Genomic DNA, 56655 nt, shown 5'->3' with positions numbered 1-56655 from the left:
GATCCGGAACGGCAACCTGAACGCACCCATCATCTCCACCGGCGGCATCCTCAACGGCGTCGGCGGCACTGCGAGCCTGACGACGACGGCCGGCCTCACCATGCTGCTCGGCACCAACGGTTATAGTGGTGCGACCACCGTGAACGGCGGCGTACTCGACGTCGAGGGAACGATCACCGGCACCTCGGCGGTGACGGTGAATTCCGGCGGCGTGCTGATGGGGGCTGGCACCATTGATCCGCTGACGGTGACGATTGCTGGCGGCGGCACATTCGCGCCGGGCAACGGCGCGCCGGGCAGTTCCACCGGCATTGTCGGCAACCTCGCCCTGCAATCGGGCGCGCTCTATCAGGTCCATGTCAATCCGTCGACGGCGTCTTATGCGACGGTCACGGGGAGCGCGACGCTCGGCGGTGCCACCGTGAACGCGGTGTTCGCGGCCGGCAGCTACATCGAGAAGAGGTACACCATCCTCAGCGCGAGCGGCGGCATTTCCGGCACCTTCGCTTCGACGGTTGCCAATGGCAATCTGCCGGCGAACTTCAGGACCGATCTCGGCTATGACGCAAACAACGTCTATCTCAATCTGTCGCTTGCCTTCGTCCCGCCGCCGAACTCCGGCCTGAACGGCAACCAGCAGGCGGTGGCGAACGCGCTGGTCAATTCCTTCAACGTCAACGGCGGCATCCCGCTAGTCTATGGCGGTATGACGGCGACGGGCCTGACGCTAGCTTCCGGCGAGTCGGGAACGTCCTCGCAGCAGACCACGTTCAGCGCCATGGGCCAGTTCGTGGGCCTGCTCACCGATCCCCTCGCGCAGCGAGGTGGCGAGCCGAGTTCGGCGAATGGCGCGGCCGGCTTTGCCGAGGAGGATCAGGTGAGCGCCTACGCCGCACGCAGGCGCACCGATGCATTTGCGATGGTCACCAAGGATCCGCAGACGTTTGCGCCGCGCTGGAGCGTGTGGGCCGCGGGCTTCGGCGGTTCGCAATCGACCGACGGCAACGCCGTGACCGGCTCGAACGATATGACGAGCCGTATCGCCGGAACTGCGGTCGGTGCCGACTACCGGCTTTCGCCGAGCACGCTGCTCGGCTTCGCGCTCGCCGGCGGTGGCACCAGCTTCGGCGTGAACGGTCTCGGCTCCGGCCGCTCCGACCTGTTCCAGGCCGGCGCATATCTGCGCCATGCGAACGGCCCGGTCTACCTCTCCGCCGCGCTGGCCTATGGCTGGCAGGACATCACCACCGATCGTACGGTGACGATCTCCGGAGCCGATCGTTTGCGCGCCGAGTTCAATGCCAATGCCTGGTCCGGCCGTGTCGAAGGTGGCTATCGCTACGTCGCGCCGTGGATTGGCGGCATCGGTATCACACCCTATGGTGCGGCGCAGTTCACGACGTTCGATCTGCCGGCCTATGCCGAGCAGGTCGTCTCCGGCTCGTCGGCGTTCGCACTGGGTTACGCTGCGAAGAGCGTCACCGACACCCGCAGTGAGTTCGGTTTCCGTACCGACAAATCTCTCGCCGTGCAGGGCGGCGTGCTGAGCCTCCGTGGCCGGCTTGCGTGGGCACACGATTTCAATCCGGATCGCGCGGTCGCCGCAACGTTCCAGGCGCTGCCGGGCGCAAGCTTCGTCGTCAACGGTGCGGCGCAAGCGCGAGAGTCCGCGCTCACCACCGCTTCCATGGAGATGAACTGGCTGAGCGGCTGGTCGGCGGCGGCGAGTTTCGAGGGCGAGTTCTCGAACGTCACGCGCAGCTATGCGGGCAAGGGCAGCGTCCGCTACGCCTGGTGAGCGGTCGATCCCGTCACGCGCTCTTCGCGGGCCAGGGCACGACCTTGCCCGTCATCACCAGCCGGTCACGGCCATTGTCCTTGGCGGCGTAGAGCGCGCGGTCGGCGGCCGCGACCAGCGCGCTACAGTCCATCGCGGTCTGGGCGGGCAAGCTCGTCGCGGCGCCGATGCTCGCGGTCACCAGCCGCGACGGCGGATTCTGCGCATGCAGAATGGCGAGATCGTGCAGCGCCTGGCGAATCCCCTCACCGACCTCGGCGCAGCCGTCCGGGCCGGTGTTCGGCAACAGCAGGGCGAATTCCTCGCCGCCGTAGCGCGCCGCGAGGTCGGCCGGGCGCCTCGCGTAGGCCGACAGAATCCGGCTCAGCGACCGCAGGCATCCGTCGCCCGCCAGATGTCCGTAATGGTCGTTGAACTTCTTGAAATGGTCGACATCGATCAGCAGGAGCGACAGCTGCGCGCCGTCGCGCCGGGCGCGCGCCCAATCCTCGGCGAGGCGTTCGTCGAACGCGCGCCGGTTGGCGAGGCCGGTGAGGCCGTCGGTTGTTGCCAGCGAGGCGAGCTTGTCCTGAAGATCCTTCTGCTCGGTGATGTCGCGCACCACCGCGACGACGCCGTCGATCTCTCCGCTATCCGACGCCAGGGTGACGTGCAGCGCCGCCTCGGCCCAGATCTCGCCGTTGTCGCGATGACGCTGGCGGTAGACGAACCGGGCCTCCTCGGCCTCGCCGCTCTTCAGTGCGGCGATGGCCTGCTCGACCCGTTCCATGTCGTCTGCGTGAATGCCGGCGAGCGATGAGGTGTCCAGCAGCTCCTCGGCGGACCAGCCGGTGATGCGCACGCACGCCGGCGAGACATAGAGCAGCCGGTTGTCCAGGCCGATCCGGGTCACCATGTCGCTCGATTGCTCGGCCAACAGTCGGAAATTCGCCTCCTTGGCGATCAGGGCCTGGGCCATGCGCTGCCGCTGCAGGAGCTGACGCACCAGGTAGACGCCGATCACCGCGATCAGCAGGACGAGGCCGAGGACGAAGGTCATGCGCGTGGCGGCCGCGCGCCACCAGGGCGCCAGCACGTCGTCCTGCGACTTGCTCGCCAGCACCATCAGGGGATAGCGGCTGCTGCGCTGGTAGTAGCTCAGCCGCTGCACGCCATCGAGCGGTGACTTGAAATAGTAGACGGCCGCCGCGGGACGGTTTTCCCAATCCCTGAACAAGAGAGCATTGGACAGGTCGCGTCCGACGTAGGCGCCGCTCTCGTCGCGGCTGCGCGCCAGCATGATGCCGCTATTGTTCAGCAGCGACGCCGAGCCGTTCGGCCCGAAGTCGAACCGCTCGTAGAACTTCATGAAATAGGCGACGTCGATCGTGAGCAGGGCGACGCCGGCGAAGCTGCCGTCGGGATGGTCGATCCGCCGCGAGGCCGTGATAATCCACTGGCCGCCGGCGCGGCTCTTGATCGGCCGCCCGATCAGCGTGCCCTTGGCCGGGGAGTCGCGGTGCTGCCGGAAGTAGTCGCGGTCACTGTTGTTGAACCTGGAGAGATCGACATGCTCGGTCGTGGCGAGCCAGCGGCCGGTCTCGTCATAGACGAAGATGCCGCGAATGCGGTCCGATGATTTGCGGGTCGGCAGGTAGGTCTGGAGCTTGGTGATCGTGTCCGGGCCGGTCCCGTCGAGCTCGAGCCGGTGCACCAGCCCGACCAGGATCGTATCGGCGAGCTCGAAGGTATCGTCGGCATGCTGGATCAGCGAGTGCGCCAGATTGGCAACATCGATCTCGGCGTTCCTGAGCTCGGCATCGCGCGCCTCCCATTCGCGCCAGGCGCTCAAGCCGAGGATCGCCGCGCAGATCAGCACGACGAAGCCCGCCGCCCAGAGCGGAAGGCGCGTCTTGCCGAGTTCGCGGCTGGTGACCATCAGGTTTGCTCCAAATCGGCGCAAACCTCTCACCTTGGCCTTAACGGCCTGTTGCAACATCCATGATGATTGTGCGGAGCCGTATTCGACCGGAGACAATCTCCGACATTGCGACAAGTTGTGGTCGAAGGATGTTAACCAAGCCGCCGCCGCGCAATGGCTCCGCCTCCTATCCGCTGCCTCATCCCTCCAGCGTGAAGCCGACGCGCAGCGTCACCTGATAATGACGCACGGTGCCGTTCTCGATGTGGCCGCGCGTCTGCACCACCTCGAACCATTTCATCTCGCGAACGGTCTTGGCGGCGCGGCTCACCGCGTTCTTGATCGCATCCTCGATCGAGGTCTCGGACGATCCGACCAGTTCCAGGATCTTGTAGACGTGATCCGTCTCGGCTGTGGGCATGGCGGTCTCCCCTTGTGTGGCGGATGGGCCGGTCCTCGCGGACAGTCGGGCTGTCGCGAGGCGTATGGCCTCTACCTGAACGGACACCGGCGCTTGCGGTTCCTTGCTCCGTGATGGCCCGCATGCGCCAGCGGCATTGGAGTGCCGGCGATCGCCTGCTAAGCGCTGTCCATGGATTCGACGCGGCGTGACAGGACAATCGGCTCTCTCTGCCTCTGCGTGACGGCGTTCGGCTGGGCGCTGAACTGGCCGCTGATGAAACTGCTGCTCCAGCAATGGCCACCGCTGTTCGCGCGCGGGCTTGCCGGTGTCTGCGCCTCGCTCATTCTCGGTACCCTGGTGCTGAGCCGGAAGGAATCCTTCGCGGTGCCGCGTGAGGCGATTCCGCGGCTGCTGTTTGCGACCCTCACCAATGTGTTTGCCTGGATGGGGCTCGGCACGGTCGCGATGAAATACGTGACCGTGAGCGAGGGTGCGCTGCTCGCCTACACCATGCCGATCTGGGCGATGCTGTTCGCCTGGCCGGTGCTGCACACCCGGCCGACCCTGCGGGACGTTTTCGGGCTGGTCCTCGGTGTCGCCGGTGTCGCGTTGCTCTTGAGCGGCAACGGCTTTGCGTTCGGCGCCAACAAGCTGCTCGGCATTGCGCTCGCGCTGCTCTGCGCCATCCTGTTCGCGCTCGGCAACGTGCTCAACCGCAAGCCGTTGCCGATGCCGCCGCTGGTCGTCGTCGCCTGGCAGGTCGGGCTCGGCTGCGCCACGATGCTGATCCTTGGCATCCTGTTCGAGCATCCCAACGTCACCGCGATCACGCCGCGGGGCCTCGGCTGCTTCATCTACATGACGCTGGTGCCGATGGGCGTCTGCTACGTCACCTGGTTCGAGACGCTGCGCCGCCTGCCGCCGACCTCCGCCTCGACCGGGATGCTGATTGTTCCCGTCATCGGGGTGGTCTCCGCGGCGATCATTCTTGGCGAGCCGCTGGGCCTGCGCGAATGGATGGCGATGGCGCTGACGCTTGGCGGCGTGACGCTCGCGTTGCAGCGCGCGTAGCGGCGTCATTCGCGGCCGGTAGGTCGAAACCGTCGCGAAGCCAGCAGTCGGGCCGCGACCTCGACATTCCTTTCAAAAACGCCCGTCGGTGCAGGATCGCCAGCTTGCCCGTTTCAATGCGGGCGGGTTAATTTCTGCGCCTTTCCTGGCATGTTCGATGTGCGGTGATGATCGACCGTTGGACGAGGGGCGCTCTGATTGCGATCGGTCTCTGTGCCATGCCTGCGCCAGGCATCGCGCAAGACGATCTCGATGTCGCGCCAGACAGCCTGTCGCTGCAAGTGACGACCGATCCTTCCATGATCGAATGCCGCCGGCTGGAGGCGGTCAATCCGGCCTCGCTCGCGTTCCTGCCGCTGCGCCGCACCTTCAACGACGATTTCGATCAGCATCCGCTCGCGAGCGGGCGCTGGGTACCGCATTACGCCGGCGGCGCGGCATGGCCTGAGGCACGCTATTGGGGCGGCGACGGCTCCGACTTCAAGCGCAAGACCAGCGCCAATGGCGAGCAGCAGATCTATGTCGATCCGCGCTACGCGGGGCGCGCCGCAACGCCGCTCGGGCTTGACCCGTTCAAGGTCAAGGACGGCGTGCTGTCGATCGTCGCCAGCCGCACGCCGCCGGAATTGAAGCCGGTGCTGTTCAACAACGAGTACATCTCGGGGATACTCACCACGCAGGGCAAGTTCGCGCAGAAGCACGGCTATTTCGAGATCCGCGCCAAGCTGCCGGTCGGCCATGCGGTGTGGCCGGCGTTCTGGATGCTGGCGGACGACGGCGGCTGGCCGCCGGAGGTCGACGTGCTGGAAGGCCGCGGCGAGCGCCCTGGCGATCTCGTCATGACCACGCATTGGCGGATCCCCTCGACCCAGAAGATCCAGTCCTGCGGCTTCGACTTCGCGGTTGGCGATGCCTCCAGCGCGTTTCATAATTACGGTGTGCTGTGGGAGGAGGACCGGCTGATCTATTTCATCGACCGGAGGCCGGTCTCCGACATCAAGGTGCCGATCGGCTTCGACGATCCCATGTACATGATCGTCAATCTCGCGATCGGATCGAAATTCTTTCTCGGCGTCGGTCCCGTCGACGCGGAATCGCCCCCGAGCGTGGCCTTCGAGATCGACCGGATCTCGGTCTATCAGATCGACATGGCGCAGGCGCGGAGATAGGGATGCTCGCAAAATTCTCGCGGCGCGGTTTTGCAAAGCTCGCCGGCCTCGCCGCGCTCGGCGCTGCGGCGGGGGCCAGCGGCGCGGAGAGCGACGCGCCGGCGCTGGACCGTCACGCGCCGGCACCGTTCCCGAAGGAGTTTCTGTGGGGCACGGCGACCTCGTCCTACCAGATCGAGGGCGCGGTCAACGAGGACGGCCGCGGCAAGTCGATCTGGGACGTCTTCAGCCACACGCCCGGCAAGATCGAGGACGGTTCGACCGGCGACCGCGCCAACGAGCATTATCATCGCTACAAGGAGGACGTCGCGCTGATCAAGGCGCTCGGCGTCAAGGCCTACCGTTTCTCGATCGCCTGGCCGCGCGTGTTTCCCGAAGGCTCAGGGCAGCCCAATCCGAAGGGGCTCGACTTCTACAACCGTCTCGTCGACGAGCTGCTCGCGAACGGCATCACACCCTATGCCACGCTCTATCACTGGGACCTGCCGCAGGCGCTGCAGGACCGCGTCGGCGGCTGGCAGTCGAGCGACACCTCGAAGGCGTTTTCCGACTACGCCGCCTATGTTGCGGCGCGCCTGACCGATCGCGTGAAAACGGTCTTCACCGTGAACGAGGCCGGGCGTTTCGTGAACTTCGGCTATGGCTGGGGCATCGACGCGCCCGGCCTCAAGCTGCCGACGGCGCAGCTCAACCAGGCGCGCCATCACGTCGCGCTGGGGCACGGGCTCGCGGTGCAGGCGATCCGCGCTTCCGGGTGTGCCGGCACCCGCGTCGGCGCGGCCGAGAACATCGCCGCCTGCGTGCCGGCGATCGCGACGCCGGACAACATCCGCGCCGCCGAGATCGCGACGCGCGAGCTCAATGCCGGCTTCCTCGGCGTGGTGCTGGAGGGCAAGTACACCGACGGCTTTCTCGCCTATGCCGGCGCGGATGCGCCAAAGTTCACGCCTGACGAATTGAAGATCATCGGCACGCCGAACGATTTCGTCGGCCTCAACATCTACGCGCCGCAGTTCTACGTCACCGCGTCCGAGCGCGCGTCGGGCTTCCACGTGCTGCCGTTCCCGACCTCGTTCCCGCACATGAACTCGGAATGGCTGCGCATCGGCCCCGAGGTGATCTATTGGGCGCCGCGCCTCGCCGCAAAGGTCTGGAACATCGAGAACATCTACATCAGCGAGAACGGCACCTCGTCGGAGGACAAGATCGCCGCCGACGGCCAGGTCTACGACCTCGACCGCATCATGTTCCTGCGCAACTACCTGACCCAGATGCAGCGCGCCATCAGCGAGGGCGTGCCGATCCGCGGCTATTTCCTGTGGAGCCTGATGGACAATTTCGAGTGGATCTTCGGCTACGGCAAGCGCTTCGGCGTCTATCGCGTCGACTTCGAGACGCAGGCGAGGGTGCCGAAGCTGAGCGCGGCGTTCTATCGGGATGTCGTGGCGCGGAATGCGATCGGGGTGTGAGACGACGAGCGCTGCACTCTGGGATTGGTATCGAGCGCGACGCCGTCACCGAACGAACGGGGACTGCGGGGTCATCCAGATATCCCTGGGATCCGCAGGTTTGCTCAATCCTTGCGGAGGCAATGCCACCGACGAGGGCCAGAAATCGCCGGTCGGGCCGGCCGGCGCCTGCTTCTGTTGGGCCAGGGTGCAGGTCTTGATCTGGGTGGCCGCGGTCTTGCTATGGTTGCTCAGCAATTGTTCGGTGTAACGCGCCAAAGCCCGGCATTCCGCTGCGTGTGTCTCCAGATATTTGATCAGTTTGACTTCAGCCCGGCTGAAGTCGCCGATCAACTTGCAGGCCTCATTCGGCTGCGCGTGCCGGACGGCGGCGGCCTTGAGGAGCTGAGCCCTTTGCCCAACTTCTTCTTTCAGCGCGGAGAATTCGCCGGTGCAATCAGGGGCCATCGGCGCCGCGATGATCTCGGGAGGAAAGGCAGATCGAGGCTGTGCTTTGGCCAATGCGGCGACAGCGATGGTTGCGACCATGACCGGCGCAAACAGGCTGCGCATCATCACAGCTGTGTCTCCGCCCTACGGATCCAGCTCCGTATCCCAGTAGAGATAGTCCAGCCAGCTGTCGTGCAGATAGTTCGGCGGAAACAGGCGGCCGTTGCGGTGGAGCTGGTGCACGGTCGGCGCGAACGCGCTTTGGCGCGGAAACATCTTGGCCTGCGCCGGCGTGAGATTGCCCTTGCGCAGGTTACAGGGCGAGCACGCCGCGACCACGTTCTCCCAGGTGGTCTGGCCGCCTTTGCTGCGCGGGATGATGTGATCGAAAGTGAGGTCTTCGGGCGAACCGCAATATTGGCAGGCGAAACGATCGCGCAGGAAGACGTTGAAACGGGTGAAGGCGGGATGGGTGGTCGGCTTGACGAAGGACTTGAGCGAGACGACGCTGGGCAGCTGCATTTCCAGCGTGGGACTTCGAACCGCCTGATCGTAATGCGCGACGATGTTGACGCGGTCGAGGAACACCGCCTTGATCGCGTCCTGCCACGACCACAGAGACAGTGGGTAGTAACTCAGCGGCCGGAAGTCCGCGTTCAGGACCAGCACCGGCCAACTGCCTTGCGAGACATGTGCGTTCAAGTAACGCTCCCGGCCTCCAATGTACGCTGCGAAGCAGCATGTACTGACATACTACATGCAGCGTGACGGGATTGTGAAGCCCGTTGAGCGACTTATTCAGGCGCAAGCAATGCGGCGGCGGGGTGGCGAAGCGCTCAAAAACGCCGTGATTCGGGGAGCGATCATGCGGGGCGGCCCGGAACCGCCGCTGCGGGTCGCCGATGCCTCATTCCCGCACCCGCTCCAGCTTCTGCAGGCAGCGCGTGGCGCGCACCGCGGCCGGCATCTCCTCGTCGGGAAAGCTGGTTTTCCAGTTGGTGACGCCGACTTCGCCGACATAGATGTCGCCCCTCGAATCCAGCGCGATGCCGTGCGGGGCCAGGAATTTTCCGCTGGCAACGCCCGGGCCTTGCTCGCCGCCGAGGCGCGCGATGCGCTTGCCCTGCGCGTCGACGATCGACAGCCGCGGGCCGAGATTGGGCACATTGCGGTTGATGTCGAGGCCGGGGCCGAGCTCGCCGATGACGAAGGTCGGGCTCTTGGCCCCGCCGCAGCAGCACAGCGCGCAGGGCCGGTGCAAATTGTTCCACTGCGTCTCGTACTTGCCCTCGCCGTTGAACACCTGCACGCGGTGGTTCTCGCGGTCGGCGACATAGACCCAGCCGTCGGCATCGGTCGCGATGTTGTGCACGATGTTGAACTGGCCGGGATCGGTGCCCGGCCCGCCCCAGCTCTTGATCAGCTTGCCGTCAGGGGTGAATTTGTGCACGCGCGCATTGCCATAGCCGTCGGAGACGTAGATCTCGCCTTTCGGTGACAGCGCAGTGTGGGTGCAGCGGTGGAACGGCTCGCCGCTCATGAACGGCGCCGGCTTTGCGGGAATGCCGATCGTCAGCAGCACCTTGCCCTCGGTGGTGCATTTGCGCACGGTGTGGTCGCCATCGTCGGTGCAGTAGAGATTGTCGTCGGCGTCGATGTGCAGGCCGTGCGCGCGCGAGAACAGGCCTTCGCCAAAACTTCGGAGGAAATTGCCTTCGCGGTCGAGCACCACCATCGGATGGACGCCGCGGTTGAAGACGTAGACGCGGTCCTTGCTGTCGACCGCGACCGAAGCGACGTCGGTGAGCTGCCAGCCGTCCGGCAGCTTTGCGAAATTGTCGACGACGCGGTAGCGGTGCTCGCCGGTGCCGAGAATGGCTGGCATTGATCTCTCCTCTTTTCATTCCGGGGCACGCGAAGTGTGAACCCGGAATCCATCGGGCTGCGCGTCCCGGAGTTTCCATGGATGCCGGGCTCGCGCTGCACGCGCCCGGGAATGACGAGTGTGGTTACGTCGGCCCCAAAATCCCTTCCTCGATCGCCTTGATCTGGAGCGCGAGATATTTCGAGTTGATGCGGCACTGCGCGAGGCTGCCGGCGATGAACCACAGGCCGGGCTGCTTGGTGCGCGCATACATGTTGCGCAATTCGAAGCCGTCGCCAAAGCCCCAGACCGGGCCGACGCGGTCGGCGATGGCATCGCCGAACAGTTTCCGCACGAGGTACTCCTGCGGCCTGTAGCCGGTCGAGAGCACGATGAGATCGGCCGCAACAGTCGTGCCGTCCTTCATCTGTGCACCCGTGGCCGTAAAGCCTTCGATGTCGGAGAACTGCTTCAGCTTGATCGCGCCCTCGACGATCAGGTTGGAGCAGCCGACGTTGAAATAATAGCCGCCGCCGCGGGTGAGGTATTTGAACTGCCAGCCGGTGCCGGCCTCGCCGAAGTCGAGCTTGAAGCCGACGCGGGCAAGGCCGTCGAGCAGCTCCTTGTCGAGCTGCTTCGATTGCTCGGTCAGCATCACATGGGTCTTCTTCGCGAGCGGCGTCGGCATCGAGGCCGCAATGAGGTCGTTGTCCTCGAGCGTGCCTTCATTGTAGGTCGCGTAGGCGAGCTGCGCCGAGGGCTCGATATTGGTGACGAGTGTGGGCGAGCGCTGCACCAGCGTCACCTCGGCGCCGCTGGAATGAAGATCCTGCGCGATGTCGTGGCCGCTGTTGCCGGTGCCGACGACGATGGCGCGCTTGCCGGTCCAGTTCTCGCCATCCTCGTAGCGGCTGGAATGCAGCAGCGCGCCCTTGAAATTATCGAGGGTCGGAATGTCAGGAATGTTGGCGATGCCGCTGACGCCGGTCGCCATGATCACATGGCGCGGATGCATGGTGTGCTGGCTGCCGTCGGCGCGGCGCAGCGTCACCGTCCAGTGTCCCTCCGCCTCGTCGTAGTCACCGCCCTCGAATTCGGTGCCGGTCCAGAAATTCAGCTCCATCGCATCGACATAGGCTTCGAACCAGTTGGCGAGCTTGTCCTTGGGGATATAGACCGGCCAGTTCGGCGGGAACGGCATGTAGGGGAGGTGATTGACCTGCACCTGATTGTGCAGTGTGAGCGCGTGATACCGCTTGCGCCAATTGTCGCCGATCCGCGACCCGCGATCGACGATCAGCGTGTCGATGTTGAGCTGCTTCAGCCGCGCCGCGGCCGCAAGCCCGGCCTGGCCGCCGCCGACCACCAGCACGGTCGGATCGCGATCGGCATAGTCGCGCGAGGCGTTGCGCTGGTCGAGCCAGTTCGGTCCGCGAAAATCGCGCGAATAGGCCTGCCCCCGTGGCCGCGAGGTGCCGAGCTGCTCCTCAAATCCCCTGAGCTCGTCGAGCGCGGTGAGCAGCGTCCACGCCTTCAGCCGGTCGCTGTCGCTGGCATCAGGCACGAGCCGCACGATGCCGCTGCCGCGGCCGAGCGTGGTCTCGAAATTGAAGATGGCTTCGATGTTGTTGGTGCCGGCGCGCATCACCCAGCGCGGAGGTGCGCGGTTCATCGCGATTTTGAAGCTGGTGGGGGCCGCCTTGGGCGCGAGCACGGTCAGAGATTGCGCAACTGCATCGCGGCCGGCGATCGTCTGCAGGTTCCAGCTCAGTGCCAACACGTCGCGCCAGAAACACTCGGCAACGAACAGGCGGTCGAGCGCTTCGCGGTCAGGCTTTCCCAGCGTACGCTCGAATTCATCGAGCCAGGCCTGCGCGGCGACGGAAATATCCTGCGTCCTGTCCAGCATGCGCGACCTCATGGCCGTCTTCGCGGCGTTTCCTCGGAGATCGAACGCTATACTGGATCAGCCCATGCCAAAAGCGATTTACCCGAGCAGCGAGAGCATGTGGCCCTGCTCAGGCGGAATGCGCCCTTTCAGCGTGTTGAGATAGACCTGCCGCACGGCGTCCGGGCCGCGGCTCTCGATCACGGTCAGGCGCTGGTCGAGCGTCGGTGCGAAGCCCGACCAGGCCCGGCCAAAACGCTGCTCGATGCCGCCCGGGCCCCAGTCCTTGGCGCGTTTGCGGATCGTCTCGGGCGCGGAGAACCAGCGCGGCTTGGCGCCGGGCAGGGCGGCTTCCTCGGCATCGGTGGCGCGATGCGTCAAGCCGACGCGCATCGAGCATTTCATCTGGTCCCCAAAATGCCGGTGCAGTTCGGCGCGCAGCGCGCTGTTGCCGGCCATGTCGGTGAAGGCGACCGGCGTGTCCGATGGCAGCGACGTCACGCGATCATAGGTGACGACCTCGTCGTAGCAGCCGAGCGAGGTGACGAAAGCGGTGTTGCCTGACGAGGTCAGCCCGATCACCTTGCGGCCTCGCGCATGCAGGAGATGGCCGAGCCCGAACGCGGTCTTGCTCGATGCGCTCGAAAGCAGCACGGTGCACGCGCCGAAATCGTCGTTCTCGGCGAGAAAATCGTCGACCAGGAACGACAGCATGAACAGCGGCCGCAGCAGCGCCTGGTAGTCGCCCTGCCGTCCGGCATAGGCGGGATCGCCGCTGACGCGCGCATAGGCGTTGTAGACGGGCGCCACGTTCTGCCGGTGCGCGGCACCGTCGCGCAGGCCCCGCTTGCTGACGTCGGCAGCTTCGATGACGAGATGCGTCGCCATCGGGAAATAGCCGAACAGGCGCTCGCCGACCGGCACGTTCGGATGCCTCGAGGCGATCACATCGCCAAAGCCCCACACCGGAATATTGCCAAAACCCTTTGGCGCGGGAAACAGCTCCCAGTATTTCACGGTGTCGCCGAGCACGGCATAGGTGATGTTGTTGGCGGTGAAGGCGAAGCGGTCGACCCTCACCAGCAGCGCATCCTCCGGCAGCGCGTCGGCTGCGGGAAGCGTCGTTGAGATCGTCTTGCAGGTTTCGAAATCGTCACGCGCGACGATGAAGTCGGTGGCTGTCATGATGTCGATCCCGGCTTGTCCGTGCCGGCATCTCAATCGGTCACGCGCGCGAGCTTTGCAACAGCAATATAGTTTTAAACGCTGTTCGGCTGCTCATGCCGACAGCACACCTTCGCGCTTCTTCACCGCGCGGTAATAGCTCCACCACAGATGCGCCGCCGCGCCGCGTAGGGGACGCCAGGGTTCGGCGAGGGGCGCCATCTGCTTTTCGGTTGGCCGCGCCTTCAGGCCGAGGCCAATCTTGATGCCTTCCTGCACGGCGAGATCGCCGGCCGGCCAGGCATCGCCATGGCCGAGGCAAAACAGGAGATAGACGTCGGCGGTCCACGGCCCGATGCCGGGCAGCGAGATCAGCGTGTGATGCGCGGCGTCCGCGTCTTCCTCCGCGAGCACGTCGAGGTTCAGCCGCTGCGCATTGATCTCGCGCGCCAGGTGCTTCAGCGTCTTGATCTTGGCTGCGGAGAGGCCGAGCCGCCCGAGCCGGTCGGTGCGGGCGCGGCGCACGGCGTCATGGTCGAACGGATCGAACGCGGCCGACAGCCGTCCCCAGATCGCCGCGGCGCTCGCGGTCGAAAGCTGCTGCCCGCAGACGATGTGGGCCAGCCCCGTAAAGCCCGGCTCGCGCCGCCGTAGCGCCGGCATGCCCGCGATCTCGAACACGGGCTTGAGGCGCGAATCGCGCTTGACCAGCGCGTGGACGGCCTCTTCGAGATCGGACTGGCTTTCGAGGTGGATGGTCATCGCAGTTCGGCAAGCTCTTTCCGGCGTCATGGCCGGGCTTGACCCGGCCATCCATCTCCTATCGTAACAGAGTCATGGAGGATGGATTGCCAGGTCAAGCCCGGCAATGACGAATAGCTGAGAACTCATGCCACCCGTTTTCCGATTTGCCCCCAGCCCCAACGGCCTGCTGCATCTCGGCCACGCCTATTCGGCGCTGCTGAACTTTGACCGCGCGCGCGAGGCCGGCGGGCGGTTGCTGCTGCGGATCGAGGACATCGATGCGACGCGCTGCCGGCCGGAGTTCGAGGCGGCGATCTACGAGGACATCGCCTGGCTCGGGATAGCCTGGGAGACGCCGGTCCGCCGGCAGTCCGAGCATCTCGCGGAGTATCGCACCGCGCTGGAAAAGCTCTCCGCGCTCGGGCTGGTCTATCCCGCCTTCGAAAGCCGCGCCGAGATCGCCAGGCTCGTCACCGCGCGCGAGGCCGACGGGCCGTGGCCGCGCGATCCCGATGGTGCGCCGCTTTATCCCGGTCACGCCAAATCGCTGACTGACGACGAGCGGGCGCGGCTGATTGCGTCAGGTGCGCCCTATGCGCTGCGGCTGGACATGGCGGCCGCCTGCGGCGTTGCCGGCCTGAGCTGGAACGAGCTCGGCGAGGGACCCGGCGGCGAGCGCGGCACCGTCCCGGCGCGGCCGGAGACCTGGGGCGACGTCATCCTGGCCCGCAAGGAGACCCCGACCAGCTACCACCTGTCCGTGGTCGTCGACGACGCCCTCCAGGGCGTCAGCGAGGTGGTGCGTGGCCAGGACCTGTTTCATGCCACCTCGGTGCACCGCCTGCTCCAGGCCCTGCTCGGTCTGCCGCAACCGGCCTATCGCCACCACGGCCTGATTCGCGATGGCGAGGGGCGGAAGCTGTCGAAGTCAGACCGCTCGACCGGCCTGCGCGAGTTGCGCGCAGCCGGCATGACACCCGCCGGTATCCGCCAGCTGGTGGGATTAGGTTAAGTTTCTCTGGGGTTTAGCCAAACGCCGCCGTGACTCCAGGTGTTCCGCCGTGCCATTCTTGCCGCGAGCCCGGGGTTCGAAGGATGTTCTTCGAAGGGGAGTTATGGCGGCGAAAACGCGCCCAGCGCGCACCACGCGGACGTCCAGGCGACCGCCTCGGAAGCAGTCCGGGACGGCCGGCCGGTTGCGTCAGCGCAGCACCAAGGCGGACGCGCCGGACGTGGTCCAGGCCGCGCTCGCTGCCTTTGCTCATGAGGTCCGCACCCCCCTGACCGGCATTCTCGCGATCAGCGACCTGCTCGCGACCTCCGATCTCGGCGAGCGGGAGCGGCGCTGGGCCGACACCATCAAGGCCGGCGCCGAGCATCTGGCGAGCCTCGCCACGCTGTTCGTGGACGCTGCCAGAACAGGGACGGGCGGCAACACGCTGCGCCAGGACCTGTTCGACCTCAGGACGCTCGCCCGCAGCGCCGGCGATTCGCTGGCTGGCCGTGCCGCGGCCAAGGGCCTCCAGGCTGAGGTCGAGATCTCCGGAAAGCTGCCGGGCCTCGTGGTCGGCGACTCGGTCCGGCTGCGCGCCGCGCTGGAGAACCTGATCGACAATGCCGTCAAATTCACCGAGCATGGCGGTGTGGCGCTCGCGGTGGCGCCCTGGCGCCCCGCCAAGGGCAGGAAGAGCGACAAGGCGAAGGGGAGGGTCGGGGTCGCCTTCTCGGTCTCCGACAGCGGCATCGGCCTCACCATGGCCGAGATCAAGCGGCTGTTCCGCCCGTTCACCCAGGCGAACGTCACCATCGCCTCGCGCTTCGGCGGCGCCGGGCTCGGCCTGTCCTCGGTGAAGCAACTGGCGCGCGCGATGGGCGGCGACATCACCGTCGCGCCGCGCCGCGGCGGCGGCGCCACCTTCACGTTGACCGTGTCGCTGGAGGCGGCGGGGCCGGCAAGGTCCCGCAGATCGAAGAACGGCAGTGAAGCGGATGCAATGGCTGCGCTGCGCGTGCTCAGCGTCGAGGACAATCCGTTCGGCCGCGTCGTGCTCAACACCATCCTGACCGAGCTCGGCCATCATGCCGAGTTCGTCGGGCGCGGCGAGGACGCGGTCGACCGGCTGGCGCAGGGCGCGTTTGATGCGGTGCTGATGGACATGGTGCTGCCGGGCATTGACGGCATCGAGGCCATCAGGCGGATCCGCACCATGCCGGCGCCGCTGGCCCAGATCCCCATCATCGGCGTGTCCGGCCGCGGCGAGGACGAGGTGGCCTCGCGCGAGGCCGGCGCCGACGCCTTCCTGGTCAAGCCCGTGTCGCCTAGGGCTTTAGCGACTGCGCTGCTTGAAGCGAGACGCCGTGAGGAAGCCGCGACTTGATGATCGCGGCGTTGAGCTCGCCTCCGTAAACGAAGATCGCGGCGATGAAATACAAGAACACCAGGGCGATGATCACCGAGGCGAGCCCCGCATACATCGTTACGTAGTTGTTGGCGAAGCGCGCCAGGTACTGGCCGAACACGACGCCCGAGATCAGCGACGCCACCATCGTGAACACGATGCCGGGCAGGATCTGGAAGAAGCTGCGCCGTCCCGCCGGCAGCCAGGCGTGCAGGATGAACAGTGCTACCACCAGCGCGGCGATGGTGATGCCGTAGCGCAGCCAGGTGAGGATGCTTTCGTTGGATTCGACGAACAGCGGAATGTGGCGCCGCGCCGCCTCGATGAGCAGCGGGCCGAGCACGATCAGGAACGCCATGGCGAGCGCGGTGAAGGCGGCAACCAGCGTGTAGCCGATCGATTCCAGACGCAGCCAGTACCAGCGCCGCATCTCCACGACGGCATAGGCGCGATTGAGCGCGACCCGCAACGCCTCGACGCCATTGGAGGCGAAGTAGACCGACAGCGCCGCGCCGATGGTCAGCACGCCGGAGCGGGTCGTGGTCAGCACGTCGTGCACCTCGCCCGAGATCGAATCGGAGACCTGCTTGGGCCAGACCTGCAGCATCAGGCTGGCGGCCTGGTCGGCAAGTTCCTTGGAGCCGAAGAACCCGGCGAGCGATGTCAGCACGATCAGGAACGGGAACAGCGCCATCAGCGTCGACAGCGCGATGTGGCTCGCGATCGCCCAGCCATCGTCGGCCAGGAACGTGTAGAAGGCGTCCTCCACGACGTTGTAGATGGTACGGATTGCCTTCACTGTGTGCCCTGTACTGCTCCCTCGTCCCGCTCTCGGGGGGAGGCGAAGACGGCCGACGACGGACGCAAATCGGAAATCATGCCGTTAGCTTCTGACATTCTCGGCCTGAAAGCCAGATCGCCAACGCCATGGCGGACCGCCGCACACGGTGTTATCACCCCCTAATGGCATCTATCCTGAGTACTTTCATCCTGCCGATCGCGGTCGGCGCCGTGGCGCTGGTACTGCTGCTCGGCCTCGTCAACATGATGCGCGGCGGCTCGCCCAACACCTCGCAGAAGCTGATGCGCTGGCGCGTGCTGCTTCAGTTCGTGGCGATCGTCATCGCGATGGCCGCGGTCTGGGCGATGGGGCGATAGGACATGATCCGGACCCGAAGGGCCGCGTTAGCGCAAAGTGTGAAGCGGTTTTTCGACAAGATCATGCCCTAAAACAAGAGGTCCATATGGTCGTATTGAACCGCATCTATACGAAGACCGGTGACGACGGCACGACAGCGCTCGGCTCGGGCGAGCGCCGTCCGAAATATGATCTGCGTATCGCGGCCTATGGCACGGTCGACGAGACCAATGCCGCAATCGGCGTGGTGCGGTTGCACACCCGTGACATGCCCGAGTTCGACGCGATGCTCGGCCGCATCCAGAACGATCTGTTCGATCTCGGCGCCGATCTCGCAGTGCCCGAGCGGGAAGGCAAAGCGGAGCGGCTGCGGGTTGTCGCGAGCCAGGTCGAGCGGCTCGAGCGCGACATCGACGCACTCAACGACAAGCTCGCGCCGCTGACGTCCTTTGTGCTGCCGGGCGGCACGCCGGCCGCGGCCTACCTCCACGTCGCCCGCACGATATGCCGCAGGGCGGAACGCGTAATCGTGGAACTGGCGGCGCAGCCCGGCGAGCCCGTTGGTAGCGCTGGCATCCAGTATATGAACCGCCTGTCGGACTTCCTGTTCGTGGCCAGCCGCGCCGCTAACCATAACGGCTCCGGCGATGTGCTCTGGGTTCCTGGCCAGAACCGCTGACCCATTGAGATCAGCATTTCTAAGGTCTAAAATTTGGCTCTGTCGCGCGTTGACCGGGCTGGATCAGGCCTTTAGGTTCCGCGCCAGTTGAATAACCCCCCTCCTAAATTGAGTGAAAGAGGATCGATGAAGGTCTTAGTGCCGGTAAAGCGGGTGGTCGATTACAACGTCAAGGTCCGCGTCAAGGGCGATGGATCGGGCGTTGAACTCGCCAACGTCAAAATGTCCATGAACCCGTTCGACGAGATCGCGGTCGAGGAAGCGCTGCGCCTGAAGGAAGGCGGCAAGGCGACCGAGGTCGTGGTGGTCTCCATCGGACCGGCGCAGGCGTCGGAGACGATCCGTACCGGTCTTGCCATGGGCGCCGATCGCGGCATCCTGGTGAAGGCTGAGGGCAACGTCGAGCCGCTCGCCGTCGCCAAGATCCTGAAGAAGGTTGCTGAAGAAGAGCAGCCGGGCCTGATCATCCTCGGCAAGCAGGCGATCGACGACGACAGCAACCAGACCGGCCAGATGCTGGCCGCGCTGCTCGGCTGGTCGCAAGCGACCTTCGCTTCGAAGCTCGAGGTCGAAGGTTCGGACTTCAAGGTCACGCGCGAAGTCGACGGCGGCCTGCAGACCGTGAAGCTGAAGGGACCGGCGATCGTCACCACAGACCTTCGCCTCAACGAGCCGCGCTATGCCTCGCTGCCCAACATCATGAAGGCGAAGAAGAAGCCGATCGCGGAGAAGGCCGTCGCCGATTACGGCGTCGACGTCACCGCGCGTCTCGAGGTCCTCAAGACGACTGAACCGGCAGGCCGCAAGGCGGGCGTCAAGGTGAAGGACGTCGCCGAGCTGGTGTCGAAACTCAAGAACGAAGCCGGGGTGCTCTGATGACGACGCTTCTGATTGCCGAACACGACAATGCGTCGTTGAAGGATGCGACCAACAAGGCCCTGACCGCGGCTGCCGCGCTCGGCGCGGACGTCGAGGTGCTGGTGGCCGGCCAGAACGCCAAGGCCGCGGCGGACGCCGCTGCCAAGCTCGCCGGCGTCAAGAAGGTGCTGCTCGCCGACGGCGAGACCTATGCGCACGATCTCGCCGAGCCGCTGGCCGCGCTGATCGTCTCGCTGGCGCCGTCCTATGATGCGATCGTCGCGCCAGCGACCTCGCGCTTCAAGAACGTGATGCCGCGTGTCGCAGCCCTGCTCGACGTCATGCAGGTCTCGGAGATCATCAAGGTGGTCGCGCCCGATACCTATGAGCGTCCGATCTATGCCGGCAACGCCATCCAGACGGTGAAGTCGAAGGACGCCAAGAAGGTCATCACGGTCCGCACCTCCACCTTCGCCGCTGCCGGTGAAGGCGGCAGTGCGCCGGTCGAGAGCGTTGCTGCGGCGGCCGATCCGGGCCTGTCGACCTTCGTCGGCGAGGAAGTCGCCAAGAGCGACCGTCCGGAGCTGACCTCGGCCAAGATCATCGTCTCCGGTGGCCGTGCCATGCAGAGCCGCGAGAACTTCGCCAAGTACATCGAGCCGCTGGCCGACAAGCTCGGCGCCGGCGTCGGTGCCTCGCGCGCAGCGGTGGACGCCGGCTATGCCCCGAACGACTGGCAGGTCGGCCAGACCGGCAAGGTGGTGGCCCCCGAGCTCTATGTCGCGGTGGGCATTTCCGGCGCGATCCAGCATCTGGCCGGAATGAAGGACTCCAAGGTGATCGTCGCGATCAACAAGGACGAGGACGCGCCGATCTTCCAGGTCGCCGACTACGGCCTGGTCGCCGACCTCTACCAGGCGGTTCCGGAGCTGACGGCCGAACTCGGTAAGCTCGGCAAGTAAAACGCGTTAAAAACACCGGCCGGAGGCATAAACTCCGGCCGGTTTTTCTTTTTCGAGGCGTTTTCTTTGGCGTGGGGCACGCCTTCGAAGCGATCCAATCTAGGTTTCGAGCCCGGGTTCTGATTAAATCGGCTTCTGGTCAAATCAGACCTCCCGGCTCAGGGGATAGGCAGGGCGCGATCTGCGCGCCGTTCCGGTGGATGACATTATGGCGGCAGTGATCAAGAAGGTCGGCGTGATCGGCGCGGGTCAGATGGGCAATGGCATCGCGCATGTCGCGGCGCTGGCCGGCTTCGACGTGGTGCTCAACGACGTTTCGGCCGACCGCCTCAAGTCGGGCATGGCCACCATCAACGGCAATCTGGCACGCCAGGTCTCCAAGAAGGCCGTGACCGAGGACGACAAGGCCAAGGCGGTCGCGCGCATCAAGCTCGCCGAGAAGCTGGACGACCTCGCCGACTGCGACCTCGTGATCGAGACCGCGGTCGAGAAGGAAGAGGTCAAGCGCAAGATCTTCCATGAGCTCTGCGCGATCTTGAAGCCGGAGGCGATCGTCGCCTCCGACACCTCGTCGATCTCGATCACCCGGCTCGCCGCCGCAACCGACCGGCCCGAGCGCTTCATCGGCATTCACTTCATGAATCCGGTGCCGCTGATGGAGCTGGTCGAGCTGATCCGCGGCATCGCCACTGACGATGCGACCTTCGATGCGTCCAAGGAATTCGTCGCCAAGCTCGGCAAGCAGGTCGCCGTCTCCGAGGACTTCCCGGCCTTCATCGTCAACCGCATCCTGCTGCCGATGATCAACGAGGCGATCTACACGCTGTATGAAGGCGTCGGCAATGTCGAGGCGATCGACGCGGCGATGAAGCTCGGCGCCCATCATCCGATGGGTCCGCTGGAGCTTGCCGATTTCATCGGTCTCGATACCTGCCTGTCGATCATGCAGGTGCTGCACGAGGGCCTCGCCGACTCCAAGTACCGCCCGTGCCCGCTGCTGGTGAAATACGTCGAGGCCGGCTGGCTCGGCCGCAAGACGCAGCGCGGCTTCTACGACTATCGCGGCGCCAAGCCGGTTCCGACGCGCTGAGCCAATTCTCCAGTGCTGTAGGGTGGGCAAAGGCGCGCAGCGCCGTGCCTACCGTCCCCCTTTTGATCACACGATGGAATTGGTGGGCACGCTTCGCTTTGCCCACCCTACGGCACTATCGCCCTGCGGACGTGCGTTCGCCCTGTGACAATTCATGTCCCGTTAACCGCTCGCCTCTAGGCTGCGCCCGGTACGAGGGTTCGCGTAATGGACATGATGGCAATGGTCAGCACCATGCTGGCCGCACAGCAAGGCGCGCTGCAATCGAATATCGCGGCGACGCTGACCAAGTAGAACATGGATATGGAGAAATCCACGGTCCTGACGCTGCTCGGCGCCGGTCAGCCCTCGCTCGCAAATGTCGGCCCCGGCGTCGGCGGCAATCTCAACGTTACGGCCTGAGCTTCTTAAAGCGACGCGGCGGCCTTGCCGGTCGCGGCCCGGAGCAGCTTGAGCGCATCCTCGCTCGCCCATTCCGCCGGCCCGGCGATCGTCGCGATTTCGCAGCCCTGCGGGTCGACCAGCACCGAGGTCGGCATGCCCAGCGCCCGGCCTATGGCCTTAAGATCCTGGAAAACCTTGGCTTTCTGGTCGTTGAAGTAGCCGAGCCGGGTCAGATTGGCCTCTTTCAGGAAGGTTTTCGGCTTCTCCGGGTCGCGGGTGTCGATATTGATCGCCACCACCTCGAAATTCGGGCCCGACAGCTTGCCCTGGAGCTCGTCCAGCGCCGGCATCTCCTTCCGGCACGGCACGCACCAGGTGGCCCAGAGGTTCACCAGCAGCGTCTTGCCGCGGAAATCCGAGAGCTTCTTCGGCTTGCCGTCGGCATCCTCGAAGGTGAGGTCGGGCAGCTTCAGGGGCGCGCTGGCCATGGTCAGGGCGGCCAGCTCGCCATGGGCGAGCGGGGCGATCTTCTGGGCCGTGGCCACCGCCGGCTTGCAGGTCGGATCGCCTGAAGGCGCCCGGCTCAGGCCCAGCCCGTACAGCGCGGCGAAGCCGGCGAGGCCGCCGACCACCACGGTGGCGATGACGATGGGGATCCGGCGCGTGGCGGAGGGCTTCTTGTCGAGCATATCGTTTGTCATCCGGTCGCAGATATGGCTATCAGGGGCCTCTTAATACGGCTGGCAGCTGTCAGCAAACATGCGGCAAGCAGGACGTGAGCAGGGGATCATGAGCAACAAGATGTGGGGCGGCCGGTTCTCGGAACGTCCCGATGAGATCATGGAAGAGATCAACGTCTCCATCGACGTCGATCGTCACCTCTTCGCCCAGGACATTGCCGCGTCCAAGGCCCACGCCGCGATGTTGGCCAGCCAGGGCATCATCACGGCTTCTGATGCGAAAAATATCGGCAAGGGTCTAGACACGATCTTGTCAGAGATCGGCAAGGGCGACTTCACGTTCAAGCGCGCGCTCGAAGATATCCATATGAACGTCGAGAGCCGCCTGTCCGAGCTGATCGGCCCGGCCGCGGGCCGGCTGCACACCGCGCGCTCGCGCAACGACCAGGTCGCGACCGACTTCCGTCTCTATGTCCGTGACATCGTCGACGAGACCGACGCCGCGCTCGCGGAGTTCCAGCAGGCGCTGGTGGAGCGCGCGCTGGAGCATGCCGGCACCGTGATGCCCGGCTTCACGCATCTGCAGACCGCGCAACCCGTCACCTTCGGCCATCATCTGCTCGCCTATGTCGAGATGGCCGCGCGCGATCGCGGCCGCTTCCAGGATGCGCGCAAGCGGCTCAATGAATCCCCGCTCGGCGCCGCCGCGCTCGCCGGCACCTCGTTCCCGATCGACCGCCATGCCACCGCGAAGGCGCTTCTCTTCGATCGCCCGATGGCGAACTCGCTCGATGCCGTCTCCGACCGCGACTTCGTGCTGGAGACTTTGTCGGCGGCCTCGATCTGCGCCGTGCACATGTCGCGTTTTGCCGAGGAGATCGTGATCTGGACCTCGCCGCTGGTCGGGCTGATCCGCCTCAGCGACAAGTTCACCACGGGCTCCTCGATCATGCCGCAGAAGCGCAATCCGGATGCCGCCGAACTCGTGCGCGCCAAGACCGGTCGCGTCATCGGTGCGCTCAACGGCCTCCTGATCGTGATGAAGGGCCTGCCGCTCGCCTACCAAAAGGACATGCAGGAGGACAAGCAGGGCGCCATGGAGGGCTTTGCCGCGCTGTCGCTGGCGATCCGCGCCATGACCGGCATGGTCCGCGACCTCGTGCCCGACGAGGCCAAGATGAAGGCTGCCGCGGGCGAGGGCTATGCCACCGCGACGGACCTTGCCGACTGGCTGGTGCGGACGCTGAAGATGCCGTTCCGCGACGCCCACCACGTCACCGGCCGCATCGTCGCCAAGGCCGCCGAGGGCGGCGTGGCGCTGCACGAGCTGCCGCTCAAGGAGATGCAGGCGATCGAGCCCAAGATCACCAAGGATGTGCTCGCCGTGCTCTCGGTCGAATCGTCGGTGAAGAGCCGGACCAGCTTCGGCGGCACCGCGCCGAAGAACGTGGCGTCGCAGGCAAAGAGCTGGGCGAAGCGGCTGGAAAAAGAGCGAAAATTGGGCTGAGGGCAAAATTTCGCTTATGTTTCATGGTCATCCGGCTCTCGCCAGAGCGCGCCAATCTCTGTATGGTGCGCGCCGCGTAGTGGGGATTTCGTCGTGACGTCAAAGTTTCGCCCGGCCGGCTCGGGGTGGGCCATCATTGTCTTGAGCCTGACGGCGCTCGCGCTGGCCGGCTGCGGCCGCAAGGGCCCGCTGGATCTGCCGCCGACCGCCTCCAGCGCGTCCACGGCCAATATCGCAGCGCCGACCGACACCGAGATCGAAGCCCAGAAGACGCCGAGCGTGTTCAACCCCACCTATGGTGCGGATGCTGCGCCGGCGGCGCCCAAGGGCAGCAAGAAATCGTTTATCCTCGACCCGCTCCTGGACGAAAGACCCAGCCGGTAGGCTGGCGCAACCGAGCCAACGCCATGAACCATTTCGACTACCGCAACGGCGTGCTGCACGCCGAGGCGGTGAACCTGTCCGAGCTGGCCGCAACCATCGGCACGCCGTTCTACTGCTATTCGACCGCGACGCTGGAGCGGCACTACCGCGTCTTCACCGACGCCTTCGCCGGCGAGAAGGTGCTGGTCTGCTACGCCATGAAGGCGAACTCCAACCAGTCCGTGCTGCGCACGCTGGCCAAGCTCGGGGCCGGCGCCGACGTCGTCTCCGGCGGTGAGCTGAAGCGCGCGCTGGCCGCGGGCATTCCCGGCGGCAAGATCGTGTTCTCCGGCGTCGGCAAGACGGAAGCGGAGCTGCGCGCGGCGCTCGCCGCCGACATCCTCTGCCTCAACATCGAATCCGAGCCGGAGCTCGAGCTGCTCTCGCGCCTTGCGACCGAGATGGGCAAGACCGCGCGCATCTCCGTGCGCGTCAATCCCGACGTCGATGCCGGCACGCACGCAAAGATCTCGACCGGCAAGTCCGAGAACAAGTTCGGCATCCCGATCGCCTATGCCCGCGAGGTCTATGCCCGCGCCGCCAAGCTGCCGGGCATCGAGGTGACCGGCACCGACGTCCATATCGGCAGCCAGATCACCGATCTGTCCAAGATGGAGACCGCGTTCCGCATCCTCTCCGAATTCGTGCAGACGCTGCGCAGCGACGGCCACAACATCTCCCACGTCGATTTCGGCGGCGGGCTCGGCATTCCCTATTACATGGACCGCGAAGCGCCGCCGGCGCCCGATGCCTATGCCGCCATGGTCAAGCGCGTCAGCCACAATCTCGGCTGCACGCTGATGTTCGAGCCGGGCCGCATGATCGTCGGCAATGCCGGCATCCTCGTCGCCAAGGTCATCTATGTGAAGCACGGCGACGGCAAGAACTTCGTGATCATCGATGCCGCGATGAACGATCTGATCCGCCCGACGCTGTATGAGGCCCATCACGACATCCTGCCGGTGATGCAGCCCGCCAAGGGCGCCGCCACCATCATGGCCGACGTCGTCGGCCCGGTCTGCGAGACCGGCGACTATCTCGCGCTCGACCGTACGCTGCCGACGCCGAAGGCGGGCGATCTCCTCGCCATCATGACCGCGGGTGCCTACGGTGCGGTGCAGGCCGGCACCTACAACACGCGGCCGCTGGTGCCCGAGGTGCTGGTGAAGGACGACCAGTACGCCGTCGTCCGCCCGCGCGTGGAGGTCGAGCAATTGATCGCGATGGACACGCCCGCGCCGTGGCTGTGAGCCACGCCATCGTCGCGCGAAAATCCGCATCTGAGGGATAGCAGGGCCGGCGAGCATGTGCTTACCGGTCCTGCCTGTATGTCACGGCCCGTATTTCGGAGCCGGCTTCTGATTGAAGTCGTTCTCGTCGGTGATGCAGGTGAAGTTCGCGGCAATGCTGGTGCTGCCGCTGCCGTTGTATTTCGCGACCTTGGGGAAGACGCACAGCGGCCGGGTCATCTGCACCGCCGGCGGTGTGTCATCGACGAACTTGGTGGCGAGGATCGTGTCCGGGGCGACCCCGGCCTCGACCCATTTGACCAGCGGCGTGAGCGCATCGAACGTGTTGGGGCCGGTGCCGCCCGAGCAGTGATACATCCCGGGCACCATGAACAGCCGCGCATAGCTCTGGGTCCGTCGCAGCGCCGGATTGCCAGGTCCATTGCCATGTCCGTTGTCATGATCGAAGAACCCGACCGGCTGGAAGCCCTGACCTTCATTCCCCACCAGTGCGAGGAAATAGTTGATGCTGCTCTGCGACGGAATCAGCGGGTCAGCCCAGCCGTGGTACATCAAGAGCTTGCCGCCGTGCTCGCGGAACTCGCTGAGGTCGGTGCTGGTTGCGTTCAGCACCGCCGCAAGCTGGTCGTCGACTTTTGCGATGTCGTGGTGGAAGTCGAAATTGGCAAAATTGGTTGGGCTTGAAGGATAGCCGAAGCTCGGGCCGAACACCCAGTAGAACAGGCCGTCGAAGGCCGGCTCGGGGAGGCGCTCCTGGAACGCGAGGCCAAGCGCGCGGATGTCATCGGTCTCGTTGCCGCGCTGGGAGCCCGGATTGATGATCTGCCCGTTCACCGGGTCGGTCGTGCCGGCGTAATAGCGCTGCATGGTCGTGACCTGCTCGGAGGTTAGGCACGCAGGCGGCGCGTTGCCACCTTTGCAGAGCAGGACCTTCGGATCGAAACGGCAATCGCGAGGATCGGTCAGGAACTGATCGGTCTTGGCGCCGCCGTCCTGGCCGACGCATTGCTTGAGCACGGCCTGGTTGATCAGCGTCATCTGGCCGGTCTGGATGAACCGGCCCGGGGTCGCATGCGCGTTCTGCCAGCTGTAGAGCCCGGCCATGTGCAGGTCGGTGCGGTTGAACGCGGCTGCGCCCGCCAGGATGCCGTCGTAATCGTTGGGGAAGCGCTGCGCCTCCATCAGGGCGTTCTGGCCGCCGGTCGAGCAGCCGGCGAAATAGGCCCTTTGCGGCCGCTGCCCGTAGAACGCGTTGGCGATTTCCTTGCCGCGCACGGTCATCAGATGGATCGCGCGATAGCCGAAATCCTTGATCCGCTCGGGATGCCCGAACAGGCCGGTCGATGGCGCCGCCGGATCGCCGAATTGAATGGCGAGCGGATTGCCCATGTTGCCGGCCGAGCCGCAGAACAGCGGGTTGCATCCCGAAGACCCGCTGGCGAGCTCGCTATAGGTGATCACGCCTTGGAAGCCGCCGCCGCCGGTGCCGAGGAACCTGCCGTTCCAGTTGGTTTCGGGCAACCAGACTTCGATCTTGATGCTGGAATCAGAACTCGGGACCAGGGTCGCGGTGACGCGGCAGAACGCGGGAAGGCCGGTGATCGGGCTCGCGCCAGGCGGCACGAAGGTGCCGGTCGTGTTGTCGTCCGCCGAATTGATCACCGTGTGCTGGAGTTGCAAGGATCGAAGATTAGTGCACGCCGTCGCCATTGCGGGCGAAGTACCGATTGCGACACAGGCAAACAGGGCCATGGTCGCACCGACAAGTAAGTGTCGATGACGCTTCATTCCGTCCTCCCTGATTTTTTTGCAGGCTAGAGAGGACAGGATAACTTACAAAGATTACAACTCAAGGGTGAATGGAGACGTAGAGCAAATAACAGCAAGCTCGCGTTTTGGTTGTGCGGGCTGTGCGGGGCGACGGTGAGCGCGACGCCGGCTCAACAAAGTTGGTCGTCCCTGCGAACGCAGGGACCCATAGCCACAGGGAGGAGTTTGGCGCGACGCTGAGAACTCCGAGTCTTCGCCAAACTCCCGCCTGTGGTTATGGGTCCCGGGTTCGCGCTTTGCGCGCCCCGGGACGACGGCGGAGAACGCAACACTACTTTCCGGCCAATCCGCCGGTCTTCCCGCCGACCACGACGCCCGCCTTCTTCTCGATCGGCTTGATCGCCGCGGTGAAATCGGACTCGGCGCCTTCCGCAGCTATCACGGTCTCCCACAAACGTCCGACCGCGTCCGCAACCTCCATCGACAGGCCAAGGTGCTTCATCTCCTCCAGCGCGAGCCGCACGTCCTTCACCATCAATCCCGTGGCGAAGCCGAAGTCGAACGTTCGCGGCAGCACCGAGCGCGGAAACTTGTCGCGGCTCGCGGTGTTCATGCCCGAGCCGGCATTGATGACGTCGATCATCACGGCGGGATCGAGCCCGGCTTTGACGCCCATCACCACCGCTTCCGACGTCGCCACCATCGCTGTGGCCGACAGGAAATTGTTGGCGAGCTTCATGGTCTGCGCCGCGCCGGGCTTCTCGCCGATGAAGAACACTTTTCCGATCACGTCGAGCGCCGGCTTGAGCAGCTCGAACTCGGCCTTCGGCCCCGACACCATCACCGCCAGCGTGCCCTTCTCGGCGCCGCCGACGCCACCGGACACCGGGCAGTCGATCTGCACGATGTTCCGCTTGGCGAGCAAGCCGTGAATTTTCACTGCCATCGCCGAGCCGACGGTGGAGAGATCGATGAAGCGCTTTGCACGCTTGCCCTCGATCACGCCACTGGCGCCCGTCGCGACCTCGAGCGATGCCTGCAGCGAGGGCAGGCTCGCCATCACGGTCTCGACCTGGTCGGCGACGTCCTTCGGCGATGCCGCAGCCGTTGCGCCGCGCGCCACCAGTCTGTCCGTGACCTCCTTGCGCGTGTCGAACACGACGAGCTTGTGGCCGGCCTCGATCAACCGCCGCGCCATCGGGAAACCCATGTTTCCGAGGCCGATGAATCCGATGTCCATGGTGTTTCCTTGTTTCTTCTTGGTTGCTGTGAAAGATTCTCGTTCCATCCTCGCTGTCGTCCCGGACAAGCGCGCCTTAGGCGCGCGCCGATCCGGGACCGATAACCACAGGGAGGAGTCGTCGTGCCGAAGCGTTCACTCCGAGTCCCCGCAACCACATCTTCCTGTGGCTATGGGTCCCGGATCTGCGCTTCGCTTGTCCGGGACGACGGAGGTGAGGGCGTTGCGTCCCTGACCTCGCTCGCCCTTCACGCCTTCCCGTCGATCTCCGCGAACACCTCGCGCGCGATGCGAAAACTGTCGACGGCGGCGGGCATGCCGCCATAGATCGCGACCTGCATCAGGATCTCGCGGATCTCGTCGCGCGTGACGCCGTTGGTCAGCGCGCCCTTCAGATGCGCGCGAAACTCGTGCTGGCGGTTGAGGATCGCGATCATCGCGATGTTGAGCATGCTGCGGGTCTTGCGCGGCAGCTCCTCGCGGCCCCACACCGTGCCCCAGCAATATTCGTTGAGCATCTCCTGGAACGGGCGGTTGAAATCATCGACGTTCTTCAGGGCATTGTTGACATAGGCCTCGCCCAGCACCGCTTTGCGGACTTCCAGGCCCTTGTCGTGCATCTTCTTGTCCATGTCGTTTCCTCATCTCTCCCTCGGGGATGGCGCGGAAATTACGGGGTTGCATCAAGCCAGTCACGTCCTCGTGTTATGCGGGAAAAGGGGTGTCTCCCGTACAGGAACGGATGCCTCAGTGCTGCCGTTGTGGTAGGCTTCTCTACCGGGCAACCTGGAGAGTTGATTGAACGGCGTCACCCCCGACCCGTCAGACCCGATCCGCAACAGTGACGCTCTGTCGCGGTTGAAGCTGGCGCAGGCCCTTGATCGGGCCCTTTATGCCATCGCGTGGGAGCGTGCCTGGCCAAATCTGGCGCGGCTTCTGACCGTCGTCGGCCTGTTCCTGGCCCTGTCCTGGGCCGGGCTCTGGCTGACGTTGCCGTTCGTCGCGCGTGCCATCGGGCTCGTCATTTTCGCCGGCATCGCGATTGCCGCGCTGTTGCCGCTGGTTCGTTTCCGCTGGCCGAGCCGCGAGGAGGCGCTCGCCCGGCTCGACCGCGGCTCCGGCATTCGTCACCGCCCGGCGACCACGCTGACGGATACGCTGAGCTCGCAGGATCCTGTTGCGCAAGCGTTGTGGCAGGCGCAGCGCGAGCGCACGCTGGCCTCGCTCAAGCGCATCCGCGCCGGTCTGCCGCATCCGCGCCTCGCCATCCACGATCCCTGGGCGCTGCGCGCGCTGGTGATGGTGTTGCTGGTTGCGACCTTCTTCGCCGCCGGCGACGAACGTGCGATGCGGCTTGGTGCCGCCTTCGACTGGAACGGTGTGCTGGCGCCGACGAATGTCCGCGTCGATGCCTGGGTCACCCCGCCGCTCTACACCGGCAAGCCGCCGGTGATTCTGTCGGCCGCCAACAAGGAGGCTGCGGCGCTGCCGGCCTCGGGCCCGCTCGCCGTTCCCGCCGGCTCGACCCTGATCGTGCGCTCCTCGGGCGGCAGCCTCGATGTCACCGTCTCCGGTGGCCTGAAGGAGGTCGCTCCCACCGAGGCCACGCCCAAGGGCACCAACGAAAAGCATTTCGCCATCACCGGCGACGGCAACGCGCATGTTCGCGCGCCCTCGGGGCAACCGCAATGGGCCTTCACGGCGACGCCGGACCATCCGCCGACCATCGCGCTCGCCAAGGATCCGGAGCGTCAGGCCCGCGGCGGGCTCCAGCTCTCCTACAAGATCGAGGATGATTACGGCGTCACCGGCGCCGAAGCGCAAATCGGCCTGCGTCCCGCCGATGCCAAGGACGGCGGCAAGAATGGCGCGGCCGCGCGGCCGCTGTTCCAGCCGCCGAAATTCCCGCTGGTGCTGCCGAATGCGCGCACCCGCAACGGCGTCGGCCAGACGGTGAAGGACCTCAGCGAGGATCCCTATGCCGGCGCCGACGTGACGCTGACACTGACCGCGAAGGATGAGGCCGGCAACGAGGCGAAGAGCGACCCCTTCAACATGCGCCTGCCCGAGCGTCTGTTCACCAACTCGCTCGCGCGCGCGCTGATCGAGCAGCGCCGCATCCTCGCGCTCGACGCCAACAAGAATTCCGAGGTCTACGCGGCGCTGGACGCGCTGATGATCGCGCCCGAATTGTTCACGCCGGATGCCGGCTGCTATCTCGGCCTGCGCAGCCTGGCGTCGCAGCTCGAGGCGGCCCGCACCGATGACGCGCTGCGCGAGGTGGTGTCGAGCATGTGGGCGTTCGCGACCACCATCGAGGACGACGGCGTCGCCGGCAGCGTCAACGCCGCGCTGCGCGCGGCGCAGGACGCGCTCAAGCACGCGCTGGAACGCGGCGCCAGCGAGGACGAGATCCGGGTGCTGACGCAGAAGCTGCGCGAGGCCATGGCCGGCAAGGTGCGCGATCTCGCCCGGCGCGCCGAGCAGAATCCGCTCGGAGCCCGGCAGCCGTTCCCTGCGGAGGTTCAGCTCATCCTCGACAAGGCGATCGAGCTGCGACAGAAGACCCAGCAAGCCACGCCCGAGCAGCTCGAAGAGCTGGCGCAGCAGCAGGACGCCTTGCGTCAGCAGCTTCAGGCCTATCGGAAGTCGGCGAACAGCCGGGCCAACAAGGGCGAGGACGGGGCCAACCAGTTTACGCGGGACCGGAAATGCGGAAGCTAGCGCGCGTGCCAGTCTTGAAGGCGATCTCGATCGCCTGCTTCGCCTTCCTGTTGGGAAGCGTCGTGCCTGCCGCTGCCCAGCTGGATCAGGATCCTGACGCGCTGCTCGACAGCGCGGAAAAGGCGATGCAGGATTCCGGCGACAGCCTGCGGCAGAAGGAATCCGGCAAGAGCCTGAACAACCAGTCCGATGCGATCCAGCGGCTCGAGGAATACAAGCGCGCGACCGAACGCAGCCAGTCCTCCAATCGCGATCGCTCCGTCATAACGCAGCGCGATCTCGACGATCTCCTGAAGCAGATCGAGAAAGCCGCGCGCGAAGGCAATAAAGAAGCCGCCCAGCGTCTGCTCGAGCAGCTGGCGCAGATCATGGAAAACCTCCAGATGGCGCAGCCCGGGCAATCCGGCGACAGCGAGATGGAGCAAGCGCTGAACGAGCTCAGCGACATGATCCGCAAGCAGCAGCAATTGCGCGACAAGACCTTCAAGCAGGGTCAGGACTCCCGGCGCGATCGTTCGCGCGGCAAGCAGGGCGATCAGTCGATGTCCGACCTGCAGCAGGACCAGCAGGCGCTGCGCGACCGCCTGAAGAAGCTTCAGGACCAGCTCGCCAAGCGCGGCCTCATGCAGAAGGGGCAAAAGGGTCAGAATCAGAAAGGCCAGCAGGGTCAGCAGGGCGACCAGGGGCAGCCCGGCCAGGATGGTGATCAGGACGGTGATGACGATGGCGGTCTGGACGCTGCCGACGGCGCCATGGGCGACGCCGGCTCGAAGCTCGGCGAGGGCAATGCCGACGGCGCCGTGGACTCCCAGGGCAAGGCCCTCGAGGCCTTGCGCAAGGGCGCGCAGAAGATGGCCGAAGCGATGCAGCAGGGCGACGGCGAGGGCCAGGGCGACGGCCCCGGCAACCGCGCCGGCCGTCAGCAGAACGGCAGCAACCAGACCGATCCGCTCGGCCGTCCGCTCCATGGCCGCGATCTCAGCGACGACTACACGGTCAAGATCCCCGGCGAGATCGATGCGCAGCGCGTCCGCCGCATCCTCGAAGAGCTCCGCCGCCGCCTCGGCGATCCCTCGCGCCCGCAGATCGAGCTCGACTATATCGAGCGGCTGCTGAAGGATTTTTGAGGGACGGTGTCATCGCCCGCGCAGGTGGGCGATCCAGTATTCCAGAGGCCATCGTTCAAGAGCTCGCTCTCGCCACACCTGCCGCAGCGTACTGGATGCCCCGGTCACGCCGGGGCATGACGCCGGTGTGTGGGGCTGGCGTGGCCCGCTACCCCTTCTTCGCCGCTAGCGCGTCCGCCACGGCGGTGCGGATGTCGGCCACCGAGAACGGCTTTGTCACGACGTCATGCACCAGCGCATTGAGGTTCGAGGCGCGCTCGCGCTGGTCGGCAAAGCCGGTCATCAGCAGGATGGTGAGGCCAGGGAAATCGCGCGCGGCGGAGAGCGCCAGCGCGATGCCGTCCATCACCGGCATCTGAATGTCGGTGAGCAGCAGGTCGAACGCGCCGTCCTCGCGGGTCAGGATCTCCAATGCCTCGGCGCCGTCCTGCGCGGTGACGATCTCGTGGCCGTCCATGGCGATGGCGCGCGCCACCAGCTGGCGCATCGAATCCTCGTCGTCGGCGATCAGGATTTTCGGCATGAGACCAACCTTGGGACCAACCTCCCGTGGAGCGTACGCGAGATCAATTATACGCTGCCGCCGGCGATGTCGCGCCGGTTGAAGAAGCGGACGTCGATGTTGCGGCCCTCCGGCGGCGGCGAGGCCAGGCGCGAGCGGAAGAAGGCGCGCTCGCCGGGTTGCAGCACTGTCTGTTCCAGCACGGTGTTCCACGCGTAGATCTCTGCGCCTTGCGCGTCGCGCACGGCAAAGCGCAGCCGCGGGATATCGAGCGGCTTCTTGCCCTGGCCGACGATCACGCCCTCGATCACCAGCACCTGCTTACCGTCCACGGTCTCGCTGGAGAGCTTGACGTCCTTGAAGGCGAGCCCGCGCAGGTTTACGTCGAACCCGACGAGCTTGTAGAACGCGGCGGTCTGCGGCAGTAGCCGTACCATGTCGCCGCGCCAGATGATCAGGGCCAGCACCAGCGCGCCCATGGCGGCGCAGGCGGTGGGCAGGCCGAAATGCGATTTACGCGACGTCGCGGCGGGGACCGGGCGGCTCACCCGCGCGCCGCGGCGGCTGAACAGGCCGCGGAACCAGGACTGGTGCTGCGCACCGAGGGCGTCCTCTTCGGCGGCGCGGGCGGCCGCCGACCACTCGTCCTCCATGTCCTTGGCCTCGTCGGCCGGCCAGTCGCTGGCGATGGAGGGGCTGTCGACGACCGGCGTATCGACGGCACCGTCATCCTTGGCGTAGGAGTTCCACTGCTCGGCGAGGTCGGACTGGTCCTCGGACTCGCTGGCCGCGGCCATGGCCGGAACGGATGCCTCCTCGATGGCATCATCGGCATAGGCGACCCAGGTCTCTTTGCAGCGGGAGCAGCGGACCGTGCGTCCGTTCGTCCCAAGGCTCGCGAGCTTGATGGCGTAGGATGTCGTACAATGAGGGCAGACGATATGCATGGACACGGGCCTTGATGCACGGACTGGTCTTGACGATGTCCCGGGCGCGGAGAGCCGGGCACTCCAAATGCTACAAGGCGACCGTTAACGAACCGGAAACCATAACGGTCGCACAACCCCTTGATCGCGTGTGGCGGGGTGCCGCGGCGCGGCCCCCTCTCGAACGGAGCTGAACTTGGTTCGGTTCGAAAATGTCGGATTGCGTTACGGACTGGGGCCGGAGATTCTGCGCGACCTCAGCTTCCAGATTCCGGCGCATTCTTTCCAATTCCTCACCGGCCCGTCCGGCGCCGGCAAGACGTCGCTGCTGCGCCTGTTGTTCCTGTCGCACCGGCCGACACGGGGCCTCGTCAATCTGTTCGGCAACGACATCTCGCAGCTCGGCAAGGACGAGATCGCAGATCTGCGCAAGCGCATCGGCATCGTGCTTCAGGATTTCCGCCTGCTCGACCACATGACGACGTATGAGAACGTCGCGCTGCCGTTCCGCGTCATGGGCCGCAGCGAGTCGAGCTACCGCAAGGAGGTGATCGACCTCTTGCGCTGGGTCGGGCTCGGCGACCGCATGGACGCGCTGCCGCCCATTCTCTCCGGCGGCGAGAAGCAGCGTGCGGCGATCGCGCGCGCCGTGATCTCGCGGCCGCAGCTCCTGCTCGCGGACGAGCCGACCGGTAGCGTCGATCCGACGCTCGGCCGCCGCCTGCTGCGTCTGTTCATCGAGCTCAACAAGTCAGGCACCGCCGTCATCATCGCCACCCACGACATCGGCCTGATGGACCAGTACGAGGCGCGGCGGCTGGTGCTGCATCAGGGACGGTTGCACGTCTATGAGTAGGACCGACGAGCGCGGCGTGCTGGTCGACCTCGGACAGGAGCGTCCGCAGCTTCCTGCCAAGGCGCGCAACATGTCGCCGATCGTGCCGCGCGCCTCGATCCACGGCCGCGCGCTGGTCGCCGTCGTCGCCATCATGACCTTCCTGGCGTCGATGACGACGGGCACAGTGCTGCTGGTCAGCGCCTCCGCCGCGGAATGGCAGTCCGATGTCGCAAGCGAAATCACCATCCAGGTCCGTCCCCAAGTGGGGCGCGATCTTGATCGCGACACCGTGGCCGTGACCGAGGCGATGCGCGCGCAGGCCGGCATCGTCGAGGTCAAGCCGTTCAGCAAGGATGAGAGCGGCAAGCTGCTCGAGCCCTGGCTCGGCACGGGCCTGTCGATGGACGATTTGCCTGTGCCGCGCATGATCATCGCGCGGGTGCAGCCGGGCACGCAGCTTGATCTCGCTGCCTTGCGCGCGCGCGTGACGCAGGTGGCACCGAGCGCCAGCGTCGACGATCACCGCGCCTGGATCGAGCGCATGCGCTCGATGACCAATGCCACCGTGCTCGCCGGCATCGGCATCCTCGCGCTCGTCATCGTCGCGACCATCATCTCGGTGTCGTTCGCGACCCGCGGCGCCATGGCGGCGAACCGTCCGATCGTCGAGGTCCTGCATTTCGTCGGCGCCGGCGACCGCTACATCGCCAACCACTTCCTGCGCCATTTCCTCCGCCTGGGGCTGGAGGGCGGCGTGATCGGTGGCGGCGTCGCCATGCTGCTGTTCGGCTTCTCCGAGTCGATCGCCGGCTGGTTCTCCGGCACGCCCGTCGGCGATCAGTTCGCGGCGTTGCTCGGCACCTTCTCGCTGCGGCCGTCAGGCTATGTGGTGCTCGCGGTGCAGGCGGTGCTGATCGGCGCCATCACGGCGGTTGCCTCGCGCCAGACCCTGTTTGCGACATTGAATGACATTGATTGAGTGCGTTCTTCTTCCCTCTCCCGCAAGGGGGAGAGGATGAAGAAACCAGACTCCACTTCGCCTCAAAACGTCTTAAAATCATCTCGGGAAGGGATCACCGATATCACATGACCTCAAAGGCCGACGATCGATCGCCGAAACTGCCGCGCGGCTGGCTGCGCGCGGCATTGGTCTCGACGATCGCGTTCGCCTTCGTCGGCGCGGCGGCGGGCTTTGTCGCGTTCCTGTCGCAACTGCGGGGCGCCGAGATCGCCCCTAGCCGCAAGGCCGACGGCATCGTGGTCCTGACCGGCGGCTCCTCGCGGGTGTCGGACGCGATGGAGCTGCTGGCTGCCGGCTACGGCCAGCGGCTGCTGATCTCCGGCGTGCATCCGACCTCGACCGCGAGTGACATCTCCCGGACTCTGCCGGAGAACCAGTCCTTCATGCATTGCTGCGTCGATCTCGACCGCACCGCGGTCTCGACCCGCGGCAACGCGGCGGAGGCGCGGCGCTGGGCCGAGGGGCGCGGCTTCAAGTCGCTGATCGTGGTCACCTCGAACTATCACATGCCACGCGCGCTGGTGGAATTCTCGCACGCGATGCCGGAGACGACGCTGATCCCGTTCGCGGTCGTCGGCGAGAAATGGCGCGAGGAGCCGTGGTGGACCTCGGCGTCCACCTTGCGGCTGCTCCTGTCCGAATATGTCAAGTATATCGCGGCCGAGATCAGGATCCGCCTGGAGGATTTCGGGATTGACCTTTCGCCCGAGATGTCGGAGCAGCCTCAGGGCCAGCAACCGAAGCGGCCCGCCACCGCACAGGCCAATTGATCGGACCCTCGATGTTCCTGATTTTCCTGCGCTCGCTCGTGTTCAACGTGCTGTTCTACACCGTGCTGGTGTGTCTCGCGATCGTGGCGCTGCCGACCTTCGCATTGCCGCCGCGCGCCATGCTGACGGTCGCAGAATGGTGGGCGAAGGCGACGCTGGTCCTGATGCGCGTGGTCTGCAACATCAAGGTGGAATTCCGGGGCACGGAGAAGATCCCGGCCGGGCCGCTGCTGATCGTGGCAAAACACCAGTCGTTCTGGGAGACGTTCGTGTTGCCGGGCTTCTTCCACCGCCCGATCTTCATCCTCAAGCGCCAGCTGATGCAGATCCCGGTGTTCGGCCAGTTCCTGGTCAAGACCGGCATGATCGCGATCGACCGCAATGCCGGTGTGAAGGCGCTGCTGGACATGACGCGGCGCGCGCGCGAGGCGGTGCGCAGCGGAAAGCAGCTCGTGATCTTTCCGGAAGGCACGCGCCGCGCGCCGGGCGCGCCGCCCGATTACAAGACCGGCTTTGCGCAGATCTATTCGTCCTGTGGTGTGCCGTGCCTGCCGATCGCGCTCAATTCCGGCCTGTTCTGGCCGCGCCGCACCTTCATGCGCTATCCCGGCACGCTGGTGGTTGAGTTCCTCGATCCGCTGCCGCCGGGCCTGCCGAAGGACGAGTTTCTGTCCCGCGTGCAAAGTGCGATCGAAGACGCGACCGGCCGCCTCGTCGAGGCGGGGCGGAAAGAGCAGGAGCAGCTGATCGGCTCCGCGCCGAGCTATGCGCCGTCTGCGAGCTAGCGGCTTTCGCTGTCTTCGTCGGGCGCGTGCAGCGAATGTGCTTCCCCATGCAGCATCGTCGCGAGCTGATGCAATTGCGTGTCGCGAAAGCCCTCGGCCTCGATCGCCTTCACCGTCGCCGTGACGTAGTCGCGGTTGGCGCCGGACTGGCCGTGGCCCTGGATCACGTGGCGATGCTGCTCGGCGAGCGACAGCCGGCCGGCATATTGGACATGGCCGCGGTCGACGACATAGGCGAGCGCGGAGACGCGCTGGCGCGCATCGTTCTCCAGCCACACCGAGCGCATCACCTCGCGATAGACCGAGGTGACCTGCTCGCGCGCCCGCAAATAGGCGACCACGTCGGTGCGGTTTGTCTCGGCGACGCGGAAGGCGATGCCGCGGCAGGCGCCGCCGCGGTCGAGCCCGAGCACCAGGCCCGGCTTCTCCGGCGTGCCGCGATGCACGAAGGAATAGACGCAAAGCGCGCGGTGCTCGCCGACCAGCCGCGCAGGGACGCGCTCCTCGAATTCGAAGCCCGGCCGCCACATCAGCGAGCCATAGCCGAACACCCAGAGGTCGCCTTTGGCTGTGGTGATGGAGGGGAGGGTGATTTCCGACATTTCGGGCACGGCTACCAGAACCGGGCCCCCAAGCGAAGCGGATTCTCAGCCTTTCGGCGGGACCGGACCTCGCTTACATTTGACAAAATCTGGGGCCAAAGGGTCGCCGCATGTCCGATATGACCGTTGCCGCAGGCCGGCGCTCCCGTTGGCGCCTTTTCATCGCACCCGTTCTCCTCCTGATCCTCGCCCTCGCGTGGAGCGGCTTCTGGTTCTTCGCGGCCTCGCAGGCCGAGGTGGCCGCCGATGCCTGGCGCGCGCAGGAGGCCAAGGCCGGCCGCATCTATGATTGCGCCAAGCGCTCGATTGCCGGCTTCCCGTTCCGCTTCGAGGTGCAGTGCTCCGGCGCCAGCGTCGCCCTGGTGTCGCAGAACGCCAGCAAGACGCCGTTCACGGCAAGGCTCGACAACATCCTGGTGATCGCCCAGGTCTACGATCCCAGGCACGTCATCGCCGAATTCTCCGCGCCGGCGACGCTGACCGACGGCATCACGCAAAACACCTTCGTGGTGAACTGGAGCAAGGGCCGCAGCAGCGTGGTCGGCCTGCCCGCCGTGCCCGACCGTGCCTCCCTCGTGTTCGACGATCCCAGCCTCAACCGGCTCGACAATTCGGTGCAGGTGCCGCTCGCGCGTGCCAAGCAGGTCGAGCTGCACGGGCGCCTGGCGGACGGATCGACCTCCGATCGCCCTGTCATCGAGACCGTGCTCCACGTCGCGCAAGGCAGCATCCAGGGCGTTCACCCCTTGCTCGCCGAGCCGTTCGAGGCCGACACGCGCGCGAAGATCACCGGCCTTTCCGACCTCACGCCAAAGCCCTGGCCGCAGCGCTTTCGCGAGATCCAGGCCGCCGGCGGCCACATCGAGATCGTGCAGTCGCGCATCCAGCAGGGCGAGATGATCGCGGTCGCGGCCGGCACGCTCGGCCTCTCCGCCAATGGCCGGCTCGACGGCGAATTGCAGATGACGATGACGGGCCTCGAGCGCGTCATCCCCGCGCTCGGCATCGAGAAGATGCTGGAGGAGGGCGTGCCGCAGGCGACCCTCGACCGCGTCGCGCCCGGCGTGAAATCGCAGGACCTCAACAACCTCTTTGGCGCGCTCGACCGCGCCGTGCCCGGTCTCGGCAAGGTGATCAAGCAGAACGCCAACGCGGGCGTTGCCGCCGGCATCAATTCGATCGGCACCGAGAGCACGCTGGAAGGCAAGAAGGCGCGCAGCTTCCCGTTGAAATTCGTCGACGGCGCCGTGCTGCTCGGCCCGATCAAGGTCGGCCAGATCCCGCCGCTGTATTGATTGATTTGTCGTCATTCCGGGGCGATGCGTAGCATCGAGCCCGGAATCCATTTCACCGCACGCGTTTTGGGCCGATGGATTCCGGGCTCGCCCTTCGGGCGCCCCGGAATGACAGACGGAGCTTACGGCTTCTTCAGCGCCGCATGCGGCCGGCCGAAGTCGGCTGCCGCCGAATCCTGGCCGATCTCGACGATGCCGCGGCGGATGGCGCGGGTGCGGGTGAAATGATCGAACAGCGCTTCGCCGTCGCCGCGGCGGATCGCACGCGTGAGCTTTGCGAGATCCTCGGTGAAGGTGCCGAGCATCTCCAGCACGGCTTCCTTGTTGGCGAGGAACACGTCGCGCCACATCGTCGGATCGGACGCCGCGATGCGGGTGAAGTCGCGGAAACCGCCGGCCGAGAACTTGATCACCTCTGACTCCGTCACCTGCGCCAGCTCGTCGGCGGTGCCGACGATCGTGTAGGCGATCAGATGCGGCAGGTGGCTGGTGATGGCGAGCACGAGATCATGATGGTCCGGCGTCATCACCTCGACCTTGGCGCCCATCGCCGCCCAGAACGCGCGCAGCCGATCGGTCGCCGCCGCATCGACCCCATCAGGCGGCGTCAAAATGCACCAGCGGTTGATGAACAGCTCGGCGAAGCCGGAATCCGGCCCCGAATGCTCGGTGCCCGCCACCGGATGCGCCGGCACGAAATGGACGGTCTTCGGCAGATGCGGCGCCATGTCCCTGACCACCGCGCCCTTCACCGAGCCGACGTCGGAGATAACAGCGCCGGGCTTCAGATGCTCGGCGATCTCCTTTGCCACCTCGCCGCACGCGCCGACGGGAATGCAGAGAATGACGAGATCGGCGTCCTTCACCGCTTCCGCATTGGTCGCCACGACGTGGTCGACGATGCCGAGCTCCATCACCCGCGCGCGCGTCTTCTCCGAACGCGCGGTGGTGACGATCTCGCCCGCCAGGCCCTGGAGCTTCGCAGCGCGCGCGATCGAGCCGCCGATCAGACCGAAGCCGATCAACGCGACGCGCTGGAAATGCGGGTTCGCGCTCATTTGCCGGCCATGAAATCGCGCAAGCCGTCGACCACGAGGCGGTTGGCCTCCTCGGTGCCGATGGTCATGCGCAGCGAATGCGGCAGGCCGTAATTCTTCAGCGCGCGCAGCACGAGGCCGCGCTTGGTGAGGTAGGCGTCGGCCGCGTCCGCGGTCTTGCCGTCGGTCGGGAAGTGGATCAGCACGAAATTGGCGACGCTCGGCGTCACCTTCAGTCCGAGCTTGCCGATCTCCTCGGTCAGCCAGTTGCGCCAGGTCTCGGTGAACTGTTTCGACATCGTCTGGTGCGCGGTGTCTTCAATGGCGGCGACCGCGGCGTACATCGCCGGCGTCGACACGTTGAAGGGACCGCGGATGCGGTTGACGGCGTCGATGATGTGCTCGGGACCGAACATCCAGCCGATGCGCAGCGCGGCGAGGCCGTGGATCTTGGAGAAGGTGTGCGTCACCACCGTGTTCTCGGTGGTGGCGACCAGCTCGATCCCCATTTCATAGTCGTTACGCGAAACGTAGTCGGAATAGGCGGCATCCAGCACCAGCAGAACGTGCGACGGCAGGCCGGCGCGCAGCCGCTTGACCTCGTCGAACGGCACATAGGTGCCGGTCGGATTGTTGGGATTGGCGAGCCAGACCAGCTTCGTCTTCGGCGTCACCGCCTTGAGGATGGCATCGACGTTGCAGGTGAGGTTGGTCTCCTGCGCGATGACGTTCTTGGCGCCGACCGCCATGGTCGCGATCGGGTAGACCAGGAAACCGTGGGTGGTCGAGATCGCCTCGTCGCCCTGGCTGAGATAGGTGTGGGCAAGCAGGTTGAGGATCTCGTCCGAACCGGCGCCGCAGATGATGCGGTTCGGATCGAGTCCGAACGAGCGGCCGATCGCTTCGCGCAGCACCCGCGAGGTGCCTTCCGGATAATCCTCCAGATGATCCGCCACGCGCTTGAAGGCCTCGATCGCCTTCGGTGATGGTCCGAACGGCGTCTCGTTGGCCGAGAGCTTGAACACCTTGCGGCCCGGCTCCGGCACCGGGCTCTTGCCGGGCGTGTAGGGCGCAATATCGAGAATGCCGGGATTCGGCACGGGGCGGGACATCTTCAACTCCGAAAGTGGCTGGGCGCGAGACTTACGATTTCGACCCGGTCGGGGTCACCGTATAGCGCGTTGCGTGGCTGCCGACGAGGGCCGTGGAGCGCACCGAGGCCCCTGCTTCGATCAGGGCAGCCTTGATCTTGTCGATGCTGGTTGCGCTCGTGACCGACACCAGCAGCGCGGCTCCGTCAAAGGCGGTATCGGGCACCGCCACGATCTCGGCGAGCGGCGACAGGGTCCGCGCGACCTCGGCGTTCCACCCCGAGACACGCACGCTGAAGGTCTCGACCTCCGTCACCAGCGCGCTGTCGGCGACGCGCGAGACCGCGAACACCGGCAGTGCCGCCGGATGATCGGCGCGCTCGACGAAAGGCAGCCGCGCGATGATCTTCGGCGCGCCTTCCGCTTCCAGCTCCAGCCACCACGGCGTGCGGCTCGACGTCGCCGAGACCAGTGCCAGGTCGCCCTTGGATTTCGCCACCGCCTCGACCGCAGCCTGTGCGCTGAAATGCGCGACGTAAGGCACGGTGAAGCCGAAATGGAATCGCGCGGAATCGCGCATCGCCGGCTCGCTTACGGAGATGTCGGCATGCACCGAGAACGGCGCCTGCACGTAGGTGAACGTCGAGATGATCACGCGCCAGATGCTCTCGACCGTGTCGAGCGGCAGGATGCCGCGATGGCGCTGCACGAGGTCGCGCATCATCGCGGCTTCGCGCGCAGGCCGGAACGCGGAGCCGACCTCCTGGGTCTGCTTCACCTGGATCAGGCGGTCGATGATGTCGCCGCGTTGCATCAGCAGGCGATGCATGTCCGCGTCGATCGCGTCGATCTCCTTGCGCAATTCCTGGAGCGATGGTGGCGCGGGCGGACGTTGGGACATATCTGCCGGATGCTGTTCTGCGAAGTGCCGTTGAGAGGCGTTCCAATGCGGGTCGGGCAGGCCAATGGGCGAGCCGGATTCCGCTGCGGTCGATGTCCTGATTAGGCAGTCAGGGCGGCGAAAGCAAAGAGAAATGACGACCTTTTCGGCCGGCGGTTCAAGGACGATTTTGGTTAATCCGGGCCGCGACTTGACGAAAACCGCCCAAGACAGTAGATTTTGCCTGTTCCGTGGTCATTTGAGCCGGCCGGCTTGCAGCCACGTTAAAAAACTCGCTAAACAGGCCGGGGACGCTTCCGATCCCGGCCGAACCTATCGTTCAGGCCGGGTTTTTCATGGCCTGATACAAGTAGCGGTCTGAAGTCCGATCGCAAACGAGGTCGATGGTCAGATGGGTAGCGTCAAGTCGATTCCGAGTCCTGCGATCAGCGCCGATGAGCGCTCGCACGAGGTCGATCACCCGAGTTCGCAGGTCGCGCGTTTCGGCGCAGATCAGCCGCTGCGGCTCGATTGCGGCGTCGATCTGGCGCCGTTCCAGATCGCCTACCAGACCTATGGCGAGCTCAATGCCGATCGCTCCAACGCCGTTCTGATCTGCCATGCGCTGACCGGCGACCAGCACGTCGCCAATCTGCATCCCGTCACCGGCAAGCCCGGCTGGTGGGACACACTGGTCGGCCCGGGCCGCCCCATCGATCCCAGCCGTTACTTCATCATCTGCTCCAACGTGATTGGCGGCTGCATGGGCTCCACGGGGCCGGCCTCGATCAATCCCGCCACCGGCAAGGTGTGGGGGCTCGATTTTCCGGTCATCACCATTCCGGACATGGTGCGCGCGCAGGCGATGCTGATCGACCGGCTCGGTATCGACACGCTCTTCGCTGTGGTCGGCGGCTCGATGGGCGGCATGCAGGTGCTGCAATGGACCGCGGCCTATCCGGCCCGCGTGTTCTCCGCGCTCGCGATCGCCTGTTCGACGCGGCACTCGGCACAGAACATCGCCTTCCACGAGCTTGGCCGCCAGGCCGTGATGGCGGATCCCGACTGGCACAATGGCGGCTATGCCGATCGCGGTCTTCATCCGCATCGCGGCCTCGCGGTCGCGCGCATGGCTGCGCACATCACTTATCTGTCAGATGCGGCGCTGCACCGGAAATTCGGCCGCCGCATGCAGGATCGCGAGCTGCCGACCTTCTCGTTCGACGCCGACTTCCAGGTCGAGTCCTATCTGCGCTACCAGGGCTCCTCGTTCGTCGAGCGCTTCGACGCCAATTCCTATCTCTATCTCACCCGCGCGATGGACTATTTCGACATCGCCGCCGATCACGGCGGCGTGCTGGCGAAGGCGTTCGCGGGCATCCAGACCCGCTTCTGCGTGGTGTCGTTCACCAGCGACTGGCTGTTCCCGACCTCGGAATCGCGCGCGCTGGTGCATGCGCTGAATGCGTCGAGCGCGCGGGTGTCGTTCGCCGAGATCGAGACCGATCGCGGCCACGACGCGTTCCTGCTCGACGTGCCCGAATTCTTCGACATCTCCCGCGCCTTCCTGCAATCGGCAGGCAAGGCCCGCGGGCTCACCGGCAAGGACAGCTAGCGATGTCTGTACAGGAAGTGCTGCCGTTGAATGGGTTCACTGCGGAGCAATCCGCGCATTTCCGTGCGGACCATCTGCTGGTCGCCGAGATGGTCAAGCCCGGCTCGAAAGTGCTCGACGTCGGCTGCGGTGACGGCGATCTGCTTCAGCTTCTGGAGATGCGCCGCGTCGATGGCCGCGGCATCGAATTGTCGCGCGAGGGCGTCAACCGCTGCGTTGCCAAGGGCCTCGCGGTGGTGCAGGGCGATGCCGACACCGACCTTGTCAACTATCCCGACGATGCCTTCGACTACGTGATCCTGTCGCAGACGCTGCAGGCGACACGGCAGCCGCGCGTGGTGCTCGAAAACCTGCTGCGCATCGGCCGTCGCGCCATCGTGTCGTTCCCCAATTTCGGCTTCTGGAAGATGCGGCTCCAGCTCCTGATCGGCGGCCACATGCCGCGCACCGAGAATTTGCCGGCAAGCTGGTACGACACCGCCAACATCCATTTCTGCACCATCAAGGATTTCGTCGAGCTCTGCGATGCGATCGGCGTCAAGATGGAGCGCGCCGAGGCGCTTGACCTCTACGGTCGTCCTCTGCGGTTGCGATTGCCGTGGTGGGTTTGGAACATGTTCGGCGAGCAGGGCGTGTTTCTGCTGAGCCGCGGCGGGCGGAAGTAGGTTCTCCGTCATCCCGGGGCGCGCGAAGCGCGAGCCCGGAATCCATTGGGCCGCATAGGCTGTCGCGCGATGGATTCCGGGCCTGCGCCTCCGGCGCATCCCGGAATGACAGCAAGTGTCTAATGCGCCGCCAGCGACCTCGGATCGCGCACTGGCCATCGCCCTGCTTCCACCAGCGTCACGAACCGCTCCACGCTCTCGTTGAACAACGCGGGCTCTTCGAGATTGAGCACGTGGCCGGATTTCGGAAACATCGCGAGGCCCGCGGCCGGCAGATGCTTCTTCAGAAACAGGCTCGCCCCGACGCACGGATCGTCCTCATCGCCGCAGATGATCAGCGCGGGCGTTGTCACGGCCCTGATCGCATCCGTCAGCGTGTAGATCGAGGGACGGCCGCCCTGGAAACCGCGCATCGTGCGCGCCGAACCCTTGGCATCGTGGCGCGCCAGTGCGGCGTAGAAATCGGCGTGACCGCGCGGGTCCTTGACCAGGAAGGGTATACGGCTCGGTGCCTCGCGCGTGACCTTTGCGACTTCCGCGGAGCCCAGCGTCTCGAACTGTTCGGCATTGGCGCGGCACTGCTTGCGCCAGGCATCGAGATTTTCGAGCTCCGAGCCGGAGCCGACGCCGGCCAGCGTCATCGACAGCGCGCGATGCGGCGCGTTCAATCCGATCTGGAGCGACGAATAGGCGCCCATCGAGAGCCCGACGAGATGCGCGCGCTCGATCCCGAGATGATCGAGCACCGCGAGCGAGTCGGTGTAGAAGTGCGTGTAGGTGTAGACCTCGCCATCGGGCACGTCGGATGGCGTGTAGCCGCGCGCGGAATAGGTGATGCAGCGGTGGCCGCGCGAGAAGTAACGCATCTGCGGCTCCCAATTGGTGTAGTCGGCCGCGAATTCGTGCAGAAAAATAATCGGCGTTCCCTGACCCGCCTCTTCGAAATAGATGCGGACGTCATCCCTGGTCGTGGCGTGGGGCATTAACTCTTTCCCTCTGTTCAAGCCGCAAACAGAGGATCGCAGTTAATGGTGTTGTCCGCAATGCGGCAGCATCAGGCCAGCTCCAATGCAAAATCATCGCAGCCATTCGCCGACACGGCAGTCTTTTTCTCGCCACATCCGGAAGCTTTACGGCCCGGCGGATGTCGGCCACCGCACGGGCCGACGGGAAGTGGGGGTGTAACTAAGGATGAAGAATGGTTGAGTTGTTTGCGTACCGCCTGTCGCGTTGTATTGTCGCGCTGGCGTTCTTCTTCGCGGCGGTTGCCGCGTTCGTTTCTCCGGCCTCAGCGCGGCCACACCATCGTCATAGCGCGGAGCGGCACGCTTACGTGCACCATGCCAGACATCATCATTACCGGCACCATGCCCGCAGCTCGCGTTTCGAGCGCCGCGCGGCGCAATTGCAGGCGAGCGGCTTTGCCGACAGCCAGGCCAGCTATGATCCGAGCGCCAACGGCGGCGGCATGACCAGCAACGCTGTGAGCGGTGGCAGCTTTGGCGGCGGATCGGGTGTCGTGTCCGAGGCGCGCCGCTATCTCGGCGGCAATCCCACGGGACGAGGCAGCCTGTGGTGCGCGCGCTTCATGAACATGGTGCTGGAGCATACAGGCCATCGCGGCACCGGCTCCGACATGGCGAGCTCGTTCGCGCGGTACGGCACCCGTGTCTCCGGTCCGCAGGTCGGCGCTATCGCGGTCATGTCGCGCGGCCGCCGCGGCGGCCATGTCGGCATCATCACCGGCATCGACGCGCAGGGCAATCCGATCATGATCTCCGGCAACAACGGCAATCGCGTCCGCGAAGCCCCGGTCTCGCGCGGCCGGATCTATGCGTATGTGATGCCGAACTGAAAGCAGCGACAGAGCAGTAGGGTGGGCAAAGCGTAGCGTGCCCACCACCTCTGTCCGCATAGCGGATGGTGGGCACGGCGCAAGCGCGCCTTTGCCCACCCTACGGCACCGGCGCGCTTTGCCGGATCATGCCCTAGCGCGGAACGCGCGCGGTAATGTGCCCTTTGACCGGCATCGGCATGTCGCTCGCCGGTGCCGGCAGCGTCAGTCTGGGCAAGATCTCGTTGCGAAATGCGGCGTCGATGTCGGCGTCGCCGGACGGCTTGGCAAGCTGGACCCGGGTGACATGCCCCTTTGAATCGATCCACATCTCACACTGGACGTCGAAGGGCTTGTCGCGGGTCCTCGCATTTTCCCTTGTCGCCGTCTCCAGCGCGGCCTGAACGGCACGCGCGTAGGCAGCCCAGCGCGTGCCAAGCACACCGGATCTGGCCGGATTGTCAGAGCCGCCAAGGTTGAGCGGCGGCGGCTCGTCCAGCGGCGGACGGCTGGGTTCATCGGCGTGAGGCATGCCGATCGCCGGCGGGCTTGGCATGTCGTCGTCCGTTCCGGGCTGGCCGGCATTCTGCGCCAATGATGCCGGCTCGCGGAGCGCCAGCAGGGCAAGGGCGAGCAAGAGTATCCGGCGCCGGCGCGAGCTTCCTTCGGCCAGCACAGCAAATTTCCCAAAGATATGTCGCAACGTGGGAAGCGCGCGCACGATCGGCCAACGTTTCAGTGGACCCTGAACGTGAGACGATTGGGACAGCTGAAATGCGCAAAACGAGGTGGCCGCGCCTGTAAGCCCTTACGGGAAGCTCACACCAGCTTCGGCTCTTCCACCGCGACCGCATCCCCCACGCCGATCTCGCCACCTTCGATCACCTCGGCATAGATGCCGCAGTCCATGTGGCCGAGATGGCGCGAGAGCGTCGGTGGGATTTCGAGGTCGCGCGCGGCGGTGACGGGATCGACATTGGTGGCCGGGCAGCGGACGATGCGTTTGACCACTTTCAGCCGGGCTTGCCCGATCGCGAGCATCTGGCCGACAAGGTCGAGCTCCGACCAGGCGGGCCAGCCCTTCACGTAGAGATTGGCGCGGAAGCGCAGCGGATGCACGGCGGTGCCGCCAAGCATGGTCTCGATGGCGCGGACGCTGTCGAAATTGATGATCGACACGACCTTGCGAGCGACGTCGGAAAAGCTGTGGTCGCGGCCGGACAGAATCTTTGGCGGGCCCTTCAGCTCCGGCTGGAAATTCTCGGTGAAGTAGCTCTCGATGGCGGCGCGCCCGGCGGCCGTCTCGAGATCGCCGCTGGCGACGATCTGGCCGTCCTTGCGGATGGTCAGGCGGTGGGTCGCGTCCTCGTAACGGCTGTCGAGCGACGCCAGCCGCTCGTGGCGCGCCAGCATCAGAAACTGGATCTTCGGCTTCCACTCGGGGGCTTCAGGGTCGAACCCGCTCGGGCCGTTCTCGATGGCGTAGCGGCGGTCGGCGGGCAGGGTCTGGCCGATCCGCAAGGGGACGCGGGGCAGGGACTCCGGCGTCAGGCCCTTGATCGGGTAGCGGTAGAGGCCGGTGATCTCGGCGGACTGGCTGGCTGTCATGCCGCTACTTAAGGGATTCGACCGCATCCCGCCAAGCCGGCGGATCAGCGCACGAAATTGTGAACTCGCCTCTTTCGATCCGGGGGCACGCTTCCCACATCTGGGTCAGGCCGGCGCCAGCGCCGGCTGATAACGACCGCTGCTGGTTGAGGAACGTCAACGCAGCCAGCGGAAACCCAGTGAAGATGCCGTTTGGAGTGCCTTAGAGGGCTCCAGGGGCAGGCCGAGGGACAGAAAAGAAATGAACATCGACAAGTATACCGAACGCTCCAGGGGCTTCATCCAGTCCGCGCAGTCGCTCGCGGTGCGCGAGGGGCACCAGCAGTTTTCAACCCTGCATGTGCTGAAAGTCCTGTTGGACGACAATGAGGGGCTCGCTGCCGGTCTGATCGACCGCGCCGGCGGTAATTCCCGTGCAATTCTCAAGGCGACCGAGGACGCCCTGAACAAGGTGCCGAAGGTCAGTGGCGGCGGCGCCGGGCAGATCTATCTCGCGCCCGAGCTCGCCCGCACCTTTGATGCCGCCGAAAAGGCCGGCGAGAAGGCCGGCGACAGCTTCGTCACCGTCGAGCGGCTATTGCTCGGCCTCACGCTGGAGAAGACCAGCGAGGCAGGTGCGATCCTCGCTAAGGGCGGCGTCACGGCGCAAAATCTCAACGCGGCGATCGAGGCGCTGCGCAAGGGCCGCACCGCGGACTCGGCGACCGCCGAGAATGCCTATGACGCGCTGAAGAAATATGCCCGCGACCTGACCCAGGCTGCGCGCGACGGCAAGCTCGACCCGGTCATCGGCCGCGACGAGGAGATCCGCCGCACCATCCAGGTGCTGTCGCGACGGACCAAGAACAATCCCGTCCTGATTGGTGAGCCCGGCGTCGGCAAGACCGCCATCGCCGAAGGGCTCGCGCTGCGCATCGTCAACGGGGACGTGCCCGAGGGTCTGAAGGACAAGAAGCTGCTGTCGCTCGACCTCGGCGCGCTGATTGCCGGTGCAAAATACCGTGGTGAGTTCGAGGAGCGGCTGAAGGCCGTGCTCCAGGAGGTGACCGCGAGCGAGGGCAATTTCATCCTGTTCATCGACGAGATGCACACGCTGATCGGCGCCGGCAAGGGTGATGGCGCGATGGACGCGTCCAACCTGCTCAAGCCCGCACTCGCCCGCGGCGAGCTGCACTGCATCGGCGCGACCACGCTCGACGAGTATCAGAAGCACGTCGAGAAGGACGCCGCGCTGGCGCGGCGGTTCCAGCCGATCTTCGTCAGCGAGCCCTCGGTCGAGGACACCATCTCGATCCTGCGCGGCCTGAAGGACAAGTACGAGCAGCATCATGGCGTGCGGATCTCCGATTCCGCGCTTGTTGCCTCCGCGACGCTGTCCAACCGCTACATCACCGACCGCTTCCTGCCCGACAAGGCGATCGACCTCATGGACGAGGCCGCGGCGCGGCTGAAGATGCAGGTCGATTCCAAGCCGGAGGAGCTGGATTCGCTGGACCGCGAGATCATCCGGCTCAAGATCGAGCAGGAGGCGCTGAAGAAGGAAAGCGATCCCGGCTCCAAGACCCGTCTCGAAGCGCTCGAGAAGGAGCTGGCTGAGCTCGAGGAGAAGTCGGCGGCGCTCACCTCACGCTGGAGCGCGGAGAAGAACAAGCTCTCCAACGCCCAGAAGTTGAAAGCGGAACTCGACGGCTTGCGCGTCGAGCTCGCCAATGCGCAGCGGCGCGGCGAATTCCAGAAGGCCGGAGAGCTGGCCTATGGAAGGATCCCGGAGCTGGAGAAGAAGCTCGGCGATATCGAGGCGAAGGAGAACTCCGGCGAAATGATGGAGGAGGCGGTCACCGCCAGCCACATCGCGCAGGTGGTCTCGCGCTGGACCGGCGTGCCCGTCGACAAGATGCTGGAAGGCGAGAAGGAGAAGCTCCTCAAGATGGAGGAGCAGCTCGGACAGCGCGTGGTCGGCCAGGCCGAGGCGGTGCGTGCGGTCGCAACCGCCGTGCGCCGCTCGCGTGCGGGCCTGCAGGACCCGAACCGGCCCACCGGCTCGTTCATGTTCCTGGGGCCGACCGGCGTCGGCAAGACCGAGCTGACCAAGGCGCTCGCCGAGTATCTGTTCAACGACGAGACCGCGATGGTCCGCCTCGACATGTCCGAGTACATGGAGAAGCACTCGGTCTCGCGGCTGATCGGCGCGCCTCCGGGCTATGTCGGCTATGACGAGGGCGGCGCGCTCACCGAAGCGGTGCGGCGCCGGCCTTATCAGGTGGTGCTGTTCGACGAGATCGAGAAAGCGCATCCTGACGTGTTCAACGTCCTGTTGCAGGTGCTCGACGACGGCCGCCTGACCGATGGCCAGGGCCGTACCGTCGATTTCCGCAACACGCTGATCATCATGACCTCGAACCTCGGTTCGGAGTTTCTGGTGAATCAACCCGAGGGCGAAGACACCTCAGCCGTGCGTGAGCAGGTGATGGGAACGGTGCGGGCGCATTTCCGCCCCGAATTCCTCAACCGTGTCGACGAGATCATCCTGTTCCACCGCTTGCAGCGGAGCGAGATGGGCCGGATCGTCGAGATCCAGTTCGCGCGGCTGCAGAAGCTGCTGACCGATCGCAAGATCGTGCTGACGCTCGACGCTGCGGGGCGTGACTGGCTCGCGGCCAAGGGCTGGGATCCCGCCTATGGCGCCCGGCCGTTGAAGCGGGTGATCCAGCGCTACCTCCAGGACCCGCTCGCCGAGATGATCCTCGGCGGCGACGTCAAGGACGGCGATACCGTTGCGATCTCGTCCGCAGGCAACGTGCTGACCTTCAACGGCAAGGCGGCGCAGACCGCGGAGATCACCCAGTTCGACGCGCCGGTGTCGAAGCGCAAGCTGAACTGACCGGGCGGCTCGTCGCAAAACAAAGTTCGCCCCGGAGAGGTCGTCCTCTCCGGGGCGAATTGTTTTTCAGGCTGCTTTGCTAGCTGGCTGGAGACATCGTGCCGGGCGAGGCCGGCCCTTCCTCTTCGCCGTCCTGTTCGAGCTCCGACAGGATGTCCACGAGCGCACGGACGCGGCCCTGCGCCAGCGGACGCAAATCGTTGATCATGGGCTCGTCATTGGCGAGCCAGGCCTGGGCTTCCGCGAGTTCCTCGACGGTGGCGCCGGTTCCGATGATCTCTGCAATCGTCACGTCATCCACGCTGCCAACGGCCTTGGTGACGTCGTCGCGAGAGAGATGCTGCATGGCGGTCCTCCTCTGGCTCAACGGCAAAAGACTGGTCGCGCGAATCAATCGAGACGCTGCCGATCGGTTCCGCGAAGTGTGGAGGGAGGAGCGATCCGGCCCGGGAACGGCGGGAATCGCGGGGAAATTACCGGTTGGTGACCTGGAGCGGGCCGCCGGTCGCGTCCGACATGCGGGCGATGGCGCCGCCGCGGCCGCTCATCATGCCGTCGAGCCGGTCGCGCTCTTTCTCGAAGCCTGCCAGAACCGCCCCTTCCAGCGAACGGCCGCGCGGCAGTTTCACGCGCAGCGGATCGACGAAGCGGCCGTTGACGAGGATTTCGTAGTGGACGTGGGGACCCGTCGACTGGCCGGTCGAACCGACGAAGCCGATCACCTGGCCCTGTCGCACCTTCTTGCCGACCTCCATGCCCTTGGCGAACGCCGACATGTGGCCGTAGGCGGTCTCGTAGCCGTTGGAATGCTTGATGCGGATATATTTGCCGTAGCCGCCCTCGGGACCGGCCTTCTCGATCACGCCGTTGCCTGAGGCGAAGATCGGCGTGCCGTAGGCGGTGGCCCAGTCGACGCCGGTGTGCATCTTCACATAGCCCAGGATCGGATGGCGGCGGCCGCCGAAGCCGGAGCGCATGATGGCGTTGTTGACGGGCTTGCGCACCAGGAACTTCTTCGCGCTCTTGCCGGTCTCGTCATAGTAGTCGACGACGCCGTCGTCAGGGCTCTGATAGCGGTAGTATTTCTTGGTCTCGCCGCCGACCGTGAGGGAAGCGAACAGCACGTCGTTCTTTTCGCTCGACGTCACGCCCTCGTCCTCGCCGGCGTAGAACACGTCGAAGGAATCGCCCGGCTGCACCTTGCGCTGGAAATCGACGTCGTAGGAGTAGATCTTGATCATGTCCTCGATGACCGGCATCGGGACCTTGTTGCGCATCGCGGTCTCGTAGATGCTCTGGTAGAGCCGCACGCCGGTGCCGTCATCGTCGTCATCGTCGTCGCTGTTGGCGTTGGCCGTGGCATCAGCGACGGTGTTCATGCTGGAGACGTCGACCGCGACGTATTTGCCGAGGTCGGACAGCGCCGCGATCGCCTCGACCATGGTGTCGTTTGCAACCACGACGCGATAGGGCTGGAGCCTTGCGCCGGGGCTCGCGGGCGCCATCAGGATGCGCAGCTTCTCGCCTTCCTTCAGGCCGCCGTCGCGGCCGCGGGGCCCGAGCGTTGCGGTGATCGCCTTGATCTCCTCAGGCGTCGCGCCGAGATCGCGCAGCACGGAGCCGACGCTGTCGCCCTTCTTGACCAGGTGGACGCGTTCGCCGCTGGGATTGCCGCCGGTGATCTGCTCCTTGGTCTTGGGCAGCAGCGTGACGTTTTCCGGCACCACGCGCGTCTCGAAACCGGCATAGGGATCGGACGACGACGTTTCCGGGGCGTAGGCGCTGCGGATGTCGGAGGCGCCGGTCGCGCCGGAGACGTCGGCGGTGGCATTGGCGAGCGAGGCGTAGCGGACTCCGCCATTGCCACGCCAATTGGCGGCATCGCGCACCCGCATCAGGATGTCGTCGAGCGCGACCACCGCGGAAATCTTCGCCTTCGGCAGCACCGGCGACAGGTCCTTGGTCACGAAGGAGACTTCGGCGTCGGGCTCGACGGCTTCGGGATTGTTGGGATCGTCGGAGGCGGTCTTCGGATCGGAGCCGACGTCGGTGAGCAGACGCTGGGCGTTGAACGGCGGGATCTTCGCCGACAAATCGCTCGTCGTCATCGACAGGTTGCCGGCGATCCGGACGAAGGGGCGCACCCGCATCACGTCGCGATTGCCGACGCGGGCGACGGTCGAGACGCGCACGATGTTGCGCGAGGCGGTGGATTCGCTCGGTGGCGGCAGGCGGTCGCTCTTGTGCAGCGTGGCTGCGCGATCGGCTGCGCCGAACGCACCACGCAGCGCGCCTTCGACGCGCTCGGGCACCTTGGCGAAGGTCATCTCGCCGTCGAGCGACGCGAAAACGGCGCCGCCGATCAGGGCCGCGCCGCAGAGTCCGGTCAGAATTGTACCGCTGAACCATTGCACCGAGACGCGGCGGCGATCGATGACGGCGGCTTCCGAACCATCGACGGACAGCGGCGGCTCGTGGCCGAGATCGATGATCCCGGTCTCACGCCCGTAAGCGCCGCGTGACGTCCTGTGGTTCAACCCAAGTCCCCCAATCAACGACCCAAGATGCCCGTTTCGAACCCCGTTCCGGCCGCCCTCTTGCAGGGGGATCGCCGGAAAAGGCAAACCGCACAGGCGCCCGCGCTCAGAAAGCCCTGCAATAGGGCCGGCCGAAACTACGAACAGCTGGACGGGTGAAGGTCTCTCGAAGTCTCTCGAATGTCGGAAGAAGGCCGCCTCATCGTATGATTGCCTTCCTCTGACCCTACGAAAATCGCGGCAGCCCCCACTGGCACCCCGCGATTCAAGCTTGTCTCTTATCAGAACGCCGCGGGATTGTGGCTCAAGTACGGCGCCTAATATGGAAAAAGTTTACTGAACGGCCGGGCGCCTGGGGCCGCCCGGGAGGGGCGCCCAAGACCGCCTTCGGAGCCCCTCCGGAGCCCCCAGGGACGCAAACTTTTTTTGAGATCTTTTACCGTGCGGCGCCGGTCGTCGCACCCGGCGGCCACCTAATCGACTGGAATCGCTGGAATTTTTTCGATGATCCACTGTGCGACGATTTGTTGACGATTGGCGTTGACAGCCCGGAAGGCGGGGCCTATAACCCCAACCACTGAGCGCGGCGCCGCCGGGTCACTGACCAAGGCGAGCGAACGCGCCACTGATGCTCCTCACCTTGTTGAGTGACACAACAGCCGACACCAGTCGGTTGGAGTTCATCCATCGTCGGTAAGGGTGTCGGAACCCTTCCTCTCAGGAAGGTTGGGGCCTCTCCGGTCCCGGGCTGTTTGACAAGTGAAGATGAAGAAAGAGAAACGTGGACGGCGGAGTCCTTGCGCCTCTCGGACCACTTAAGAGCTTCGGCTTTTGAGTACTGAGAGAGGACGAAAGACTTCGGCGGTACACGTTTCAAAGGAAACACCATCGTTGTCCGCGATGTGAATCGCAGACAGCAAGTCGATTTCGGTCGACAATGGTGGGACCTCGTCAAACGTTGTGATCAGCCGGTTCAAAGTTCAAGTCCAACTTGAGAGTTTGATCCTGGCTCAGAGCGAACGCTGGCGGCAGGCTTAACACATGCAAGTCGAGCGGGCGTAGCAATACGTCAGCGGCAGACGGGTGAGTAACGCGTGGGAACGTACCTTTTGGTTCGGAACAACACAGGGAAACTTGTGCTAATACCGGATAAGCCCTTACGGGGAAAGATTTATCGCCGAAAGATCGGCCCGCGTCTGATTAGCTAGTTGGTAGGGTAATGGCCTACCAAGGCGACGATCAGTAGCTGGTCTGAGAGGATGATCAGCCACATTGGGACTGAGACACGGCCCAAACTCCTACGGGAGGCAGCAGTGGGGAATATTGGACAATGGGGGCAACCCTGATCCAGCCATGCCGCGTGAGTGATGAAGGCCCTAGGGTTGTAAAGCTCTTTTGTGCGGGAAGATAATGACGGTACCGCAAGAATAAGCCCCGGCTAACTTCGTGCCAGCAGCCGCGGTAATACGAAGGGGGCTAGCGTTGCTCGGAATCACTGGGCGTAAAGGGTGCGTAGGCGGGTCTTTAAGTCAGGGGTGAAATCCTGGAGCTCAACTCCAGAACTGCCTTTGATACTGAAGATCTTGAGTCCGGGAGAGGTGAGTGGAACTGCGAGTGTAGAGGTGAAATTCGTAGATATTCGCAAGAACACCAGTGGCGAAGGCGGCTCACTGGCCCGGTACTGACGCTGAGGCACGAAAGCGTGGGGAGCAAACAGGATTAGATACCCTGGTAGTCCACGCCGTAAACGATGAATGCCAGCCGTTAGTGGGTTTACTCACTAGTGGCGCAGCTAACGCTTTAAGCATTCCGCCTGGGGAGTACGGTCGCAAGATTAAAACTCAAAGGAATTGACGGGGGCCCGCACAAGCGGTGGAGCATGTGGTTTAATTCGACGCAACGCGCAGAACCTTACCAGCCCTTGACATGTCCAGGACCGGTCGCAGAGACGTGACCTTCTCTTCGGAGCCTGGAACACAGGTGCTGCATGGCTGTCGTCAGCTCGTGTCGTGAGATGTTGGGTTAAGTCCCGCAACGAGCGCAACCCCCGTCCTTAGTTGCTACCATTTAGTTGAGCACTCTAAGGAGACTGCCGGTGATAAGCCGCGAGGAAGGTGGGGATGACGTCAAGTCCTCATGGCCCTTACGGGCTGGGCTACACACGTGCTACAATGGCGGTGACAATGGGATGCGAAGGGGCAACCCCTAGCAAATCTCAAAAAGCCGTCTCAGTTCGGATTGGGCTCTGCAACTCGAGCCCATGAAGTTGGAATCGCTAGTAATCGTGGATCAGCACGCCACGGTGAATACGTTCCCGGGCCTTGTACACACCGCCCGTCACACCATGGGAGTTGGTTTTACCTGAAGACGGTGCGCTAACCCGCAAGGGAGGCAGCCGGCCACGGTAGGGTCAGCGACTGGGGTGAAGTCGTAACAAGGTAGCCGTAGGGGAACCTGCGGCTGGATCACCTCCTTTCTAAGGATGATCCTTCAGCGAGCTCACGCTCACTATCGGATCGTTTTAGAAACATCAGTGGCCAACAGATCGCCAGATCGTTGAGCTGCATTGGCGGGATTTCGCCGTCTTCGTTTCTCTTTCTTCGCGGACGAACACGCGCTGGGCCTGCAACGGCAGGATCCAGGGTCCTTAACGGGATGTGCGTTAGGGGCTTGTAGCTCAGTTGGTTAGAGCGCGCGCTTGATAAGCGTGAGGTCGGAAGTTCAAGTCTTCCCAGGCCCACCACTTTCATCGAGTGTGCATTCGTCTTCTGGTTACGGGGCCATAGCTCAGCTGGGAGAGCGCGTGCTTTGCAAGCATGAGGTCGTCGGTTCGATCCCGTCTGGCTCCACCAGATGGTTTGATCACCGAGATCTTGTACCGTCGTCCGCGAAACATCACTTCGCATCCTGCTAGTCTGGATAGACAGCAAGATGCGTGTTTTCTGACATCGTAAAGAGGAGATCGATCCGAGTTGGGTCGTGTAGCAGATTGCTGCGCGAGCCTTCATTATCTCCGGATCATTTTCGGCGCTCGCGTCCGACCGCAAGGTTGGTTGCGAGTTGTAAAATGATCCTTTTAGCGAAGCTTGACCGCCTCGCTATCGGAACGATCTTACGAAGCAAGCTGGTCTTTCTAGTCAATGTCCGGCTGTACGTAGCGTTCATCGAGGGCGCGCGCCGCAAGGCAATCGTACAGACAACATTCTGCCGAGTGGGTGGACATTGATAATGAGAGCAATCAAGTGCCTTAAGGGTGTTCGGTGGATGCCTTGGCGCTGAGAGGCGATGAAGGACGTGCTACGCTGCGATAAGCCGTGGGGAGCTGCGAAGAAGCTTTGATCCGCGGATTTCCGAATGGGGAAACCCACCTTCGATAGCCGGAACTCCAAGACCTTTGGTCTTGGTGTTCGACCAGAAATGATCGGGACCATGACCGCGAGGTTTTGGATTTCCGGTTATCAAGAGAAGGTATGAGACTTCTGAATACATAGGAGGTTTCAAGCAAACCCAGGGAACTGAAACATCTAAGTACCTGGAGGAAAGGACATCAACAGAGACTCCGTTAGTAGTGGCGAGCGAACGCGGACCAGGCCAGTGATACATCAAAGACAATCGGAACCAGTCAGGAAAGCTGGGCC

The 56655-nt window shown here is 65.0% G+C and carries 49 protein-coding genes, 2 tRNA genes, 2 rRNA genes, 1 pseudogene and 1 riboswitch (2 of these 55 only partly in view); of the genes and pseudogenes, 30 read left to right on the top strand and 24 right to left on the bottom strand.

All coding sequences use genetic code 11. The annotated features are described in order from the left end of the window. Positions 1 to 1798 carry the 3' portion of an autotransporter domain-containing protein gene (locus WN72_RS43345; RefSeq protein ID WP_167380775.1) on the top strand. It extends 1451 nt beyond the left edge of the window, so only the last 1798 of its 3249 coding nucleotides appear in the window; its start codon lies off the left edge, out of view; it ends in the stop codon at positions 1796 to 1798. A gap of 13 nt (positions 1799 to 1811) precedes the next feature. Here WN72_RS43345 and WN72_RS43340 read toward each other — a convergent pair whose 3' ends face one another. Together WN72_RS43340 and WN72_RS43335 are read right to left on the bottom strand one after the other, a co-directional pair. Then, the gene (locus WN72_RS43340; protein ID WP_167380776.1) at positions 1812 to 3716 is read right to left on the bottom strand and encodes a sensor domain-containing diguanylate cyclase; all 1905 of its coding nucleotides are present in this window, start codon (positions 3714 to 3716) and stop codon (positions 1812 to 1814) included. 181 nt (positions 3717 to 3897) lie between these two features. Beyond that, positions 3898 to 4119, bottom strand: a complete 222-nt coding sequence (locus tag WN72_RS43335; protein WP_027562132.1) for a dodecin — start codon at positions 4117 to 4119, stop codon at positions 3898 to 3900. Between the two features lie 171 nt (positions 4120 to 4290). Between WN72_RS43335 and WN72_RS43330 the strand changes: the two genes are divergently transcribed. From WN72_RS43330 to WN72_RS43320, 3 genes are all read left to right on the top strand, one after another. Next, on the top strand, positions 4291 to 5172 hold the full coding sequence (locus WN72_RS43330; protein ID WP_092215544.1) for a DMT family transporter: 882 nt from the start codon (positions 4291 to 4293) through the stop codon (positions 5170 to 5172). Positions 5173 to 5339: 167 nt separating this feature from the next. Further along, a complete protein-coding gene (locus WN72_RS43325; RefSeq protein WP_092215547.1) occupies positions 5340 to 6341 on the top strand; it encodes a glycoside hydrolase family 16 protein in 1002 nt (333 codons plus the stop codon). A gap of 2 nt (positions 6342 to 6343) precedes the next feature. After that, positions 6344 to 7810 carry a GH1 family beta-glucosidase gene (locus WN72_RS43320; protein WP_092215548.1) on the top strand — a complete coding sequence of 489 codons (1467 nt, stop codon included), beginning with the start codon at positions 6344 to 6346 and terminating at the stop codon, positions 7808 to 7810. Between the two features lie 45 nt (positions 7811 to 7855). On the opposite strand, the gene WN72_RS43315 is transcribed toward WN72_RS43320, so the two are convergent. From WN72_RS43315 to WN72_RS43290, 6 genes are all read right to left on the bottom strand, one after another. Further along, positions 7856 to 8365, bottom strand: a complete 510-nt coding sequence (locus WN72_RS43315; RefSeq protein WP_092215550.1) for a hypothetical protein — start codon at positions 8363 to 8365, stop codon at positions 7856 to 7858. A gap of 18 nt (positions 8366 to 8383) precedes the next feature. Beyond that, positions 8384 to 8941, bottom strand: coding sequence for an HNH endonuclease (locus WN72_RS43310; protein ID WP_008543309.1), 558 nt, complete (start codon positions 8939 to 8941; stop codon positions 8384 to 8386). 205 nt (positions 8942 to 9146) lie between these two features. Continuing rightward, entirely contained in the window at positions 9147 to 10124 is a 978-nt protein-coding gene (locus WN72_RS43305) for a peptidyl-alpha-hydroxyglycine alpha-amidating lyase family protein (protein ID WP_027562136.1), read from the bottom strand. A gap of 124 nt (positions 10125 to 10248) precedes the next feature. Continuing rightward, positions 10249 to 12012: an NAD(P)-binding domain-containing protein gene (locus WN72_RS43300; RefSeq protein WP_143130586.1), complete on the bottom strand. Its 1764-nt coding sequence runs from the start codon at positions 12010 to 12012 to the stop codon at positions 10249 to 10251. 78 nt (positions 12013 to 12090) lie between these two features. Continuing rightward, the gene (locus tag WN72_RS43295; protein WP_092215552.1) at positions 12091 to 13176 is read right to left on the bottom strand and encodes a DUF2855 family protein; all 1086 of its coding nucleotides are present in this window, start codon (positions 13174 to 13176) and stop codon (positions 12091 to 12093) included. Between the two features lie 93 nt (positions 13177 to 13269). Continuing rightward, positions 13270 to 13917: a DNA-3-methyladenine glycosylase family protein gene (locus WN72_RS43290; RefSeq protein WP_027562139.1), complete on the bottom strand. Its 648-nt coding sequence runs from the start codon at positions 13915 to 13917 to the stop codon at positions 13270 to 13272. A gap of 127 nt (positions 13918 to 14044) precedes the next feature. Here WN72_RS43290 and gluQRS point away from each other — a divergent pair, with 127 nt between their 5' ends. Continuing rightward, positions 14045 to 14911, top strand: coding sequence for a tRNA glutamyl-Q(34) synthetase GluQRS (gene gluQRS / locus WN72_RS43285; protein WP_092215554.1), 867 nt, complete (start codon positions 14045 to 14047; stop codon positions 14909 to 14911). Between the two features lie 103 nt (positions 14912 to 15014). After that, complete coding sequence (locus WN72_RS43280; RefSeq protein ID WP_092215556.1) at positions 15015 to 16277, top strand: ATP-binding protein; 1263 nt, start codon at positions 15015 to 15017, stop codon at positions 16275 to 16277. On the opposite strand, the gene WN72_RS43275 is transcribed toward WN72_RS43280, so the two are convergent. Beyond that, the gene (locus WN72_RS43275; RefSeq protein WP_027562142.1) at positions 16219 to 17097 is read right to left on the bottom strand and encodes a YihY/virulence factor BrkB family protein; all 879 of its coding nucleotides are present in this window, start codon (positions 17095 to 17097) and stop codon (positions 16219 to 16221) included. The genes WN72_RS43280 and WN72_RS43275 overlap by 59 nt on opposite strands. 164 nt (positions 17098 to 17261) lie before the next feature. Here WN72_RS43275 and WN72_RS43270 point away from each other — a divergent pair, with 164 nt between their 5' ends. The 6 genes and pseudogenes from WN72_RS43270 to WN72_RS43245 all read left to right on the top strand — a co-directional run bounded on the left by WN72_RS43270 (position 17262) and on the right by WN72_RS43245 (position 21427). Next, a complete protein-coding gene (locus WN72_RS43270) occupies positions 17262 to 17456 on the top strand; it encodes a twin transmembrane helix small protein (RefSeq protein WP_018646527.1) in 195 nt (64 codons plus the stop codon). A gap of 86 nt (positions 17457 to 17542) precedes the next feature. After that, positions 17543 to 18115 carry a cob(I)yrinic acid a,c-diamide adenosyltransferase gene (locus WN72_RS43265; protein ID WP_027562143.1) on the top strand — a complete coding sequence of 191 codons (573 nt, stop codon included), beginning with the start codon at positions 17543 to 17545 and terminating at the stop codon, positions 18113 to 18115. 126 nt (positions 18116 to 18241) lie between these two features. After that, a complete protein-coding gene (locus WN72_RS43260) occupies positions 18242 to 18991 on the top strand; it encodes an electron transfer flavoprotein subunit beta/FixA family protein (protein WP_028146409.1) in 750 nt (249 codons plus the stop codon). Further along, the gene (locus WN72_RS43255; RefSeq protein ID WP_028146504.1) at positions 18991 to 19935 is read left to right on the top strand and encodes an electron transfer flavoprotein subunit alpha/FixB family protein; all 945 of its coding nucleotides are present in this window, start codon (positions 18991 to 18993) and stop codon (positions 19933 to 19935) included. Before WN72_RS43260 ends, WN72_RS43255 begins: the two co-directional genes overlap by 1 nt. A 208-nt stretch (positions 19936 to 20143) precedes the next feature. Continuing rightward, a complete protein-coding gene (locus WN72_RS43250) occupies positions 20144 to 21025 on the top strand; it encodes a 3-hydroxybutyryl-CoA dehydrogenase (RefSeq protein WP_027562812.1) in 882 nt (293 codons plus the stop codon). A 207-nt stretch (positions 21026 to 21232) separates the two neighbouring features. Continuing rightward, positions 21233 to 21427, top strand: a pseudogene (locus WN72_RS43245) (putative motility protein). 5 nt (positions 21428 to 21432) lie between these two features. Here WN72_RS43245 and tlpA read toward each other — a convergent pair. Further along, positions 21433 to 22098 carry a thiol:disulfide interchange protein TlpA gene (gene tlpA, locus WN72_RS43240; RefSeq protein WP_027562814.1) on the bottom strand — a complete coding sequence of 222 codons (666 nt, stop codon included), beginning with the start codon at positions 22096 to 22098 and terminating at the stop codon, positions 21433 to 21435. A gap of 100 nt (positions 22099 to 22198) precedes the next feature. Here tlpA and argH point away from each other — a divergent pair, with 100 nt between their 5' ends. The 3 genes from argH (at position 22199) to lysA (ending at position 25269) form a co-directional block, all read left to right on the top strand. Continuing rightward, the gene (gene argH / locus WN72_RS43235; protein WP_027562815.1) at positions 22199 to 23596 is read left to right on the top strand and encodes an argininosuccinate lyase; all 1398 of its coding nucleotides are present in this window, start codon (positions 22199 to 22201) and stop codon (positions 23594 to 23596) included. 93 nt (positions 23597 to 23689) lie between these two features. Continuing rightward, positions 23690 to 23980 carry an LPS translocon maturation chaperone LptM gene (gene lptM / locus WN72_RS43230; protein ID WP_092215557.1) on the top strand — a complete coding sequence of 97 codons (291 nt, stop codon included), beginning with the start codon at positions 23690 to 23692 and terminating at the stop codon, positions 23978 to 23980. Between the two features lie 23 nt (positions 23981 to 24003). Then, positions 24004 to 25269: a diaminopimelate decarboxylase gene (gene lysA, locus WN72_RS43225; protein WP_092215559.1), complete on the top strand. Its 1266-nt coding sequence runs from the start codon at positions 24004 to 24006 to the stop codon at positions 25267 to 25269. 81 nt (positions 25270 to 25350) lie between these two features. On the opposite strand, the gene WN72_RS43220 is transcribed toward lysA, so the two are convergent. From WN72_RS43220 to WN72_RS43210, 3 genes are all read right to left on the bottom strand, one after another. Beyond that, positions 25351 to 27057, bottom strand: a complete 1707-nt coding sequence (locus WN72_RS43220; protein ID WP_092215561.1) for a tannase/feruloyl esterase family alpha/beta hydrolase — start codon at positions 27055 to 27057, stop codon at positions 25351 to 25353. A 313-nt stretch (positions 27058 to 27370) separates the two neighbouring features. Further along, entirely contained in the window at positions 27371 to 28279 is a 909-nt protein-coding gene (locus tag WN72_RS43215) for an NAD(P)-dependent oxidoreductase (protein WP_092215563.1), read from the bottom strand. A 248-nt stretch (positions 28280 to 28527) separates the two neighbouring features. After that, positions 28528 to 28911: a carboxymuconolactone decarboxylase family protein gene (locus tag WN72_RS43210; protein WP_008567285.1), complete on the bottom strand. Its 384-nt coding sequence runs from the start codon at positions 28909 to 28911 to the stop codon at positions 28528 to 28530. 166 nt (positions 28912 to 29077) lie between these two features. Here WN72_RS43210 and WN72_RS43205 point away from each other — a divergent pair, with 166 nt between their 5' ends. Together WN72_RS43205 and WN72_RS43200 are read left to right on the top strand one after the other, a co-directional pair. Then, positions 29078 to 31003, top strand: a complete 1926-nt coding sequence (locus tag WN72_RS43205; protein ID WP_092215566.1) for a TIGR02302 family protein — start codon at positions 29078 to 29080, stop codon at positions 31001 to 31003. Continuing rightward, positions 30991 to 32130: a DUF4175 family protein gene (locus WN72_RS43200; protein WP_027562821.1), complete on the top strand. Its 1140-nt coding sequence runs from the start codon at positions 30991 to 30993 to the stop codon at positions 32128 to 32130. The genes WN72_RS43205 and WN72_RS43200 overlap by 13 nt, the downstream gene beginning before the upstream one ends. Positions 32131 to 32278: 148 nt before the next feature. Here WN72_RS43200 and WN72_RS43195 read toward each other — a convergent pair whose 3' ends face one another. Continuing rightward, positions 32279 to 32653 (bottom strand): response regulator, encoded by a 375-nt coding sequence (locus tag WN72_RS43195; protein WP_027562822.1) that lies wholly within the window; start codon positions 32651 to 32653, stop codon positions 32279 to 32281. A 47-nt stretch (positions 32654 to 32700) separates the two neighbouring features. After that, entirely contained in the window at positions 32701 to 33579 is an 879-nt protein-coding gene (locus WN72_RS43190; RefSeq protein WP_092215568.1) for an MJ0042-type zinc finger domain-containing protein, read from the bottom strand. A gap of 175 nt (positions 33580 to 33754) precedes the next feature. Between WN72_RS43190 and ftsE the strand changes: the two genes are divergently transcribed. From ftsE to WN72_RS43170, 4 genes are all read left to right on the top strand, one after another. Next, positions 33755 to 34414, top strand: a complete 660-nt coding sequence (gene ftsE, locus WN72_RS43185; RefSeq protein WP_027562824.1) for a cell division ATP-binding protein FtsE — start codon at positions 33755 to 33757, stop codon at positions 34412 to 34414. Further along, positions 34407 to 35375, top strand: a complete 969-nt coding sequence (locus WN72_RS43180) for a cell division protein FtsX (protein WP_092215570.1) — start codon at positions 34407 to 34409, stop codon at positions 35373 to 35375. The genes ftsE and WN72_RS43180 overlap by 8 nt, the downstream gene beginning before the upstream one ends. A 107-nt stretch (positions 35376 to 35482) precedes the next feature. Next, positions 35483 to 36187, top strand: coding sequence for a YdcF family protein (locus tag WN72_RS43175; RefSeq protein WP_027562826.1), 705 nt, complete (start codon positions 35483 to 35485; stop codon positions 36185 to 36187). Positions 36188 to 36198: 11 nt separating this feature from the next. Continuing rightward, positions 36199 to 36972, top strand: coding sequence for a lysophospholipid acyltransferase family protein (locus WN72_RS43170; protein ID WP_092215572.1), 774 nt, complete (start codon positions 36199 to 36201; stop codon positions 36970 to 36972). Here the strand turns inward: WN72_RS43170 and WN72_RS43165 are convergent. Continuing rightward, the gene (locus WN72_RS43165; RefSeq protein WP_167380777.1) at positions 36969 to 37574 is read right to left on the bottom strand and encodes a gamma-glutamylcyclotransferase; all 606 of its coding nucleotides are present in this window, start codon (positions 37572 to 37574) and stop codon (positions 36969 to 36971) included. The two genes, WN72_RS43170 and WN72_RS43165, sit on opposite strands and share 4 nt — an antisense overlap. Positions 37575 to 37684: 110 nt before the next feature. On the opposite strand from WN72_RS43165, the gene WN72_RS43160 reads away from it, so the two are divergent. Further along, on the top strand, positions 37685 to 38869 hold the full coding sequence (locus tag WN72_RS43160; protein WP_092215576.1) for a DUF2125 domain-containing protein: 1185 nt from the start codon (positions 37685 to 37687) through the stop codon (positions 38867 to 38869). A 122-nt stretch (positions 38870 to 38991) separates the two neighbouring features. On the opposite strand, the gene WN72_RS43155 is transcribed toward WN72_RS43160, so the two are convergent. From WN72_RS43155 to WN72_RS43145, 3 genes are read right to left on the bottom strand one after another with little or no spacing between them, the layout of a single operon-like run. Next, positions 38992 to 39927 (bottom strand): prephenate/arogenate dehydrogenase family protein, encoded by a 936-nt coding sequence (locus WN72_RS43155; RefSeq protein WP_027562830.1) that lies wholly within the window; start codon positions 39925 to 39927, stop codon positions 38992 to 38994. Beyond that, positions 39924 to 41018 carry a histidinol-phosphate transaminase gene (gene hisC / locus WN72_RS43150; RefSeq protein ID WP_092215578.1) on the bottom strand — a complete coding sequence of 365 codons (1095 nt, stop codon included), beginning with the start codon at positions 41016 to 41018 and terminating at the stop codon, positions 39924 to 39926. The genes WN72_RS43155 and hisC overlap by 4 nt, the downstream gene beginning before the upstream one ends. 31 nt (positions 41019 to 41049) lie before the next feature. Continuing rightward, complete coding sequence (locus tag WN72_RS43145) at positions 41050 to 41898, bottom strand: chorismate mutase (RefSeq protein WP_027562832.1); 849 nt, start codon at positions 41896 to 41898, stop codon at positions 41050 to 41052. 220 nt (positions 41899 to 42118) lie between these two features. After that, positions 42119 to 42198: riboswitch (SAM riboswitch) on the top strand. A 91-nt stretch (positions 42199 to 42289) separates the two neighbouring features. On the opposite strand from WN72_RS43145, the gene metX reads away from it, so the two are divergent. Next, entirely contained in the window at positions 42290 to 43492 is a 1203-nt protein-coding gene (metX, locus tag WN72_RS43140) for a homoserine O-acetyltransferase MetX (protein ID WP_092215580.1), read from the top strand. Between the two features lie 2 nt (positions 43493 to 43494). After that, the gene (gene metW / locus WN72_RS43135) at positions 43495 to 44157 is read left to right on the top strand and encodes a methionine biosynthesis protein MetW (protein WP_092215582.1); all 663 of its coding nucleotides are present in this window, start codon (positions 43495 to 43497) and stop codon (positions 44155 to 44157) included. A gap of 119 nt (positions 44158 to 44276) precedes the next feature. Here metW and WN72_RS43130 read toward each other — a convergent pair whose 3' ends face one another. Continuing rightward, positions 44277 to 45140 carry an alpha/beta fold hydrolase gene (locus WN72_RS43130; RefSeq protein WP_092215584.1) on the bottom strand — a complete coding sequence of 288 codons (864 nt, stop codon included), beginning with the start codon at positions 45138 to 45140 and terminating at the stop codon, positions 44277 to 44279. A 215-nt stretch (positions 45141 to 45355) separates the two neighbouring features. On the opposite strand from WN72_RS43130, the gene WN72_RS43125 reads away from it, so the two are divergent. After that, positions 45356 to 46012: a TIGR02594 family protein gene (locus WN72_RS43125; protein WP_027562836.1), complete on the top strand. Its 657-nt coding sequence runs from the start codon at positions 45356 to 45358 to the stop codon at positions 46010 to 46012. A 133-nt stretch (positions 46013 to 46145) separates the two neighbouring features. On the opposite strand, the gene WN72_RS43120 is transcribed toward WN72_RS43125, so the two are convergent. Together WN72_RS43120 and WN72_RS43115 are read right to left on the bottom strand one after the other, a co-directional pair. Further along, positions 46146 to 46667 (bottom strand): TonB C-terminal domain-containing protein, encoded by a 522-nt coding sequence (locus WN72_RS43120; RefSeq protein WP_092215586.1) that lies wholly within the window; start codon positions 46665 to 46667, stop codon positions 46146 to 46148. Positions 46668 to 46810: 143 nt separating this feature from the next. Beyond that, positions 46811 to 47599 (bottom strand): MOSC domain-containing protein, encoded by a 789-nt coding sequence (locus WN72_RS43115; RefSeq protein ID WP_092215588.1) that lies wholly within the window; start codon positions 47597 to 47599, stop codon positions 46811 to 46813. A gap of 241 nt (positions 47600 to 47840) precedes the next feature. Between WN72_RS43115 and clpB the strand changes: the two genes are divergently transcribed. Continuing rightward, positions 47841 to 50480: an ATP-dependent chaperone ClpB gene (gene clpB / locus WN72_RS43110; RefSeq protein WP_092215590.1), complete on the top strand. Its 2640-nt coding sequence runs from the start codon at positions 47841 to 47843 to the stop codon at positions 50478 to 50480. 79 nt (positions 50481 to 50559) lie between these two features. Here clpB and WN72_RS43105 read toward each other — a convergent pair whose 3' ends face one another. After that, positions 50560 to 50826, bottom strand: coding sequence for a hypothetical protein (locus WN72_RS43105; protein WP_027562839.1), 267 nt, complete (start codon positions 50824 to 50826; stop codon positions 50560 to 50562). 127 nt (positions 50827 to 50953) lie between these two features. Then, a complete protein-coding gene (locus WN72_RS43100; RefSeq protein WP_027562840.1) occupies positions 50954 to 53017 on the bottom strand; it encodes a M23 family metallopeptidase in 2064 nt (687 codons plus the stop codon). Between the two features lie 987 nt (positions 53018 to 54004). On the opposite strand from WN72_RS43100, the gene WN72_RS43095 reads away from it, so the two are divergent. The 4 genes from WN72_RS43095 to WN72_RS43080 form a co-directional block, all read left to right on the top strand. Continuing rightward, positions 54005 to 55493 (top strand): 16S ribosomal RNA (locus WN72_RS43095). 190 nt (positions 55494 to 55683) lie between these two features. Then, positions 55684 to 55760 (top strand) — tRNA-Ile (locus tag WN72_RS43090). Positions 55761 to 55793: 33 nt separating this feature from the next. Then, a tRNA-Ala gene (locus WN72_RS43085) sits at positions 55794 to 55869 on the top strand. 384 nt (positions 55870 to 56253) lie between these two features. After that, positions 56254 to 56655, top strand: a 23S ribosomal RNA gene (locus WN72_RS43080) (it continues 2444 nt past the right edge of the window). The 16S and 23S rRNA genes sit together here with 2 tRNA genes alongside, the layout of an rRNA operon.

The sequence above is a fragment of the Bradyrhizobium arachidis genome (assembly GCF_015291705.1).
In the GTDB taxonomy this organism is placed as follows: domain Bacteria; phylum Pseudomonadota; class Alphaproteobacteria; order Rhizobiales; family Xanthobacteraceae; genus Bradyrhizobium; species Bradyrhizobium arachidis.
Note: the sequence above shows the minus strand (reverse complement) of the source record. Positions and strands in the feature narration are given on the sequence as shown.

What these genes read in the sequence shown, in the direction of transcription:
- WN72_RS43305 (WP_027562136.1), bottom strand. Translation starts at nt 10,124, where the DNA reads ATGCCAGCCATTCTCGGCACCGGCGAGCACCGCTACCGCGTCGTCGAC.
- WN72_RS43330 (WP_092215544.1), top strand. Translation starts at nt 4,291, where the DNA reads ATGGATTCGACGCGGCGTGACAGGACAATCGGCTCTCTCTGCCTCTGC.
- WN72_RS43115 (WP_092215588.1), bottom strand. Translation starts at nt 47,599, where the DNA reads ATGACAGCCAGCCAGTCCGCCGAGATCACCGGCCTCTACCGCTACCCG.
- WN72_RS43255 (WP_028146504.1), top strand. Translation starts at nt 18,991, where the DNA reads ATGACGACGCTTCTGATTGCCGAACACGACAATGCGTCGTTGAAGGAT.
- WN72_RS43145 (WP_027562832.1), bottom strand. Translation starts at nt 41,898, where the DNA reads ATGTCCCAACGTCCGCCCGCGCCACCATCGCTCCAGGAATTGCGCAAG.
- WN72_RS43335 (WP_027562132.1), bottom strand. Translation starts at nt 4,119, where the DNA reads ATGCCCACAGCCGAGACGGATCACGTCTACAAGATCCTGGAACTGGTC.
- WN72_RS43195 (WP_027562822.1), bottom strand. Translation starts at nt 32,653, where the DNA reads ATGCCGAAAATCCTGATCGCCGACGACGAGGATTCGATGCGCCAGCTG.
- WN72_RS43340 (WP_167380776.1), bottom strand. Translation starts at nt 3,716, where the DNA reads ATGGTCACCAGCCGCGAACTCGGCAAGACGCGCCTTCCGCTCTGGGCG.
- WN72_RS43280 (WP_092215556.1), top strand. Translation starts at nt 15,015, where the DNA reads ATGGCGGCGAAAACGCGCCCAGCGCGCACCACGCGGACGTCCAGGCGA.
- WN72_RS43270 (WP_018646527.1), top strand. Translation starts at nt 17,262, where the DNA reads ATGGCATCTATCCTGAGTACTTTCATCCTGCCGATCGCGGTCGGCGCC.
- metX (WP_092215580.1), top strand. Translation starts at nt 42,290, where the DNA reads ATGGGTAGCGTCAAGTCGATTCCGAGTCCTGCGATCAGCGCCGATGAG.
- WN72_RS43320 (WP_092215548.1), top strand. Translation starts at nt 6,344, where the DNA reads ATGCTCGCAAAATTCTCGCGGCGCGGTTTTGCAAAGCTCGCCGGCCTC.
- WN72_RS43165 (WP_167380777.1), bottom strand. Translation starts at nt 37,574, where the DNA reads ATGTCGGAAATCACCCTCCCCTCCATCACCACAGCCAAAGGCGACCTC.
- WN72_RS43265 (WP_027562143.1), top strand. Translation starts at nt 17,543, where the DNA reads ATGGTCGTATTGAACCGCATCTATACGAAGACCGGTGACGACGGCACG.
- WN72_RS43315 (WP_092215550.1), bottom strand. Translation starts at nt 8,365, where the DNA reads ATGATGCGCAGCCTGTTTGCGCCGGTCATGGTCGCAACCATCGCTGTC.
- WN72_RS43200 (WP_027562821.1), top strand. Translation starts at nt 30,991, where the DNA reads ATGCGGAAGCTAGCGCGCGTGCCAGTCTTGAAGGCGATCTCGATCGCC.
- WN72_RS43250 (WP_027562812.1), top strand. Translation starts at nt 20,144, where the DNA reads ATGGCGGCAGTGATCAAGAAGGTCGGCGTGATCGGCGCGGGTCAGATG.
- WN72_RS43125 (WP_027562836.1), top strand. Translation starts at nt 45,356, where the DNA reads ATGGTTGAGTTGTTTGCGTACCGCCTGTCGCGTTGTATTGTCGCGCTG.
- argH (WP_027562815.1), top strand. Translation starts at nt 22,199, where the DNA reads ATGAGCAACAAGATGTGGGGCGGCCGGTTCTCGGAACGTCCCGATGAG.
- WN72_RS43210 (WP_008567285.1), bottom strand. Translation starts at nt 28,911, where the DNA reads ATGGACAAGAAGATGCACGACAAGGGCCTGGAAGTCCGCAAAGCGGTG.
- WN72_RS43220 (WP_092215561.1), bottom strand. Translation starts at nt 27,057, where the DNA reads ATGAAGCGTCATCGACACTTACTTGTCGGTGCGACCATGGCCCTGTTT.
- WN72_RS43260 (WP_028146409.1), top strand. Translation starts at nt 18,242, where the DNA reads ATGAAGGTCTTAGTGCCGGTAAAGCGGGTGGTCGATTACAACGTCAAG.
- WN72_RS43295 (WP_092215552.1), bottom strand. Translation starts at nt 13,176, where the DNA reads ATGACAGCCACCGACTTCATCGTCGCGCGTGACGATTTCGAAACCTGC.
- WN72_RS43105 (WP_027562839.1), bottom strand. Translation starts at nt 50,826, where the DNA reads ATGCAGCATCTCTCTCGCGACGACGTCACCAAGGCCGTTGGCAGCGTG.
- WN72_RS43130 (WP_092215584.1), bottom strand. Translation starts at nt 45,140, where the DNA reads ATGCCCCACGCCACGACCAGGGATGACGTCCGCATCTATTTCGAAGAG.
- WN72_RS43325 (WP_092215547.1), top strand. Translation starts at nt 5,340, where the DNA reads ATGATCGACCGTTGGACGAGGGGCGCTCTGATTGCGATCGGTCTCTGT.
- WN72_RS43190 (WP_092215568.1), bottom strand. Translation starts at nt 33,579, where the DNA reads ATGCATATCGTCTGCCCTCATTGTACGACATCCTACGCCATCAAGCTC.
- metW (WP_092215582.1), top strand. Translation starts at nt 43,495, where the DNA reads ATGTCTGTACAGGAAGTGCTGCCGTTGAATGGGTTCACTGCGGAGCAA.
- WN72_RS43215 (WP_092215563.1), bottom strand. Translation starts at nt 28,279, where the DNA reads ATGGACATCGGATTCATCGGCCTCGGAAACATGGGTTTCCCGATGGCG.
- hisC (WP_092215578.1), bottom strand. Translation starts at nt 41,018, where the DNA reads ATGTCCCGCCCCGTGCCGAATCCCGGCATTCTCGATATTGCGCCCTAC.
- WN72_RS43170 (WP_092215572.1), top strand. Translation starts at nt 36,199, where the DNA reads ATGTTCCTGATTTTCCTGCGCTCGCTCGTGTTCAACGTGCTGTTCTAC.
- clpB (WP_092215590.1), top strand. Translation starts at nt 47,841, where the DNA reads ATGAACATCGACAAGTATACCGAACGCTCCAGGGGCTTCATCCAGTCC.
- WN72_RS43160 (WP_092215576.1), top strand. Translation starts at nt 37,685, where the DNA reads ATGTCCGATATGACCGTTGCCGCAGGCCGGCGCTCCCGTTGGCGCCTT.
- WN72_RS43300 (WP_143130586.1), bottom strand. Translation starts at nt 12,012, where the DNA reads ATGCTGGACAGGACGCAGGATATTTCCGTCGCCGCGCAGGCCTGGCTC.
- WN72_RS43175 (WP_027562826.1), top strand. Translation starts at nt 35,483, where the DNA reads ATGACCTCAAAGGCCGACGATCGATCGCCGAAACTGCCGCGCGGCTGG.
- tlpA (WP_027562814.1), bottom strand. Translation starts at nt 22,098, where the DNA reads ATGCTCGACAAGAAGCCCTCCGCCACGCGCCGGATCCCCATCGTCATC.
- WN72_RS43290 (WP_027562139.1), bottom strand. Translation starts at nt 13,917, where the DNA reads ATGACCATCCACCTCGAAAGCCAGTCCGATCTCGAAGAGGCCGTCCAC.
- lysA (WP_092215559.1), top strand. Translation starts at nt 24,004, where the DNA reads ATGAACCATTTCGACTACCGCAACGGCGTGCTGCACGCCGAGGCGGTG.
- gluQRS (WP_092215554.1), top strand. Translation starts at nt 14,045, where the DNA reads ATGCCACCCGTTTTCCGATTTGCCCCCAGCCCCAACGGCCTGCTGCAT.
- WN72_RS43180 (WP_092215570.1), top strand. Translation starts at nt 34,407, where the DNA reads ATGAGTAGGACCGACGAGCGCGGCGTGCTGGTCGACCTCGGACAGGAG.
- WN72_RS43155 (WP_027562830.1), bottom strand. Translation starts at nt 39,927, where the DNA reads ATGAGCGCGAACCCGCATTTCCAGCGCGTCGCGTTGATCGGCTTCGGT.